Here is a 57,671-nt window from a genome sequence, read left to right as displayed (position 1 = left end):
TGGTAAACCATATTCGGCAAATAAAGATTTTGCCTGATACTCATGCAAATTCATGATGATCTATCCATATACTTCTAATCAAATCCAACTGGCTCAATATGAGCCAGCGACGAGGGTTTATCTAACTACTTATAGATCAAGTAGCAGACGAGTTGGATCTTCTAAGAAGTCTTTAATAGCGACTAAGAAGCCAACTGACTCACGACCATCAACAATACGGTGATCGTAAGAGAGTGCTAGGTACATCATAGGCAGGATTTCAACCTGACCATTGACTGCCATTGGGCGATCTTTAATGGCATGCATGCCTAAGATTGCGCTTTGTGGCAGGTTCAAAATGGGTGTAGACATTAGCGAGCCAAAAACACCACCGTTTGTCACAGTGAAGTTACCGCCAGTCATGTCTGCAACAGACAGTTTTCCATCACGGCCTTTAAGGGCTAATTCACGTACTGCTTTCTCAATCTCAGCTAAGTTCATGGTATCGGTGTCACGTAATACTGGCGTTACCAGGCCACGTGGCGTCGATACTGCAATGCTAATATCAAAATAGTTGTGATACACAATGTCATCACCATCAATAGAGGCGTTAACTTCTGGGAAGCGTTTTAGCGCTTCTGTCACTGCTTTGATATAGAAAGACATAAAGCCTAAACGAATACCATGACGCTTTTCGAAAATGTCTTGGTACTGCTTGCGAATATCCATAATTGGCTTCATGTTAACTTCATTAAACGTAGTTAACATTGCCGTTGAGTTTTTCGCTTCTAATAGACGTTTAGCAATCGTTTTACGAAGACGAGACATTGGAACACGTTTCTCGCTACGACCTTCTAACGGTGCTACTGGTGTAGCTGGCGCGGTTTTAGCCGGTGCAGACTTAAGGAATGCATCGACATCATCCTTAGTTACACGTCCACCCACGCCAGAACCTTTAATTTTGCTTGCATCAAGATTGTGCTCAGCAATAACACGACGAACCGATGGGCTTAATGCATCATTAGATTCATCAGCAGTTGCTTCAGTTGTTGCTGCAGCCGAAGGTGCTGATGCTTCAGCTTTAGTCACTTCTTGGCCAGACACGGCACCAGGGACAAAGTTAGCAATCACTTGCTCACCTAAAACGGTGTCACCTTCTTGGAATAACAATTCAGAGATTGAACCGTCTTCAGGTGCAACCACTTCTAGCACAACTTTGTCAGTCTCGATATCAACTAAGTTTTGATCGCGAGTGACCTGCTCACCAGGTTTAACATGCCAAGTAGCAATAGTTGCATCAGCAACAGATTCTGGTAATACGGGTACCTTAATTTCGATACTCATGGAAAGCTTCCCTTATATAAATTATCTATTACGACAGTTTTAATGCGCTATTTACTAATGATTCTTGCTGCTGTACATGCAAACCAGGATAACCACATGCTGGTGCAGCAGAAGCTTCACGACCGGCATAAGTTAATTGACCGCCTGCAGGAATATTAGCCCAGAAATGATGCTGACTACAGTACCATGCACCTTGGTTTTGCGGCTCTTCTTGACACCAAACAAAATCAGTAACATGTTGATATGTTGCTAATGCCGCACGCAATTCCACATCAGGGAATGGATACAGCTGCTCAACACGAACAATGGCAACGTTAGTGACATTCTCTTTACGACGTTTTTCAAGTAACTCGAAATACACCTTGCCGCTACAAAATACTACGCGGTCAACTTGGCTGGCGTCTAAAGTATCAATCTCACCGATGATATTTTGGAAAGTCCCTTCAGCAAGTTCTTCTAAAGTAGACACCGCCAAAGGATGACGTAGTAAAGATTTAGGCGACATAACCACTAACGGACGACGCATTGGGCGTACCACTTGGCGACGCAACATGTGATAAACCTGCGCCGGAGTTGATGGCACACACACTTGCATGTTGTGGTTAGCACATAATTGCAAGAAGCGCTCTAAACGTGCACTTGAATGCTCAGGACCTTGGCCTTCATAACCATGAGGTAATAGCATCGTTAGACCACATAAACGGCCCCACTTTTGCTCACCAGATGATAAGAATTGATCTATAACAACTTGGGCACAGTTGACGAAATCACCAAACTGCGCTTCCCAAATGGTCAAGCCACCCGGTTCTGCTGTAGCGTAACCGTATTCAAATGCCAACACAGATGCTTCAGATAATACTGAGTCAATAATATCAATTGGCCCTTGCTCATCAGCAACATTACGTAATGGTAAATAGGTGGTGCCGTCTTTTTGGCTATGCAATACCGCATGACGATGGAAGAACGTACCGCGACCAGAGTCTTGGCCGGTAATCCGCACACGCTTTTTGTCTTCAAGGATAGAAGCATAGGCTAACGTTTCAGCGAAACCCCAGTCTAATAACTTTTCGCCTTTAGCCATCGCAGTTCGGTCGCCACAAATTTTGGCAACACGCGATTGAAGCGTATGATTTTCAGGAATATCGACTAACTTATTGGCTAAGTTTTGTAGACGTTCCATCGACATAGCACCCGCATAATCTTCATCCCATTCGCGATTAAGATACGGTGTCCAATCAACAGTATGCAGCGTCATTGGACGCCATTCTTTCACCACACAATCACCAGCATCTAAAGCATCACGATAATGATTAATCAAACCAGTCACTTCATCGGCTGGAATGCTGTTTTCAGCGATTAACTTATCTGCATAGATTTTACGTGGTGTAGGGTGTTTTTTAATTTTAGCGTACATTAGCGGCTGTGTAGCACTAGGCTCATCAGCTTCGTTATGGCCATGGCGGCGATAACACACTAAATCAACAACCACATCACGTTTAAACTCATTACGATAATCAACAGCAAGTTGAGAAATAAACGCAACGGCTTCAGGATCATCTGAGTTGACATGGAAAATTGGCGCCTGAACCATCTTAGCGATGTCAGTGCAGTATTCTGTTGAACGAGTGTCTGCCTGGTTAGATGTGGTAAAACCAACCTGGTTATTGACCACAATACGAATGCTACCACCAACAGTAAAACCACGTGTTTGAGACATGTTAAACGTCTCTTGCACAATGCCTTGACCAGTAATAGCAGAATCACCATGAATAGTGATAGGCATGACTTGTAACCCATCTTTACAACCACGACGGTCTTGACGCGCGCGCACAGAACCAATGACTACTGGGTTAACAATTTCTAAATGAGACGGGTTAAAAGCTAACGCTAAATGAACATTGCCGCCAGGCGTTTCAAAATCAGATGAGAAACCTTGATGATATTTAACATCACCAGAACCGTGAATGTCGGCATGCTTACCCGCAAACTCATCAAACAGTTCTGCAGGACGTTTACCGAGCACGTTAATGAGCAAGTTTAAACGACCGCGGTGAGCCATACCGACTACGATTTCTTTAGTGCCTGCTTCACCGGCGCGATAAATAATTTCACGCATCATTGGAACCAGCGAGTCACCACCTTCTAACGAGAAACGCTTAGCTCCAGGGAATTTAGCACCAAGGTATTTTTCGATACCTTCTGCTGCATTCAACCCTTCAAGAATACGCTTTTTAACGTCGTTACCGTATTGGGCTTTACCTAATGTGGGTTCAAGACGTTGTTGGATCCAACGCTTTTCATCGGTATCAGTAATATGCATGTATTCAGCACCAATAGAACCACAATAAGTGCTCTTTAATGCATGAATAATATCAGCAAGCTTCATGGTCTCTCCGCCTAAGGCGAATGAACCAGTATTGAACTGACGCTGCATGTCTTCAGTAGTTAAGCCGTGATAAGCAGGATCCAACTCCTGAACAACCTCACGTTTCCACAATCCTAATGGATCTAAATTGGCATTTTGATGGCCACGGAAACGATGGGCGTTGATCAGTTGCAGGACTTTAACTTGCTTCGCATCTAGCTCTGGATCGCTTACGCTGGTAGCGTTTTTTAAACGACCTTGGAGGGCTAAGCTACGGAAATAGTCACGAACTTTAGAGTGAGAAGTTTCGGGTACGTCTTCTGAGGTACCGTTAACCGGAGGGAGATTATCAAAAACAAGCTGCCAATCAGCAGTCACTGATTGCGGATCTTCTTGATAGGCTTCATACATCTCTTCTACGTAGGTCGAGTTCGATCCACTTAAATGTGACGACTCGAGCCAGGCTTTCATGATGCCTTGGTGCATTGTTATTCCTTTCAAACTTGATACACGTACTAGCCATAAACATAACAGTGAGTAACTTACGTTACATCACACGTAGACTGTTATTATCTAAAAAAATGATAACAGGAGGTATTACATAAACACACAAAAGAGCCATCCCCAATAATGAAGATGACTCTTAAAGAGCTAATAAGTCAGACTATTTTGCTCTACTTGGTGCATTAAACCGCTCGCTTTAACAACATCGACTTAATATGACCAATCGCTTTAGTTGGGTTTAATCCTTTAGGACAAACATCAACACAGTTCATAATGCCATGGCAACGGAATACACTATAAGCATCATCTAGGTCAGATAAACGCTCCTCAGTGGCCGTGTCGCGGCTGTCAATCAAGAAACGATAAGCATGCAACAAACCAGCTGGACCGATAAACTTATCCGGATTCCACCAGAAAGATGGACACGAGGTTGAACAGCATGCACACAAAATACATTCGTATAAACCATCTAAATGAGCACGCTCTTCAGGTGATTGAATATGTTCACGAGCAGGCGCCTTTTCATCATTGATCAGATAAGGCTTAATTTTTTCGTATTGCTTGTAGAATTGAGTTAGGTCAACGACCAAATCTCGCACTACTGGCATGCCTGGTAAAGGACGGATTTCAATTTTCTTCCCTTTAAAGGTCGATATTGGCGTAATACACGCTAATCCATTTTTACCATTCATGTTCATACCGTCAGAACCACACACACCTTCACGGCATGAACGACGGAACGCAATCGTTGAGTCTTGTTCTTTCAGTTTAATTAACGCATCTAACACCATCATATCAGAACCGTCAGGCACTTCTAGGGTGTAATCCTTCATGTAAGGCTTTGTATCTACATCAGGATTATAACGATACAATGCAAATGTTAATTTCATCTTTTGCAACTCCTGCCTAATAGGTACGTTTTACTGGTGGAAATGCATCACGTAATTTAGGTGTCATGTTGACATCACGTTTGCTCATATTCTTAGTCACTGGGTCAAATAAGCTATGACATAACCAATTGTCATCATCACGTTCTAAATAATCTTCACGAGAATGCGCACCACGACTTTCAGTACGGAAGTTAGCTGAATAGGCAGTTGCCAGCGCTGTTGCCATTAAGTTATCTAATTCTAAGCACTCAATACGTTGCGTATTAAATTCTGTTGAATTGTCAGATAACTTAGCATTATCAAGCCGCTTTTGAATAGCTTGTAGCTGTTCTAAACCTTCTGCCATGGCTTCACCACTGCGGAAAACGGAGAAATTTAACTGCATACACAATTGAAGCGCTTTACGAATAACCGCAGGTTCTTCGCCATCTTTGTTGCTTTCCCAACGATTAAGACGAGCAAGTGATGCATTTATTTCTATATCTGATGCGAGTTTTGGATCAGGTGTAGCGTCTAACGCCTTACCTAAATGTTGACCTGCAGCACGTCCAAAGACCACTAAATCGAGTAATGAGTTACCGCCTAAACGGTTAGCACCGTGTACTGATACACAAGCAATCTCACCAACAGCAAATAAACCTAATACATCCTGCTCACTGCCATCTTTATTCTGACGAATAACTTGACCGCTCACTTTAGTCGGTAAACCGCCCATCATGTAGTGGCACGTAGGCAATACAGGAATAGGGCCATCAGCCGGATCGATGTGAGCGAAAGTACGTGATAATTCACACACTCCAGGAAGACGTGCTTCAAGGGTTTCTTTGCCCAAATGATCAAGCTTTAGTAACAAATGAGGGCCTAAAGGACCGTCTAAACCACGACCTTCACGAATTTCAGTCATCATTGAACGTGCTACCACGTCGCGCGATGCTAAATCCTTAGCGTTCGGCGCATAGCGCTCCATGAAGCGTTCGCCGTCTTTATTTAATAAATAACCACCTTCACCACGACAACCTTCAGTGACTAAGGTACCTGCACCAGCAATACCCGTTGGGTGGAACTGCCACATTTCCATATCTTGTAATTGAATGCCAGCACGTGCTGCCATACCTACACCATCACCGGTGTTAATATGAGCGTTGGTGGTCGAAGCATAAATACGCCCTGCACCACCCGTTGCTAGTATCGTTGCTTTGGCTTTGAAATAAACAATGTCGCCTGTTTCAATTTCAATTGCGGTACAACCCACTACAACGTCATCTTCATTTTTAACCAAATCTAAGGCATACCACTCAGAATAAACGTCAGTTTTATGTTTAACGTTTTGTTGATATAAACAATGAAGTAATGCATGACCTGTACGGTCAGCAGCAGCTGCAGTTCGAGCCGCTTGCTCGCCGCCAAAGTTTCTTGACTGGCCACCAAAAGGACGTTGATAAATTGTACCATCGTCGAAACGAGAGAAAGGTAAACCCATTTGCTCAAGTTCAATAATCGCTTCAGGACCGGTTTGACACATAAACTCAATGGCTTCTTGGTCGCCGATAAAATCAGAACCTTTAACCGTATCGTACATGTGTTGTTCCCAATGATCCTCGTGCGCATTACCTAATGCTACGGTGATACCACCTTGAGCAGAAACGGTATGTGAACGAGTCGGGAATACTTTAGATAACAGCGCACAGCTCTTACCCTCTTTAGAAATCTGTAATGCTGCTCGCATACCTGCACCGCCGGCGCCGATTACGATTACATCAAATTCACGTACTGGAATACTCACTTAAACACCCCACACTATTACAATGCCTGACGCCAAATAACTCATTGCGACCATAACAAAGGTAAACTGTAATACACCGCGTAACGCTGTATGTTTGACGTAATCGGTCAACACTTGCCATACACCAATCCAAGCATGGATAAGTAAAGCAATCAACGTTAATAGGGTAAAGACTTTCATTGGAAGCGAGCTAAATAAGCCACTCCAAATTTCGAAAGTTAACGGGGCACTACACGCGATAAAACCTACTAAAAAAATAGTATAACAAGCGAGAATCACTGCACTTGCGCGTAATAGAATATAGTCATGAACACCACTGCGTCCAAAACTTGCTGCGTTTGTTACCATACCCAAATCCCCGCTATGATTGAAAAGACTACTGCTAATACAAAAGTAGCCTTAGCTGATGCGACACCCGAAGTGAGTTCTTCCCAATGTCCGGCGTCCATAATCAAATGACGAATGCCACCTAATAAATGATAACCCAACGCGGTTAGAATTCCCCAAATGATGAACTTCATCACGAAACCATCGAACAAGGATTGTACGCTAGCGAAACCATCTGCTGATGTTAAAGTCGAATTTAACAACCAAAGAAGGATACCAATAGCAAATAGCATGATGACACCGGAAATACGGTGTAGGATTGACGCGATCGCTGTTGCAGGAAAGCGAATCGTCTGCAGGTCTAGATGGACAGGTCTTTGCTTTTTCACGTTCTGCTCACTCAGCTCCGTCGAGCATTATTTTTGTTATCTATCTGTTCTTTGTTTAACAACTAATACTTACACTAAGCATACGTTCCAAAACAAATAACAGACCACTCTAAAACATCTAATCAGTTGAGAAACCACTATTTAGTGCGTAAATTGATTGTTTCTAAACTGTGATGTTCGTCGCCCTTCTGGGCGCAGGCAAGTATACTCGCGGGGATTGTCAAATACAAACCTCACATTATGCAAAATAAGTTTTTTTAGTGTTTTTTTATTCGAATCCAAGCGCAGAGCGGTTTTCAGCACACCTATACCATGGTCTAACAAATTAAAACGCTTATTTAAATTGATCTGTGATCCCGATCCACTGTAAAGTAATGACCGCTTAACATGCCGCACTCATATAGAAGAATGAAGTAAGGAGAACGGGGTATGGCTGATAATATAGCCAAATTAGAGTTACCAGGAAACGATTCAATCGACCTACCTATCAAGAAAGGTACTGAAGGTTTTGACGTTATCGACATCAGTACACTTGGAAAAAAAGGGTATTTCACCTTCGATCCAGGCTTTTTAGCTACTGCATCTTGTGAGTCAGCAATTACTTATATCGATGGTGAGCAAGGTATCTTGTTACATCGTGGATATGCAATTGATCAACTTGCTACTGAATCTACCTACCTAGATTTATGCTACTTGCTATTATATGGTGAATTACCGTCTAAAACTGATTACGAACAGTTTGTTGCCACAGTGAAAGAACACACTATGGTTCATGAACAAATTGCATTCTTTTTCAGAGGTTTCCGCCGTGACGCACACCCAATGGCAATGCTATGTGGTGTAACAGGTGCATTATCTGCTTTCTATCAAGATTCTCTTGATGTTAACAATCCAAAGCATCGTGAAATTGCAGCTTACCGCTTAGTGTCGAAAATGCCGACTATTGCAGCGATGTGCTACAAATACTCAATGGGGCAACCTTTTGTTTATCCACGTAACGATTTAAGTTATGCGGGTAACTTCTTGTCAATGATGTTTGCTACTCCGTGTGAAGAGTACAAAGTTAATCCTGTTGTAGAAAAAGCAATGGATCGTATTTTTGTACTGCATGCTGATCATGAGCAAAATGCATCTACATCTACAGTCCGCTTAGCGGGTTCTTCAGGTGCTAACCCATTTGCATGTATTGCAGCGGGTATTGCTTCGTTGTGGGGCCCTGCTCATGGTGGTGCTAACGAAGCTTGCTTAGAAATGTTAGAAGAGATCGGCAGCGTTGATCGCATTCCTGAGTTTATTGCGAAAGCGAAAGACAAAAACGATCCATTCCGCCTAATGGGCTTTGGCCATCGTGTTTATAAGAACTTCGACCCACGTGCAAAAGTGATGCGTGAAACCTGTCATGAAGTCCTTAAAGAGCTCAAAGTGGTTGACCCATTATTAGACGTAGCAATGGAACTTGAGCGTATCGCCCTTGAAGATGAATATTTCATCTCTAAGAAGCTATACCCGAATGTCGATTTCTACTCTGGTATCATCATGAAAGCCATTGGTATCCCTAATGATATGTTCACAGTGCTATTCGCATTGTCACGTACTGTTGGTTGGATTTCACATTGGAAAGAAATGTTAGATCAACCAGGCCACAAAATCAGCCGTCCACGTCAGTTATACACTGGTGAGTCTGCGCGTGAATTTGTGAGCGTTGATAAGCGTTAATCTTTTGATTAATGTGACATAAAAAGCGCCGAAAGGCGCTTTTTTGTTTTTAACTTTTAATATTATGTAAAGACCCTCAATGCAACAGTTGAATCAAATGAATCATTAAATACTGGGAGTCCATTCATCTACGTTTTAACCCACGTCGCCAATATATAATCAAATCCACCCGCACTCTTCACTCATCGAATAGTTGATTTGTTATTTAAATTGAATCAGTGTCAACCACATTAGCCGCTGATTAATACACTATTCGTTCATTAGCTAAGCCGAATTTAATAAGTAATTAAACATGATGAGATTCATTCTATTTGTTGTAGAGCTTATTATTACCCACAAAAGAATAACATCGACACCATAGAAGAGCGTGTAATCTTTCGCGAAGGCATTTTTTGTATTTAATCGTTGTTTTCTCAACTGAATTAGCATTAGATGTAAGCAGGTTGTATTTGAAGGAAGAAGTGACAGAATGAAAAATATTATTTGCGATATTGATGGCGTATTACTGCACGACAACAAGCTAATTCCAGGAAGTGACAAGTTTATTCACCGTGTGCTTGAGCAAGGTAACCCGTTAGTTATCCTCACCAATTATCCGGTGCAAACGGGTAAAGACTTACAAAACCGCCTAGGCGCTGCAGGTATTAATGTGCCAGAAACCTGTTTCTACACTTCTGCCATGGCCACCGCCGACTTTCTTAAGCACCAAAATGGCAATAAAGCCTATGTTATCGGTGAAGGCGCACTGACTCATGAGCTGTACAACGCTGGTTTCACTATAACTGATATTAATCCAGACTTTGTTATTGTTGGTGAAACACGATCTTACAATTGGGACATGATCCATAAAGCATCACGCTTTGTTGCTGGCGGTGCACGTTTTATCGCAACTAATCCAGATACCCATGGCCCAGCATTTAGCCCTGCTTGTGGCGCTTTATGTGCTGCCATTGAACGTATCACGGGTAAAATGCCATTTTATGTGGGCAAACCTAGCTCATGGATTATCCGCTCAGCTTTGAATCATATTCAGGGACACTCTGAAAATACCGTAATTATTGGCGATAATATGCGAACCGATATTCTGGCCGGCTTTCAAGCAGGTTTAGAAACCATTTTGGTCACCAGTGGCGTAAGTCAATTGAGTGATATAGATAAAGAACCTTTTAGACCAAATCATGTGTTTGCTTGCGCTGGTGATATTGATATCGTTTAGTGACAGTATTGCCTAAATGCTTTAATCACAGATTTAGTAATATTAGGTTTTTTTGCCTCGCTATTAGATAAAAATATGTGACTAATGCGCGAGGCATTATTGCTCCACGCCAACAAGATCAAATAGTTAATAAGGTGACTCACTGTCATCAAAATTTACATTAGGTAACACATTTCCAAGCCAGTGACCTTGTTTTCTTCCACTGGCTTGGCTCATTATGCTTGTCTGAAATTAAAACAAATAACAATAACAGGACATAGCATGAAACGATTGTTTCCTTTTTGCGCCCTAGCCTTGCTAACGGCATGTAATAGTGACGATGCTAAACACGCTTCAACCGAACAAACGTCAAAAACAGAGGTCACGACAGTAACGTTTAATGAACAGCGCTTTAGAACTGACATCGAAACATTATCATCTGATAAGTTTGAAGGTCGTGCTCCTACTACCCAAGGCGAAAAATTAACCCTAGATTATCTATCCACAGCCTTCACCGAAATGGGCCTAAAAGGCGCCTACAAGGGTAGCTTTCTCCAACCGGTACCAATGGTGAGTTATACCGCCAGCGAACAACAACAGGTTAAACTCGCAGGCATCGATATGCAGTATCGACAAAATATCGTACTCAGTAGTCGTCATGATAATAATCAAGTTACCATTAAAGATGCACCATTAGTGTTCGTCGGTTACGGTATTAATGCGCCTGAATACGGCTGGAATGATTATCAAGACCTCGACATGAAAGGCAAAATTGCTATTGTTTTGGTTAATGACCCAGGTTTTGCACATCCTGAAGGGGCTAAGTTTAATGGTAAGGCAATGACCTATTATGGCCGTTGGACCTATAAGTTTGAAGAGGCCAGTCGCCAAGGTGCCTTAGGTGCAATCATCATCCATGAAACTGAACCCGCCGCTTATCCGTGGTCGGTCGTTGAAAATAGCTGGACCGGCGCTCAACAAGATTTAGTCTTAAGTAAAGTAGAACAGGATCAACGGATTCAAGTTGAAGGATGGTTAACCTTAGACAGTGCAACAGCCCTGTTTAATAAAGCAGGCTTATCCTTACCCTCGCTAATGGATCGTGCCGCTAACAGTTCACTCAATGTCGATTTAGCCCAAACTGCCAACATCGATTTTGCTAACAAAGCTGAGTATGCTGACAGTTATAATGTGGTTGCGACCTTAACGGGTAGCACTCAAGCAGACGAACAGATTTTATTCACTGCACACTGGGATCATATCGGTAAAGATGACACCAAAGACGGTGACCAAATTTATAATGGTGCGTTAGACAATGCCTCTGGTACAGCTGGGATTCTAGAGATTGCCCGCCAGTTTGCGCAGCAAGCTAAACAAGGCCAAGGCTTAGCTCGCTCATTAACCTTTATTGCCACTACCGGTGAAGAACAAGGCTTATTAGGCTCACGTTACTACGCCGCTAACCCTATTTATCCTATTGATAAAACCGTGGCAGTATTTAACCTAGACAGCACCAATGTGTATGGTAAAACTAAAGACTACACCATTGTCGGCAAAGGGCAGTCTGAGTTGGAAAACTATTTAGACCGCGCAGCAGCGAAACAGAATCGCATTAGCCAGGGCGAACTTAACCCTGCATCAGGTGGTTTTTTTCGTTCAGATCACTTCAGCTTTGCTAAGTTAGGTGTACCGGCGGTATTTGCCGGTGGTGGTAACGAGCCGGTTGATGAAGCCACGGCACAATATAAAACAGCCATGTTAGTTAAAATGAAGGGTTGTTACCACAATGTCTGCGACTATTATCGTCCTGAGTGGGATTTATCAGGATCATTACAAGATTTAGGTGTGTATTACCAAGCTGCAGCAGAGTTAGCTGATAGCCAAGATTGGCCAGGATATTTTGTCGGTTCTGAATTTAATCAGTTACGTCCAGCAAAGTAAAATTAGCTCATATTCTTTCCCACCCAAGGATTTGCCCATCATTTGATGGGCTTTTTTTTATGGTTTTTTTGCAATAGGTTTACAATGGATTAACGCAACTTAAATAAGGACTGTACATCGATAACAGCACTCAGGCCATTAGCCAACTCATTTAATGCTTCGATAGCTAAAGCAGCCTTTTCTGTTGGTACAAAAATATGGTCGTGATAATAAGCTGCTATCACATTGGCACTAAATACCTTTTTCACTCAGTTTATTGGCTACCGCGGCGGTTAATCCAACGGCATTAAGACTAGAGTGTACTGTTAAGGTAATACTGTTAAATACTGACTCAAAGGCTAATCTGCCTGCCATCGCAGCAGTTTTTGTTACCACTAATGTTAGCCCTTCTGTTTAGCGAAACGTCGCTAGCAGCGATAAGCTTTCTTACTAACAACACAGCCCCTTTGCAGAGCAAAATACGTACTCGTCTGCTAATAATATAGCTGACATTGACGAGAGTAACTTGGTTAAACTTGTTTCGCCCACCACAGTATTCTGCTCAAAATTGATTTAATCTACGTGAACATGCCTCAACCACCCACCACTCCACCTTATAATTCAACTACCTGTATTTCAGTATAATATAACTTTATACCCTATAAGCTAAGCGACTCTATTTATCGTTATATTAACCAACAATGCTCAATTTGAATCCTTAACATAGTCCATGAGTCATGCTAATACATCCTGCAATAGATTGAGTTAAGTCAAAAAAAGACCTATTTGCTCTGTTGCTGCACAAATAAGCAGCAAGTGCACAGCCTTAGTGCAATTATGCTTTTTAGTGGAATTAGATTATGAAATCTTAAAAAAAACAGCTACAAACCCTATAAAAATAAACATAACCCAACAAAACACCATCTTTACTAACAATTGTTCAAATAAATAGATATTTTAACGAGATAAAATCATCAAAATAACCAAATTAATGACGTTATCTCAAAAAACAAACTTGGCAGTTAACTAAAATGCTGGCAAAGTAGGAACCAGATAAAGATTAGCCAACGCTGCTGGAGCCGTATTATGTGTTCAATATTTTCAATTTTAGACATCAAAACAGATGCAAGCCAACTTCGCCAAGTGGCGTTAGAAATGTCAAAACTACTGCGCCACCGCGGTCCAGATTGGTCAGGCATTTATGCTGATAACAACGCTATTTTAACTCATGAACGTTTATCGATTGTAGACGTTGACCACGGAGCTCAACCGCTTATCAGCTTTGATGGCAACTTAGTATTAGCCGTAAACGGTGAAATTTATAACCACAAGCAGTTAAAGGCTCAACTGGGCGACAAATACCAGTATAAAACCAACTCAGATTGTGAAGTGATTCTGTCACTTTATCAGGAATACGGTTGTGACTTTTTAGACAAACTAAACGGTATCTTTGCATTCGTACTGTATGACAAAGCCAAAGGCACTTATTTAATCGGTCGCGACCACATGGGTATAATCCCACTTTACACCGGTCTTGATGCGTCGGGTAACTTCTACGTTGCCTCTGAAATGAAAGCATTAATGCCAGTATGTAAAACCGTTGCTGAGTTCTATCCTGGTCAGTATTTATATTCTGCCGACGGTAAACCAACTCAGTATTATCATCGTGACTGGCGCGATTTTGACGCCGTTAAAGATAACCCAGCTAGCATTGAAGAATTACGTGAAGCATTAGAAGCAGCGGTGAAACGCCAGTTAATGTCAGATGTACCTTACGGGGTATTATTGTCTGGAGGCTTAGATTCATCAGTAATATCGGCTATTACTCAGACTTATGCTAAACATCGTATTGAGAATGATGGTGAAACGGGCGCGTGGTGGCCACAACTGCATTCATTTGCAGTAGGGTTAGCAGAATCTCCTGATTTGGTTGCGGCGCAAAAAGTGGCCGATGCTATTGGCACTATTCATCACCCTATTGTGTATACCTTCCAAGAAGGTTTAGATGCCATTAAAGAAGTGATTTATCACCTCGAAACATACGATGTCACCACCATTCGTGCCGCTACGCCAATGTATTTAATGGCGCGTAAAATTAAAGCCATGGGCATTAAAATGGTGTTGTCAGGCGAAGGTGCAGATGAGTTATTCGGTGGCTATTTGTATTTCCATAAAGCGCCGAACGCCCAAGCGTTCCATGAAGAATTAGTGCGTAAGCTAGATAAACTGCATTTATTTGATTGCTTACGCGCCAACAAAGCCATGGCAGCATGGGGACTTGAAGCGCGGGTACCATTCTTAGATAAAGAGTTTATTGACGTAGCCATGCGCATTAACCCTGAAGCGAAGATGTCTAAAGATGGTCGCATCGAGAAGCACATTTTACGTCAAGCGTTTGAGCACAAATTACCAAAAGAAGTGGTATGGCGCCAAAAAGAACAGTTCAGTGACGGCGTGGGTTACTCTTGGATTGACGGCTTAAAAGCCCATGCAGCAGAAAACGTAGATGACGTGCAATTTGCTAACGCAAAATTCCGTTTCCCATACAACACGCCAGAGTCGAAAGAAGCCTATTTCTACCGTAGTTTCTTTGAAGAGTTTTTCCCATTAGCCAGTGCAGCTGAAACGGTGCCAGGTGGAAAAACAGTGGCATGTTCAACGCCAGAAGCTCTTCTGTGGGATGCCAGTTTACAAGGCATAAACGACCCATCTGGCCGTGCGGTTAAAAACGTGCACGCCAGCGCCTATTAGCCAGTAGCCAGTAGCAAAAAAACACCACCCAATTGGGTGGTGTTTTTTTTGGCACTATCAAGTAACATTCAAGGCCACTGTATGAATAACAATAATAAGGCTTCGCATGACAGACATCTGTATTTTTAATCTTGAAATGACCGACCGCAGCCAATTAAAGCCCAAGCATGATGCCAGCGGATTAATCGTGGTTGAGGTAAAAATAAAACAATATCAATTTAACCGCTTTCTGTATCAGTTTGTGGGTGCCCGATGGGAATGGACCGACAGACTACCGTGGACTAATAGCCAATGGCAGAAGTACAGTGAAGCGGATAATTTACATTTATTTGTAGCATATAAAGATGGCGCACCCGCGGGATATTTTGAGTTGCAGCAACAAGACGAGGCTAATGTAGAAATTGTATATTTTGGCTTAGGAGAGCACTTTATTGGTAAAGGGTTTGGCGGCTATCTACTGACTCAAGCAATTGAAAAGGCATGGACATTACCAAACACACAACGAGTGTGGGTGCATACTTGCTCATTGGATCATCCTAGTGCCTTGCTAAACTATCAAGCTCGCGGATTTAGCTTATTTAGAACAGACACCGAACCCAGAACTAATCAAACAGCAAACTAAGTCAATAAACAGAGTAAAACACTCACTCACAAACTCACTCAGCTAACGCTTTTTACAGGCAATAGCGCGTTGTTGTAATGTTTCCAATAAGGCGATTTTTTGTTGATCGTCCATGGTATGCCAAGCTAGAATTTCGTCGAGGCTACGATGACAGCCTAAACAGACATCCTGCGCGTCTAAACAACATTGCCTCACGCACGGTGAGGCAATGTTGCTATTGTTGTTGTGATTACGGTTATTCGGACCAAACGGCATATTCATTACCATTCACGTCGATAAAATGAAATCGTCTGCCACCAGGGAAACTGAATATCGCTTTGGTTATTAGTCCACCAGCCTGAATAATTTTTGCTTCTGTAGCTGCTAAGTCTTGGCTATAAAGCACAATTAACGGACTGCCCTTAGCTAGGGAAAATTGGCTGTCTGCTTGATAAAAGCCGCCTTCAATTCCTACCCGTAAAAAACAACTATATTCAGGACCGTAGTCTTGAAAGTGCCAGCCGAAAACCTGAGTAAAAAAGGCTTTAGTTGCAATAATGTCTTTCACCGGTATTTCTAAATAATTAATACTATGATGCTGACTCATGCTCACCTCTGTTACTCAGTTTGATTACTCAGAACCATCACTTAAACCGATCTTCAGGTTATGGCTATTTATAAGAACTCTCTTATGGCGTACTACATATGACGACAATGGCACAATTGGTCATACAGATTGTGCCCGCTAAAGCTAATAAATCAATGTCTAAATTGTGCTCTATATTGTTATTGTTGTAGCACTGCCGCAACCGCGCCAATAATACCGCCAAACACACCGCCCCATACAACTAACCAACCTAAGTGGGTTTTAATCATATCTTGAATAATCTGTTTAACTAATTCAGGCGTGAGTTCATTTAAACGCTGATCAACAATATTAGCCACTTTTGCTTGCATGTCGGCGATAACATTGGGCTTTTCGAGCTCATTAACTAAAATCGCATTAAACTCTTCACTTTGAGCCAACTCAACTAAAGACAGTTTCATTTTTTCAATAAAGGGTTCTTTTAAAGGAATTAACGCCTCGGTACCGCCAAACATGGCTAACATGCCCCCAAACGACGACTTCTCTATAGTCGAGACGAGTGCATCAAATGAAGGCGCTAAATCAATTTTTTCAATCACCGGGGTTAAATCAATACTACTGGCACTGCTCGTTGTTAAAAAACGGTCAATATTCTCTTGAGTAAAAAACTGCTTCATCATGAGATGTTTAATACCAGCTTTAAACTCTTCAAATCTTGATGGAACCACGCCAGAGCCATACAAACCAGGGACTTTTTCAAACAACATATGGATTGCCAACCAATTTGTTAATGCACCAGACAATGCAAATAATCCTATGGTCATCACAATGTGTTGCTGTAACACATACCCGACCACCATAAGAATGGCCGCGATAAGGTTGGTTAATATGCTCTTATTCAATCTCTTTTCCTTAACATCTATGATGAAATATTAATAAAAAACCTCAGCTATTTTACCAGAAAATAACTGAGGTCTACATAACTCATCGTTTATCTCATTAAAGACTTAACGGATATTAATTTAACTGTTGCGTTTTATACTAAACAACTGAGTGATTCAGACCCTACTGGCACTTCTGAATGCTGCTGATTAATCAATAATACCCCAGCGCTATGCGCTAGCAACTGGGCTTTTTTATGCATTTGGCTAACCACATCCTGTTGCTGATAGTCAGGCAGAACAAACACATCTTCCAAATACCATACTGGGGCTAGGCGTAATGAAGAAAACGACGGATACAATTGAATAAAACCTACCATTTCATCTTCCCTGATGGAGACGAAAATCATTGAATCATTTTCGGCCAAGCGATTTTTCAAAAATGAACGACACGCAGGATAATCAGAGGGTTGCTGCAGTTGCTGCCGATACAAATCAAATAGCAGGCTCAACGGTTCTAAATCAATGCTCGAAGCAAGACGGATTTGCATTTATCATCCTTGAAAGTTGGGTTCAATACCGCATATGGATATGGCAAATATCATGTGAATTAGATGATAAAATCACCTCATCAAGATTAACAATAATATGCCACTATTACGTGTTTAACGCAGAACTTATACTTAACGTACATAAACAACATAATATAATATCTATTAATTACATAAGCTTAAATTTAAAGCTAACATCAATAGACATAAATGTAAATTAATCTATTCTGCTAACAAAATAATCATCCGCAAAGATAGTTTTTTTGGTAAAATACACGACTGTTGCCACTGTTTTTATCAAGATTACTTTATATGACCTTGTCTTTTGCTCAAACGCGACCTCGTATTCAAAAATTAGCCCTTTATGGATTAACCGTTTATCTATTGGGTTGTGCTGTACTTGGTGGCTTAGTCCCTTATATTGCCAAACAACAAGCTCCTACACTATTAACAGAGCAATTAGGCCGAGACGTCAGCTTGCAAGACGTTAGTATCAATCCTTTTACCTTAGAATTTAGCGTATCGGGTTTGGTCATTAATGAACTCAATAGCCAGCAAACCTTTGCGTCATTAGCCACCGCGTATGGCAACATTCAATTATGGCAATCGTTAACGTCTTGGTCATTGGTGATTAAAGATATCCGCTTAGAGCAACCTAGCATTAGAATTTCACGAACTCAAACAGCTAATCAACAAGTAACATTTAACTTCAGCGACATTATTCAGCGTCTAGATCAAAATACTCAGCCGACACTTGCTGATACCGAACCCACCAGCATGCCAGCGATAAATATTACCAGCATTGAGCTGCAACAAGGTGTGTTCACTTTAGACGACAACATCACCGATACTCATATCAACTACCCCAATATCAATGTGTCACTAAGCCAATTTAGTAGTTTGAGTACCGCATTAGATGGCCAACAAGATCACTTTAATCATTATAAATTAAGCATAGAAGATCAATTTAAAGGCTCGGTAGCAGTGCAAGGGCAATTCCAATTAGCGCCACTGGCAATACAAGGTGATCTCGACGTTACTGGCATTGATTTATCGCGCTATTGGTCTTTTGTCGATCAGCTATTTGCGATTAATTTAGCACAAGGCGTGCTAAGCCTAAACGGCCACTATAAGGTAATATTACAAGATAAAAACTTAGCGCCTATAAGTAATATTAACGTCACCAAGGCGCAAATATCGATTAACCATTTTAAGGCGTTACATCAGCAAGATGAAAAAATTTCTATTGATGTATTAGCGTTGAAAAACATCAATATTGATAGTCAAACAAAACGTATTAGCATCGATGAGTTTCATACCGAAAATGGTAAAATAAAACTTAATATTACTCCAACAGGCGCTGATCTGGTTGCCTTACTGTTGCCTAAAGATACTGAGCTAACAACGGCTGTCGATACTGTTAGTCACACGAAAACTGATGGCTCAGAGTCAGAAACATCAAGCTCACTGAGCAAAACAAATACCACAAAAGCGAGTAGTACAGAGCCAGAGAATACCATTACAGACAAAACAATTGCAGTAGTGAATAAGGTCACTGCAGAGCTAGCAACTGTGCCAGATATCGACATCGAAAACAAAGCGGCAGAAGACGTTACAAGCGCTGTTACTCGCGATAAAATGAGCCTTGACACCAACCAACAAATGCAAGTTTCTACCTCGACACCAGTATCAGAGTCTGAACCGACCTCTGTAACTGAGCCGAACTTACCTTCTGCTCAACCTAAAATGGTAACGGCATCTAAAGCAGTCGATGTTGACGCATCTTGGTTAGTTACACTGGATAAAATTAGTATGGCAAAATACCAAGTAGATCTTGGTGAAGGTATTGCGAGTAATAATATTATTCTTTGGCAAATTGGCCCTATAGATGTTACCACCGGCATTATAAAATCTGATTTATCAACCCCGATTGATTATCAATTTTCGACCGGCATCAATGCTCAGAGCGTATTAACCTCTGTTGGACAAATTGATGCAATAGCGCAAACCGTTGATGCTGAAATCGATTTCAGCAATATGTTATTGTCACGCTTGCAGCCCTATATCGCCCCATACATTAATATCACTATTGAAGACGGCATGTTTTCGACTAAGGGCCACTTATATGCTGATGCAAAAGATACGCTCACTTACTCTGGCAGCGCAAACATCAGCCAATTGCACATTAACGACAATGTGTTAAAACAACCGCTACTGACATGGGAAACCATGGGCATCAATCAGTTAGCATTTGATCGCCAGCAAGCTAAAATTGATATTGATGAAATAAACTTCGACAATCTGTTTAGTCGCCTAATTATTTCAGCTGATCGCACCACCAATATCAGTGCATTAATCAACAAAAATGACACAGCAATTGCTGCTAAACAAACTCGCGATGAACTTAAAAACGTTAACGCAGCAGACACTAATGCAACAGCAGTAACCTTATTGGTAAACAATGAGTCAATAACCACTCAAGACTCTCCCCAACTGCAGCTCAATATTAATAAAATTGCAGTTAAAGACAGCTCAGCCTTCTTTGCTGATAACTCGTTAACCCCCAATTTTGCTTCGGGTATTGAAATGCTTAACGGCCAAATCACCAACTTGTCATCGAACCCTGAAACCACTGCATCAGTGGATTTAACTGGCAAAATAGACAAGTATGCCCCGGTAACCTTAAAGGGCGATGTGAATCCGTTACTCGCACAGCCTTATCTTGACCTTAACTTGAACTTTGACAAAGTCGAACTGACTTCAGTTAATCCTTATTCAGGCACCTATGCTGGCTATTATATTGATAAAGGCCAACTGTCATTAGATCTCACCTACCAACTAAAAAATAACAAATTAGTGGGTAGTAATCATGTGGTTATTGATCAGCTAAAACTGGGTAAACGCAGTAACAGCAGCCTGGCAACGAGCTTGCCAGTGACCTTAGCAGTGGCATTATTACAAGATCGCCACGGCGTGATTGACTTGGGCGTTGATGTTTCCGGAGACATTGACTCACCCAGCTTCAGCTTTGGTAGTGTCATTATTAAGGCGTTAGGCAATATTATTACTAAAGCCGTCACCTCACCTTTTTCGTTTTTAGCAAGCCTTATGGGTGACGATGAGGAACTGGATAAAATCAGTTTTGATTATGGCCTCAGCACGATTTCACTTAAGCAAAAAGCCACTTTAGACAAACTGGCTAAAGCGTTAATAGACCGACCGCTATTGAATCTTAATATCAAAGGCAGTGTCGACTTAATTAACGACCAACAAGCCTTAGCAGAAACTAAACTGCATAAAAAGTTGGCAAAAGCGGCGGGGATTAAATTTAAAGATTTCCCTAAAAGTATCTCTGCCAGCCAGTTCCCCGTAACAGGGCCGCTAGCTGATGCACTGTATCAATTGTTTGAGCAAGAATTGTCGCAACAGCCATTAGACATCAAACAAACGCTTCAACAACAAACACCAGAACTAACGGAAGCAGAACTAATGACTCGCTGGCATATTGGCTTATACAATATGCTTAAAAACCAACAGCCGTTCACTAACGATGAATTTGGCCAATTAGCACAACAGCGCGCCAGAGCCGTTAAAGCCTATCTAATCGATCAAGCTGGTATAGATGCTGGTAAAGTATTTGTACTTGAAAGCCGTATCAACACCGCAGAAGATGCTGCTCAAGCCTTGCTTGAACTACAAGTAAAATAAGCGGTTTGTGGCTGTTAACGGCTATCGACATCGGGTAGACTGCGCATACATTGCAAACGAGAAATAACCAGCGTTTGCCATCATGACGTATCATTAATATTGTTAAAATTGGGGTTATCTATGTTTATCGTTCGCTGGATTTTAGGTCGAATTATTTTGTTGTTAAATTTTGTGTTTGCACCTAAAAAGCGCCAACGTCTGCAAGAGCAACAAGCTATTGTCGATCAACAAACTCAATCACTGGCATTGTACCAATACGCAGCCTGCCCTTTTTGTGTCAAGGTGCGTCGGGACATGCGTCGTCAAAACTTAACTATTAACTTGGTTGATGCTAAACAAGAAGAACACAAAAACGTGTTAACCAGCCAAGGCGGCAAGCTACAAGTGCCTTGTTTACGTATTGAGCAAGACGGCAACACCCAATGGTTATATGAGTCAAAAGCCATTACTAGCTACCTTAACGAGCGTTTCGCGTAAAGTATATTGGTGTTGTTTAATCACAAAAGCCAGCACGCTTTATCACAATACCGTGACGAGCAAGCTGCTGTAGATATATGTTCACTTATGCCATTTTGTATCAAAAAAGGGTATTGATGATATTCAGCAGCTTTATTCAAATATTATTTAACAGAAAACTGATGAGGTTATGAGTGTCAAAAATCAGCTTAATCATCTGCAGTATCATACTTCTTAGCGCTTGTAGCGCAAGCGAACCTGACCCAATGGAATTTGTTGGCCAATTTCGCGATGCATTTAGCACGCAAATTAAAGGTAATGGGATTAAGCTATTTGTCTATAAAGCCAAATTAGCTACCGCACTTGACCGCAGTATTCCTGGTGATGCCCCGCAAGACAGAATAATGCGTCGCAGTAAACAAGATATCCAAAGCTATCAAATTGAACAACGTAACGCTGAAAACCGCCTAGAACTATGGCATCAACAAATCGATCTAGGTCTTAAAAAGACCATCGAAATGAACGGTTATTGTAAAGCGGGCTTTATCGAATTAAGTCGTTATGTTGAAACTGAGCGCGGTGAGATTCGCGGTGAATGTAACGATGGTGCCACTGCTGAAGATATCAAAAAATTCGGCGTTTAATGGTTAAGCTTGTGATGTTTTATCTGACTGAAAGCACTAATACAGCCACAAGCAGATAAAATACTATATCCAGCTAAGCAATTAAGCTAAAATTAGCATCCAAATTTTCTCGTGATGGTGCCGTAGGCTCTAAGACCAGTATCATCACGCTTTGATAAGCCATTTATTATCTAAAATGATATGAATAGTTTATCGTTTACAAAGTAAGAAATCAGATGAATAGAAAGCAAGAGATGATCAAAAAACTGGCCAAACGAGCCAAAGCTCGCCAGAATAAAGTAGTGCCGTCTAACCCTAGTAATAAGCCTGTTGAGCGTTATATCTCTAAAGCTGAACGCGAAAAAATTGCATTACAAGAAGCAGCGCAAACGACTGAATCAGAAAGCAGTACTGAAACAAGTTCTGAAACAAATAAAGACTAACGCTACGTTAAGGTGTTAGTGACAAAAAGCCTCTATTCTTTGGTTAAGGCCAAATAATAGAGGCTTTTTATTACCTGCGTGATGCAGCGTTAGCCTTTAACACCCATCACATCAGCGGGTTTTATCAGGGCTGGTTTTGTCGATGCCATCATGTTGAGCAACTTGCTTACACAAGGGGTCTTCATCCAACTGAGCCATCTGAGTACGTCCAGGCATTGGTGAAGGTGCTGCAACCATATCAATGTTAATCGCATCGTCTTCTAACAACTGTTGATTGGCCCCTGCAGATAATAAATCTTGGCGACTGATTTTATCCACTAATCGATACGCACAGAAAATGCCAATCACACCAAAAATAATCGCCCCAATCACCTGGCCAATAAGCACCCCAAACACACCGCCCCACTGCGCACCAAAGTATACAAATGGTATCGTGCCGATAGTGGCTTTACCGACGTTAAAAAAGGTTGAATATTTAGCTTTGCCTAGATTATTAAACGAGGCATTAGCAATAAATAAAATCCCCGAAAAAATAAAGAACACCGCAATATACTGGCAGAAAAACAAAATGAGTTCTGCCGCATCGCCTTTCATGTCAAAGCTACTCACTATCACATTGCGTAATAAATATAATCCGAGTGACATCACTAATACATAAGCAACACAAAATTGAATCGCGTTGGTCAAACTCAATCTAACTCGCTCGATTTCATTGGCACCAAAATTTTGTCCCACAATCGGCCCAACAGCACCAGAGAGTGCAAAAATCATCCCAAAAGTTACTGGGATCAAACGGCCTAACACCGCCCAACCTGCCACATAGCTATCGCCAAAATCTGCAATGGCGCGAGTTACGACCGCATTACCAATCGGTGTTGCCACATTGGTGAGCATTGCAGGGGCGGCAATAGCAAATATGACCCCGAGATCCTGCTTAAACTCCTCAAACGAGAACCGGCCTAGCATTTTATGTTTTACCACTACTCCGCGAGCAGAGATAATAAACACGGCGATACGGGCAAGTACTGACGCGGCAGCGGCACCTTCTATACCCATTGATAAGAAGAAAATGAAGATAGGATCGAGTACGGCATTAACACCGCCACCGGCTAAGGTCGACATCATGGACAGTTTAGCATCGCCCACAGCACGTAAGGCACCGCCCAGTGCCATGGCTAAACAGATAAACGGTAATGACGGTACCAAAATATACAAATAGCTTTCGGCTAATTCAGCTGTACGGCCCGTTGCACCAACTAAAGCTAATAGTTGTGGAATAAACGCGATGACGACAGCGGCCACCAGCACACTGGTGATTAGCGTGACAATGGCACTGTTTAAAAATAAGCGTTTAGCTAACTTAATATTCTTAGCACCCACCGCTTTTGACACTAATGCACCAAGTGCAATAGACAGGCCGATACCAATGGAGGTTGTGAAAAATGAAATAGTGCTGGCATAACCTGCCGCTGCGGCAAGTTCAACTTCGCCAAGCAAGCTTAAAAAGAAAATATCCAATAAATCGACAACAAATAACGCCGAAATACCGACCGCAGCGGTCGAGCTCATCACTAAGATGTGGCGTAAAATGGGTCCTTCGACAAATTTAGCGGTGGTCATTGGTATCCTTGAAATAAAATCACCAAGCGCAACACAGTCACTTGGCGATGAATAAAGGCAATACTAGAGTTTTTCTAACTCACTGCCACAATGATTGCAATAATCGGCATCGTTATCGTGGCCTTTTTTGCCACAGTTACTGCATTTACGTAAATCACGAGTTCTGACCATTTCATGTGAAATTTCAGCAGTTAAAATACCGGTTGGAATCGCAATAATTGAATAACCTATTAACATGGTTAGCGCGGCAATACCTTGGCCTAATGCGGTTTGCGGTGTAATGTCACCATAACCCACGGTAGTAATCGTCACGACGGTCCAATACATGGACTTAGGGATAGACGTAAAACCATTATTAGGCCCTTCAACCACATACATAATTACACTGAGTACCATAATGATCAGGCTAACTGAAAAGAAAAACATAAACACTTTTCGGCTCGACTGCATCATGGCTTTTAGTAAAATATTACCATCACTTAAATAGCGCAGTAACTTTAACACTCTGAATACACGAAATAATCGTAATACTCTTAGCGCCAAAGCCAAGTTAGCACCCGGAAATATTAGGCCCAAATAACTGGGTAATATAGACACTAAGTCAACTAAACCGAAAAAGCTGCGGGCATAGTGTAACCGATTCAACGAACAATATAATCTTAATATGTACTCAACGGTAAAGATTACCGTAAAGCTCCATTCAGCGATACGAATATAGTCACCATACAGCATATTAATTCGTTCTATGGTATCGATAAAAATCAATATCACACTCAGTAAAATACAGATCATAAGCGCTATATCGAAGCGTTTGCCTGCTGGCGTTTCGGTACCAAATATCACGCTTCTTAGTTTTTGTTTAAGCGGGCTGTCGGCTTTTTCATCGGTATTCATTTCAGGATTCGCTGTATTAGGTAATATCTAACAAAACTTGCAAAAAACTTGCAAATAAACTCGGTTAACTAATATCAATTAACCCTTGATGTCGTTAAAATCTAACATTGACCGTCAAGATTTAACATTCAGAATTGGTCATTTTACAATAAAAAATCAAAAGGTCATTGGTTTACGGAGATTTCATGCGCACGCTGTCTATATTATTCATGGTTATATTTTGTTGCCCACTGTTGGCAAATGCATCATCAGCTCAATCATTGAAAGACAAAGTAGATTTAGTTGTCGTTAATAAATCTGAATCGCGTTTATCGGTTATGCGTGATGGAAAAGTGATTAAAAGTTACCTTATCGCTATGGGCGATGTGCCCAATGGCCATAAACTGAGAGAAGGCGATCAACGAACTCCACAAGGTCGTTACACCTTAGACTATAAAAAATCAGATAGTGCATTCTATAAATCGATTCATATTTCATACCCTAATGAAGAAGACAAATTACGTGCTGACGCATTAGGGATAAGGGCCGGAGGGATGATCATGATCCACGGTGAAAACCCTCGTTCGCCACTGCCGCCAAAAGAAGCACAAAAATATAATTGGACTAATGGTTGCATTGCCGTCACCAACCAAGAGATGGATGAGCTTTGGCAAATGATTGATGCTGGCACGCCAATTGAAATATGGCCATAGTCTAGATCAACCTTAACCATACCATTTTTGCTTTGTTTCTTGGGTTATTAAATGAATTATCAACACTTACAAACGACGTGGCCAAACTTTAGCCAACGCATTACTGCGTTTATTTATCAGCTTGGTTTGGATAGTTTATCTCTGCATTGTGATCACGCGGCTTTGCGAGTTAACAGCAACAATACAGCGCAGTTATTAGCAGATGAATTTAGCCAGCACGGTGAGATTATCTCTAAGAACATGATTAATGGTAGGCCGATTTTAATCATTAAATTAGCCGAACCATTAGTTATTGGTACAATGCACATTCAATGTGTCGAACTGCCCTTCCCATCTGACAAAAACTATCCCGTTGAAGGTTGGGAGCATATCGAACTGGTGTTTCCATCGAAGGCAAAAACCTGTGATGCATTCGTGGTTGAGCTTATAGACAAAGCGCCACATTTGGCTAATGTGTTAGCAGGTAATAGTGACATTAAGGTAAAGCAGAGTTCACCTAAAGGTGATAACGAACGCTTAGCGAATCCAACCATCGCGTTTAAAGCTAATGGCATTTGTATTAAAGTGCATCCGCACGATATACAAACTATTATTGCCAGTGAACAAGTAAACTAATCACTGCACTTGCACTCGTCACTCCTTATCTAAAAACATCAATACTAATTGAGTAAAAACCAAACCTAGGGATGGCAATGCCATGACTGAGTTTGGTTTTTTAGATCGAAGAAATAGAAAGATGCCCGTCTTTTAAAACCTATTTGAGTGTCTGTTTTTATGCTTGATTAATGATGCTAGCGCTAAGTAATGCAACACAGGTAAAGCCGTGTATGCCAGTAACAATGAATCAAATACAAAAATCCACTTTACCAGAGTCTCCTTCTCTTTTCCTGTGCACAAACTATGACTAAAAAACGCGACACATTCACCTTCTGGAGTCATCAATATTATGATGGCGATAGCAAAAATCATAGACAAAAGTAATACTCGTTTGAGCATTTCATACATGATCGCTTTACTAGGCTTTACCTTGATCACAAATTAATTGACTCAATTAATCTTGTCATAAACAAACTATTAGGATCAGGCTGATAGTCTGAGAACGGCCCACAATAATTAAACCCATGTCGTAAGTACAAACGCCTAGCAGGGTCAAAAAAGACCATTGAACCGGTTTCTAAACTCAACTGGCGATAACCACGAGACTGAGCCATATCAAACAAGTGTGATAACAATGCACAGGCAACACCTTGATTTCTGGCCGCTGAAGCCGTTCGCATTGACTTAATTTCACCATGTGTTGCAGTTAACTCTTTTAACGCGACACAGCCCAACACAACTCCAGCTTGTTTAGCACACAAAAAGGTAATGGTAGGATGTTTTAACGCCTCAATATCCAACGTATGAACACTTTCTGGCGGCGAAGTCGCATACATGTCAACCAAATGCGCTTGCAGTAACTCAATCACGCCATATCCCTGTAAATTATCAACCATAATGTCCATGTGCAAACGCTCCGTAAATCGGCAATAGTTGCAGTTGTAAATTTGAACACCAGCAAGGTGTAAATAGATTGGCGAAGCGCTATCAAATCAGCTGCTTTTGCATTTATCATATTAAGTCATAAAGCAATAGGTGTTTAGCGATACTTTCTTGTGATAAGTGCTTAATAAAAACATATTAGTAATACACATTATAGAAATACACATTGTAACAATGAGGCCTATTTTACCGCTTATCAAATGCACTTTTATCCAGTAGTTTGACGATTAAATCGATACGTTTATGGGCTAGATCATCATTACGATTAACAATTGTTACGACAAATAACAGTAACAAGAGCCAGACAAAATTTTGTTCTACCAATAAATCAAATTCTGCAATATATGAAATAGTAGCAATAGTCACCAAACACATCACCCACTGTATAAGCCAACGGTATGGTTTAGGTCTACATTGAGCTAAATCAGCACGTAACAGATTAATTTTTTCTATTTCATATGATTCAATAATATTATCGGTTTGAGATATATTCAATTTTTACACTTCCATTGCAAAAAATCGCTGTATTAATATACGAACTTGGTTAATTAAAGGGGTATGAGTTGAAGCACTGTAGCTGGTTTCTGATACAGGGTCGTTTCTATCAAAAAAACCATTATACAGTACTGCCATTTAACGCTCATGTCATCGTTTGGGTAAGTAAAATACTCCCATGTCGAAGAGCTTTCAATTGACTATCTGATCGAAAACTAATGGATTGATGCATATTAACAGCTGCCTGATTAGTTAGAGCGATCGTCACTCATTATTCTAGCCCTTAAAGTAAACAATTTTATCTACATATTGAAGCCTAGATAACGAAAGTAGCTTTGCCATCAATGCCCAAGCCTGACAAATAATAAACACGCTCCCAGTCGTTAAGTCTTGATAAAAATGTTGAGATACTTGGTAATTCAATGCTTCCACCGTTGTTAGACAAAAGGTGTACTAGCGGCTAATCTAATATGAAATGATCTTTTCGAGTATTTGCTATTCGTTTTTTATTGTTGTTCTTATTATTTTATAGCCTTTGCGCTACTAGCAAACCTATTGAATTATCAACAGTTCCTGATGAGTTCTTCATTAATGAACACGTAAACATTCTACAAGACCGTAGTGCGGACTTGTCGTTCCAGAATGCTTTTAAACAATATAAACAAGGTAAATTTACCAAAAATGTTGATGAAAAAGTAAGCTTTGGATTTACTAATGATGTTCTTTGGGTATCTGTGTTGATAAATAACTCGTTTGATACGGAGATAAAAAAAGTTTTTTATCTGGATTCTGCATGGTTAGACCATGCTGACTTTTATTTTATACGCCAAGACAAGGTAGCAGATAAAGCCTTTGTCGGAGATACTCTACCATTCAATACCAGAGAAAATAAGACACGTATGTTGTCGCAACAATATACGTTTAAACCCGGCATCACTCAGGTGTTTATACGCTTTGAATCGCAAGACCCTCTGCTTATTCCATTGTATTTATCTACCGAGAAAGCAATACAAAGTAACCTGAATCTCTCAAGTTATTTTTATGGCTTTATATATGGCGCATTTTTTATTTTATTAGTTTATAACATCGCGCTTTCTATCAGCTTAAAAGACAGTAGTTATATATTTTACTCTTTGTATTTATTGTTATTTTTGAGTTTAAACATTGCTTACACGGGCCATGGTTTTAAATATATTTGGCCAAACAGTTTATTTTTACAACAATGGTTAATGATACTTTTTTTGTATTGCTACATCATTTTTGGCATTGCCTTTTGCTTTGAGTTCCTTAAATTAAAAGTGTTTTTACCCAACATATATCGGCTAAGGATATGGATATATGCAGGATTAGTGTTGTTAATGGTCAGCCTTTTTATTAATGCTGACCAATTACTCACCGTTAACGTAGGTGTCGTACTGACGTCGTTATTAGTGGTTATTTTTATCTCTTTAGGGTTGTTAGCATTAAAAAAGGGCCACAATACCGTTAAATTTTTTATTCCTGCAGTGTTTCTCGGAGCCGGCGGAGCAGCGACCTCTGCGGCAACAACTTGGGGCATTATTCCTTATAACACTCTGCTATTTCACAGTATTGAGATAGGTATGCTAATTGAAATGTCTATTTTAGCCTTAGCATTGGCATTTAATTTAAAAGAAGTGGATAAAGCACGTATTAATGCAGAAGTGACCGCCCAGTTAGATCACTTAACTGAGTTATATAATCGCCGCGCCTTTACCATTGCCGTTAATCCCCTATGGGATTTAGGCATTAGAAATCAGCAAACCTTTTCAATGATCCTGTTAGATATCGATTGGTTTAAAAAAATAAACGATGATTATGGTCATGCTGCGGGAGATACGGTCCTTAAGAGTATTGCTTACACGTTAAAACAACACATTAGAAAAAGTGATATTTTAGCGCGCTGGGGAGGTGAAGAATTTATCATTTTCTTACCTAACACTAATAAACTTGTTGCCATTAATCTCGCTAATATCATCCGCAATAATATACAAAAAATGACGATTTTAGACAATGGCGGTTCGCTGTCAATAACCGCAAGTTTTGGCGTGGCAGATTATAATGACCAGATAAACGAATTGGAGGACCTAATCAAACTTGCCGATATTGCTTTGTATAAAGCCAAAAATAGCGGCCGTAATATTGTTTGTGACATTCAACAAGATCGCACATTAAAGGAACAACAAGACCTCGATAATGTCACCGTAATATAGAAGGTTAAATGTAATGCTATATGGCACTGTAAGATTTTAAGCAAACTGTCTACTCATCAGCGACTAGTCAGGAAACGTTCAAACAAAGCCAAAATCCATTCTGAAATTATCAATAATTGATTAATAACTATATCAAACTCATACAGACCGTTTGTAGGCCTACATTATTAGGCACTCACCCGCACCATAATAATTGGTCACGTAAGCTATTAATGCTAATTTAAACTTGATTCACTCGCAACAAGCAAATGAAGATCACCAGCGACTTGGCTAACGATAAATAGTCATCAGTAATCTTAGCATAAAGTCTAACCAGTCACGGTCATTATGACACCATGATGTATATATGACACCGCCAGGAGTTGTCCTAATGACACCACTTATATTCGGTAATGGATATTATCATTATCAATCAAAGACTTAAATAGTTGGCATGCCACCTGCAATAACGAAGTTAACTTTTGAAATATCCTTATCAACTTTAACGTTAAATTTATTACAGGTGTATATATGACAATTCACATTAAAAACAATATCGACTGGGTTGGCCAACGTGATTGGGAAATATTAGACTTTCATGGCACTGAATATAAAACCACTAAAGGCACGAGTTACAATAGTTACCTTATCCGTGAACAAAAAAATGTCTTAATCGATACTGTTGACCATCGTTTCAGCTTACAGTTTATTCAAAACCTTGAGATGGAGATTGATCTGGATAAGATTGATTATATTGTGATTAATCATGCTGAAGAAGATCACTCTGGTGCTCTGGCAGCTTTGATGGCTAAAATTCCTAACACGCCGATTTACTGTACCGAAAATGCTATCGACTCAATTACTGGCTTACACCATCATCCAGAATGGAATTTCAATATTGTCAAAACGGGCGATACTTTAGATATCGGTAACGGCAAGCAATTAGTGTTTATAGAAACCCCTATGCTCCATTGGCCTGACAGTATGATGACCTATTTAACCGAAGATGCAGTCTTATTCAGTAACGATGCATTCGGACAGCATTACTGCGATGAGCACCTGTTTAATGATGAAGTTGATCAAATTGAATTAATGGATCAATGCTTACGTTATTACTCCAATATTTTAACTCCGTTTAGCTCACTAGTTACCGCTAAAATTAACGAGGTGCTGAGTTTTAACCTGCGGGTAGATATTATTGCGACTTCTCATGGTGTGGTGTGGCGCGATAATCCGGCTCAAATTATTCATCAATACTTAGCATGGGCAGACAATTATCAGGAAGACAGAATCACTATTTTCTATGATTCTATGTCTAATAATACTCGCATGATGGCCGATGCGATTGCTCAAGGCATCCATGATGTTGATCCTGTCGTATCGGTAAAGGTATTTAACGTGGCCCGCCATGATAAAAATGACATTTTAGCCAATGTGTTTCGCTCTAAAGGTATTTTGGTGGGATCGTCCACCATGAATAATGTGATGATGCCGAAAGTTGCCGGAATGCTAGAAGAAATTACCGGCTTGCGTTTTAAAGATAAAAAAGCCGGTGCCTTTGGTAGCTACGGTTGGAACGGTGGCGCGGTTGACCGTATTCACACCCGTCTTACCGATGCCGGATTTGACACTATTGTGGGTTTAAAAGCCAAATGGCGACCTGATGGTAAAGCTATGCGAGAATGCCGCGAGCACGGTCGTCAGATTGCTAAAAACTGGGCATGGCATGACCTGAGTAATGTTAAATCCATATCTCCGGCCTCTCTAGCCAAGAGTCGTCAAGCCGATATCACGGCTAAACCAATGGCAAAACCTCAGCAAGTAAAACCAGCATGCAGTTCAGCTTCGACAATGGACGATGCACAAAACATGTTATGCACTGTATGTAATTGGGTTTATGAGCCCGTATTGGGCGAACCCAACCAGGATGTTGAACCTGGCACTCCCTGGAGCGAAGTACCCGACTTTTTCCTTTGCCCAGATTGCGGACTAGGTAAAGACGTGTTTATTCCTATTGCGGCAAGGAAAGTATCATGAGTGCACCTATCATCATTATTGGCAGTGGCTTTGGCTCATACCAGTTAATAAAAACCATTAGACGTACGGATAAACATATTCCAATAACTGTTTTTACCCTTGATGAGGGCCACGATTATAATAAGCCTGATTTGAGCCATGTATTTAGTAATCAACAAAGCAGTGCTGATTTAATCCGTGTCAGTGCACAAGAGTTTGCCAGCGAAAATAATATTACCCTACATGCTTTTACCCAAGTTGATTGTATTGATAGCGAACAACAAGCAGTGTTTGTGAAAGGTGTCGCCTACCCTTATGCAAAACTGGTAATGGCAACGGGCGCAAAAACCTTTGTTCCACCTATGCTTGGTAATGCAACAGACAAGGTGATCACTTTAAACAGTTTACGCGAGTTTGATAACGCACAGCTACAACTACAAAATGCGCAGCGGGTATTAGTGATTGGCGCCGGTATTATTGGTACTGAAATAGCAATGGATCTTAACCGTAGTGGCAAAAGCGTGGTGGTAGTTGACCCAAGCAACGGCTTAATGGCCAATATGCTGCCCGATTTAGTCGCCAGTGTGCTACAAAAGAAGATGGTTGAAACGGGGGTTGAGTTTGAATTTGGCCGCACGATTAGCTCTTTACACCAAACAGACTCAGGTATTTGTGCCACGCTCAGTTCGGGCACAACACATACGATTGATTGCGTTATTTCAGCTGCGGGCTTAAAGGCTAATGTTGGCTTAGCACGCAAGTCAGGTTTTAAAATTAATAACGGCTTGGTGGTTAATCTACAGCTGCAAACCTCAGTTAACCATGTTTATGCTTTAGGAGATTGCGCCGAGATAAATGGCAAGGTAATGTCGTATTTACAGCCGATTATGTTAAGTGCCAACGCATTAGCCAAAACCTTATTAGGCCAACCGACAGAGTTGAAATTACCTGCGATGTTAGTCAAGGTTAAAACGCCTCAAATGCCTATCCAATTAGGCGGCAATACCGTCACCGATGTTGCCTCTTGGCAGGTAGATATTGATGCGCTTGGCTGCTCAGTAAAGGCGTATAACGAACATAAAGAGATTATTGGCTTTGTGGTAACCGAAGGACACATGAAAAACACCTTCCCACTGTTAAGAGCCTTACCCGCTAGCCTGTAGTATTTAGTATTTAGTATTTAGTATTTAGTATTTAGTATTTAGTATTTAGTATTTAGTATTTAGTATTATCCGAGCAGGTTATCGCAAGCAAACCAACTCATTTATCCATTTAGGAGAACATTATGTCTCATCAACGTATTCCAGCAAACTGGACCATTCAACGTTCTACACCATTTTTCACGACTAAAAATGTGCCTGACGCCTTACTTACACACCATAATACTGCTGAAGGAGTATTCGGTCAGCTATGTGTGATGGAAGGTGTGGTGACTTATTATGGTTTTGCCAACAGTGAGGCCACTGAACCAGAAGTGACCGTGGTGATTAACGCCGGCCAGTTTGCCACTAGCCCGCCAGAATACTGGCACCGTATTGAGTTAAGCCCAGATGCACAGTTCAATCTTAATTTTTGGTCTGAAAAAGACAAAACCGGCCAAGCGATGTTTAATAAAAAATAGTCAGTTTACCTTTTGATAAAAGCGTTTATCATTCAAAAACGAATTACAGATGTAGATCTAGCAAAATGAATGTGATAGCGGTAAGTACATAGTAAAAGATATAGAGTAAAATCTATTGGAATATTATGTTCTTACCTAGCTAATTTGAGTAAAAATACCCACACCCAAAACTTAAAAATAACGCCATACTTGTTAATAATGTCTCATCATGATTAACCGATCAAGATCTTGGCTTTTGTATTAATGTTTTTGTTTTCCATCGATTTCCTTTCAATATTTAATAAACCATACAAAAACAGCGTGCCAATCATCACTACCGCAGTAGAGACATACAGCCCAACATCATAACTCCCCAACGCTTGGGTAAGATATCCGGTAGATACCGGTGCCATAATTTGTGCCGCACCATAAGCTAAGGTCATGGTGCCCATAAATTTACCCGGATTACTGGGATAAAACTTACCCGCCATAGTCAGTACCATGCTGACACAAGCAATAAAAGTACCACCAAACAACAACGCGCTGAATATAACAACAGGCAAGCTAGCATTTATTACCGGAAGTATAATCCCTATGCCCTGCAGGATATAGGCGACGATTAATGCTTTGAGATAACCTGTATTTCGCGCGATACGATCCCATATTAGCGCCGCTGGGGTAGCCGCGACACCAACCAATAAAAAAGCCAATCCTCCTCGACCCTGTAAGCTTTTAACTCTCTCTACAATATCAACAATAAAAGTAGAACTAACAGCATAGCCATAACCATAACCAGCACAAAAGTAGGCCAACATCATTAGCAATGTAAAGGTTTTGGTTGGTGGATTGTCTTTAGCGGTATTAATGCTTTTACCATCGACAAAGGGATGTGGCATCCACAACCAAGCAGGAATAGCAAATACCGCCGCCATAGCGGCTAATGCTAGCCATTGTTGTTGCCAGTCGGCTGATATCGTCAGCATCGCTTCAACTAATAACGACGTCACAATAATACTCAAGCCTGCACCAGAAAAATGAATGCCTAATTCCGCCCGATGATGATTATTTACCAGCCATTTTAATATCAAGCCTGAAGCAATAATAAAGCCACCAGATGCACAGATCCCAGCCAAAAAGCGCAATACCGCCCAAGTAACCATATCATTGGTCATCACCATTGCCGCTGAAGTAACCACACTTAATATAAGATAAAGCCGGTGCAAGTTGTATTTATAGTTCATGTTGTGCAAGCTTGCAGCAAGTAAAACCCCACACATGTAGCCCATAAAATTAGTGCTCGCAAGCCAACCGCCACCTAACTTCGTTAGGCCTGCACCATCCTGCATTATCGGTAACAGCAAACTATAGGAAAATCGAGCCACCCCAACAGTCACGATTAAACTGCAGACGCCAGCAACATAAACACGGACTCTGGTCAATTCCATTAGCATATTTATTACTCAGCATCTAAAAATTATTAACAAACAATACGCCAAGCTGCTAGTCTTAAAAATTGAATTATGCAGAATAAAAGCTTTCGATTAAGAGAACTATATGGAAATATTGATACTTAAGACCTTTAAAGCCGTAGTAGATGAAAATGGCATTAAAGGTGCTGCAGATAAATTGCATACGGTTCAGTCCAACATCACTAACCGCATTAAAAAACTCGAAACAGAGTTAGACACCAAACTATTCATTCTCATTGGCCGGAAACTTCAGTTAACACCCAGCGGCCAACAGTTATGCGAATATGCCGATAACATTTTGCAGTTAGAATATCAGGCGACATCAGCCATTTTACGTAATAAAGGCAGTTATGACTTAAGGTTGGTATGCCAGAAACATTTGCTGCCGTTCATATGCCACTGGCACTCAAACAACTTAAGTTAAATCACGCTGAAATTCGCACCAAAATTTATACTAACACTAGGGCCTGTTGATCTTTGCTGGTTGAATTTTGTTCGAGTTAAAAACGTTTTAATCGAGGCGAATGGATTGATGCCTAGTCATCTAAGCAAAATGCATTCAACAAAGAGTAAAACGTTTTTAGCCGAACCCTTCGGGCAGCGTTTGTTGGCCATTTTTACTGTGTTATCGACTTTTTATGTAGAATAACTACACCTCAAAGTCTCTGCCGCGCAGTTGTAGATGTGAGTAATGGCCAACAATTCGCTGCAAAAATAACCTTGAAAGATCAACAGGCCCTAGCGAAAGGTTAGTATTTTCAGTGCTCAACAATAGGGTTGACTGCGCAGCAATTGGTAATGCGCCTAAACATGAAAATTTAGTGGTTATCCCCATTGTGAAAGAAGAATTAATCATGGTGACTCCACTAGACAGTGAGCATGAACCAGTATTGTTTGTCCGTGATGAAGGTTGCGGCTATCGTAAACATGCCTTGCTTTGGCAACAACAGGCTGGCCGAGGTTGTGATGAACTCATGGTAATGAGTAGTGCTGATGGTGTGTTAGGTTGTATTGCGGCAGGACTAGGGTACACCATTATTGGTAAAAATATGGTCGCAGGTAGCCGCTATGAAAAGTCCCTGGTGATGACGCCAGTCAGCCATGGGCCAAAACATGTTCAACTATCAATAGTCTATCGCAAAGGTAGCCCATTAGAGCCCGGTATATTAACGCTTGCAAAACTGTTAACCAAATAGCGATAGCGCAGTGCTAAACCAATCATCTAAGGCATACTCTCATCACCATATTAAATTATATTTGTTAACGACTTAAACATTAACTGTCGCCTACTTTAAATTGTGCTAATAAAGGATGATGATCTGATGTTTCGGTGGTAATAACCCGAGCCGATTGTAAAGTCAGCCCGCGGTAATAAATATGATCAATGGGGTAACCCATCACAGTAGAGCGGGTGTCATCGTCTGGTGTAACCGCTTTGAGTCCTAGTACCATCGTTATTTGGCTTAACATAGACAATCTGGCTTGGCGCCAGGTATTTAAATCACCACCAAAAATAATCGGTCCTTTATGCGCTCTCAATGCTGGGAGCAGTTGCTGTAACTGCTCAGCGTAGCTGTCTAGAGCATACTCAAAGTTAATACTGTGCAAATTGGCCACCAGCAGGGTCTCACCATTAGACAACGGAAAATAACTTAATAGACTCGACTTGGGAAACTGTATAATGGGTTCAGACGTTAAATAGCCACAACTTTGACTGGCTGAAACCTCTGATAGATTCATCACCCCCAGCGGAGTATCGCCTTGACGAAAAGCTTGTACCATTGCTAATTTATGTTGGCTTTGTTGACGCCATTGCTGAAACTCATCTGATAACTTCACTTCTTGGAGTAACAGTAATTGATTCTGATCCGCTAGTTGGCTTAACAGTGTTTGCCAACCACTATTTTGTTGCTTATAAATATTCCAACTCGCAACGGCTAGTTGACCATCAATATCTAAGGTCGTTTTAGGTATGGCAGTAACGCATTGTGCAGTAAACAACGCTTGCTCGTTATTAATCACTTGAGGCTCAGTAGCAAAGTGCACAAACATTGGCACAACTACAACTGTCGCCATAACTGATATCACGATAACAAGACTGCACCATCGAACCAGACATTTATGCTTTGGTTGTAATATGGTGTTTTGTGCTGGCTTTGAGCGAAAAATAGCGATTAGAAAATACCTCGACAAATTTGAGCATAATATTTCAACGTTATGCTGGAGCTTAGTGTGAATTAGTAGGTGAATGCTAGTCATCCTTAAGTATTTATCATAAATTAAACTGTTTAATATGCCCTACAACACAGATGAATGACGATAAATCAAATATTTTGAAAAGCTGATATGATAACTAGATGTTTTTCCTACATGATTGGTCCATTAGCTAGCTATGGTTGAGTTTTATAAAATATTAACGTTAATCAGCGTGTTAGCCTATTGGCTTATCATTGCCGGGATCACTGCTCGCATTGTCTATAAACGACGATCCGTTGGGGTATCGTTAGCTTGGATGATGCTTATCTATGTTGTCCCTGTTTTAGGCGTTGTGCTTTACTTGCTGGTGGGTGAGATGAACCTAGGCAAGAAGCGTGCAGCCAGAGCCAAAGAAATGTATGCCCCATATCAAAAATGGTTTAGTCGACTTTTTACGACCCAGCAATATCGTCCACAAAATTTAAATGATTACACCAGTAGCATAAGCCAGTTGTGCGAAAACCGTCTCGGTATTCCCACGCTATCAAACAATCAACTCATTCTAAAATCATCACCAGAAACCATTTTAACCACCTTACTCCAGGATATTCAACAAGCACAAATCTCAATTAATTTAGAGTTTTATATTTGGCATCCAGGTGGATTAGCAGATCAAGTTGCCCAAGCACTGATTGAAGCCGCTCAGCGTGATGTGGCAGTAAAAATACTATTAGATGCCGCAGGAAGCCGGACATTCTTTAATAGTCAATGGCCAAAACGAATGCGAGATGGCGGAGTCATTATTGTCTCCGCACTCTCAGTGTCTCCTATACGGATGTTCTTTCGCCGCCTCGATCTTCGCCTTCACCGCAAAATAGTGATCATAGACAACCAAATCGGTTATACAGGTTCGATGAACCTAGTAGACCCTAAGTATTTTAACCAAAATGCAGGCATAGGTGAGTGGGTAGATGTCATGGTTAGGATCACGGGCTCTAATGTGCCAGTGCTTAATTGTATTTTCGCGTGGGATTGGGAAACCGAAACGGACCAAAGAATATTACCCGAGCCGCCAAATTGTCAACCCGATGGACATAAAGCATCCGACATGGTGCAAGTCATTCCCTCTGGACCTGGTATGCCAGAAGACATGATCCAGCAGGTTTTATTGCTGAGTATTTATCAAGCCAAACAGAGCATTACTATCACAAGCCCTTATTTTGTACCCAGTGAAAACTTGCTCTTTGCCTTGACTGCTGCGTCTTTGCGCGGTGTGGAGGTTAATTTAATCATACCCGATAAAAACGACTCATTGATGGTGGAATGGGCAAGCCGATCATTCTTTGGCGAGTTACTTAATGCGGGGGTAAATATCCATCGTTTTTGTGGCGGTTTTTTACATACAAAATCAGTGGTCATTGATTTGCACCATTGTTTAATCGGTACTGTTAACCTTGATATGCGCAGTTTGTGGCTTAACTTTGAAGTCACTCTTTCTGTGGAAAATTTAGCATTTACTCAATCTCTCAGTCAAGTTCAGCATCAATATATGGCCAACTCGATAAAAATGGATGCTCGAGAGTGGCGTAAAAGACCCTTGTTCAAACGCGTAGTTGAACAGTTTTTTTACTTTTTCAGCCCGCTGCTTTAATGACAAAAAAGGCTAGGTATCTTACGAAAAGGGATTATTTTTCACTAAAGATTATGTCACCATAATAAGATTCAGCTTGTTTTCCACTATTATCGGTGTCGGTCATGATCGCTATAATATCTATGTATTGATAGGCTTTACGGTTGGCTTTATCACTGCCTTGATCACCAAAAGTGTCAATCAAGTCTTGGTAAACATTGCGTTTTTCTTCATACCACAGACCCGTTTGAGATTCTTTTCCTCTAACAGACATCATTTTGACACTTGAACCCGCAAAAGCATTATTCCACACCAAACCTTTATCTTGATTACTGGACCAAACATAATTTAATGATTTTGTATTCCACACCATAAAACCACCATCAATAACCACATAAATTCGAGCTGCAAAGTCATCGCCAGTTTTGCTTCGTTCGTTTAACTGCAGCAGCGGCTTTTCAACGAGCCAACTCCAGTTAATATAGGGCGTTGCAGAGAGATCAATTTGCTGCTCTAACATCAAACCAGATGCGGTTTTATGGCTGAGAGCTTTGAGTGCTAAGCGCCCTTTATAGTCGCCAGTAGTATAAATCGATTCACCAGAGAATTGCTTAGATTGCCATTTATCAATACCTTGGTGACTCATTGAAGTCAGATTGGTCGCTGCATTTACGTTTAAAAATACGTTTACGCTAAAAAGTAAAATAATCCATCGAACCATGTTGTCCTCCTATCTCGACACTAGATTAAACGGTGTCAAATACTGCAAAAATAGAGAATACCGATATCTTGGGTTAGGTGATAAATGCTTAATAGTGCCATTTTGTAGGGTTACCAAACATATCCGTTTGGGGTTAACGTTGACTGCCAGGGTTACGTTAACCTGTATGGCTTTAACGCTTAGTTTCATTTAGTCGATGTACGGCTAAAATTGCGGCTTAGTGAAGAATAAGACAGAGATCGCAACCGTCGCTTTTATAAGTAATTGTATAGTGATACTCACAACACGCAATTTTACTGTTAATCTAAATAATACATAATTAGTTTTTGTGGATTGATCTAAATTTGACTGCCCAAGCAGCCAAATAAATTAAGTTCACCAATGGAGTGTTGAAAGCTCATAGATATTAGCTTGTTATGCCTTTTTAATAAGGCCAACAACGAATAACAAGATGACAGCGCCAGCCGTTGCGGTAACAATTGACCCTAGTAACCCTCCCATAAAAATGCCCAGTAAACTAAATACGAAGCCCCCAATCACTGCACCAACAATACCGACGACGATATTACCGAGCAAACCAAAACCCACCCCTTTCATTAGCGTTCCGGCCAACCAGCCAGCTAAGGCGCCAATTGCTAACGTAATCAATAAACCTGTTATATCCATAATTCACCTCTGTTATTAAAGCATGTTGATTAGAAATGGTTTGCTTAATGTTCATACAACTAAAAAACCGACTGTTTTTAATATTTTTTAACATCACTTGTGATCACTATATAACGCTATGACTAAGTAACACCATTACTTTAATAAAGACTAATCTGTTCATCGTTAAATAATCTGTTTTACCTATCACTTTGCTATGTGTGACCACCACTTAATCATAGCAAACTCCCTTGGTGCACAAGAATGTCAAAATTGAGTCACTTTGTGCTCAGTCTTAATTCAAGCGAAGGTTAACGTATAGTAAGACAGGTATTATTAAGGTATTAGGTCAAGGCAAGCATATGAATGTGCATTTTTTGCTCACCATGAATAATTTAAATACTGAATCACTTTCAATCATTAATGAAATGATGGCGTACTGAACAAATTAAGTTTTAAAAACGCACAAAACCTATACAAAAAACGTTCGCGATCTCGCGCTGGGTATTAGCTTTATTTAAGTTATTTAAGTTATTTAAGTTATTTAAGTTATTTAAGTCAAGAGTCGTTCGTTAAAGTGGGAAATACACCTACGATGATTAAAATATAACACTCAAAAAAGGGTTCCGGCTCATAACATGACCGGAACCCTAAAAATCTATTTAGCCGCTTTTTGTGCTGCCAACACTCTGGCCATTGGCGGTACAATAGACACAGGGTCTAAGCGCATTTGGAACCAGTTTACACGCCAATCTAAATGCGGCCCAGTAACCCGTCCAGTGGCACCAATTTCTGCCACTTTATCGCCCTGCACTACTTTATCACCCACGGTTAAGTACAGTTTACTCAAGTGTAAAAATGTTGAGCTAACCCCATAGCCGTGATCAATAATGACAGTGCCACCGGAATAAAACATATCGGGTTCGGCTAGGGTAATAACACCATCAGCAGGTGCAACCACTACCGTACCCGTTGGACGAGCAACATCTACACCAAAGTGTGGATTACCAGGTACATCATTGTAAATACGCTGACTACCATAAACACCTGAAATTCTGCCGGTTACTGGCCAGATAAAATTTTGCATAAATGCTTGTTGCTCGCTAAATAAGTCTCTGGCTACGCGAGTTTGGATGGCGTCCTTTGCTGCCCTTGCTTGAGCGACAGGATCGGGTTTCATAATTTTTTGACTAATTCCGGTAACACGATCAATATTATATGTTTTTGCAGCTATTTTTAGCGGTTTAATTTCAGTTAATCCGTCTGGATAAGTGACTTTAAAAATTTGTTCCAGTTTTGCATCTCTATCAAACCCAATCGCAAACTGACCATTTGGGGTCACTTTCACCGCTTGGCCATTTAATAAAATTTTACTGCCCGCAGGTACTGAGCCGCGCACTAATGCACCTTGTTCAAACAGACCTTGAAATGTCACTGCAGCTGCTGCGTAAGTACTTAATCCGCATAAACTGCTCACCAGTATTGCTGCGGTTGAAATCGATTTTAAAAACATATTTTTTAATAACATAATCGAAACACATTCCTTATTAATAGCGACAAAAAAACCTAAAAAAAGGGCCACCTTCAGGCAGCCCATTAATAATACTTGATTAACCTCTTACTGCAATGGCCCCTTTACCAATACCTTCATAGGCGATAACTTTAAAGTGGCTTTTAGGCTCTTTACTGGCCAATGTTTTGGCCATGTATTCCGCTAATAGCTCTACGGTCGTGTCATGGGGAATTAAGTCGCAACAATGTTTAGGCATCGCTAATTGAAAATCACCTTGGGGGGCAACATAATGAAAACCAAAATGAGTTTCATCAGTGATTATAGTTTGCTTAGATAGCTCAAGTGTTTTAACTGACACCAAGTCTTCTTCGGTGCCAAGATAAATATCATGCCAACGTTCTGCCCAATAGTGATCCCATTTGGGTTCTGCAATACCATTTTCAAATATTGTTACTGGGCTACGGTGCCCATGGGCAATACGTTGACAATTACCATCATGTTTACGCAATCCGTGACTGTAATGATAAAACGGGGTATCGAGCACTTCGCTGCGTAATGTTAAACTGATGCCTTGAACATTTTCAGGTAACACTTCACGTAAAGCTTTTTTCAAAAAGTCATTAACACTTTCATAGTCAATCACTTCTGTTGGTATAAGTGCGAATGCTTGTGACGGACAAGCTAAATGTATGTCACCTTTTTGGCTGCTAAAGTCCATCCATACTCGGTCGCCCTTTTGCTGCCAGCGCACTTCGCTACACGCTGTTGGGATTAACAAGCGATGATCGGCAACAGCGTCGATGGTGTTTTTGATAGTGCGTTTTACTTTGGCAAAGTCGAGCACCATATTTTGCTCATCTAAGCCGCCATCTAATAGCACATCAACAATCCAGCTTTCACCAACCATACCGCGAAGTGGGCATAGATAAGAAAAATCAATAACAGTTAAATCTTTTACAAACAGTTGCATTAATGCTCCTAGGCAGAAAAACAGTCCACCTCAGTATAAATGTATTCCAAAAGGCGCATGCCAGTGGAAGGTATATCTTACGTGTTCGGTATTTGGTCGGCTATGAACTCTTGGTCTAATAGCCGTCTAATACTCATTGATGAATCCCTATAAGCTCATAACGACAATGTCATCAGATCCAGTACAAGACTTACACCACATTAATACCTTAAATGATATTAATGACATTCTAAACAAAAGCCACGCTATGAGCGAGAAAACATGGTCGATTAAAGTAATAAATCAATAAAGTCATTGCAACAGAATAAAATCAAGAAGCTATATTTGGCTTGAAAGCAGTCATCTTGAGAATTGATGCATTTATACAACTCATTTAGGCGTAGGCAGGCAACTATCATACGATAAGTTATCTTGAGGACTTAGGGGGTAATATAATGAGTTTAAGCTATTGTGGATCTTGATCACCGCCAATAAATACCGCGACCATGGTAATGGTTAAAAACACCTGACAACACAATAGTAAAAACAATATCAATGATGGCATACACTATTCCTTGTTAATCCATAGCGCTTTATTTTGTATCATGATAATAACAATCAAATACGCAAATACGGTGCAGATTTAAAGGAGTTTTGCTTCGCTTAATTAGAGGGTGTGATTAAGCAGAATCTGATGCAGTGTCCAACTATGTATTACAACAAGCTGTGCTAAAAGCTTTTGTAATCAACATGACCAGCTCACCGACAAAGGATACTCCTTTACCTCGGTACTTGTTTAACACTGTTAGCGATAACAATACATTTATCTAGTGAATGCAGCACTATTCTACTTTATAGCCAACACCATAAATGGAATGTAACAGCTCTTTTTGTTGACTAGCTTGAGTTAACTTATGACGCAGGTTTTTCACATGACTATCAATTGTTCGAGAGCTAACAATACGATCGTCAACATAACATACTTGCATTAGACTATCCCGAGAGTGCACAACCCCTGGCCTTTTTAGCAAAGTGTGCAGTAATCTAAATTCAACTGGCGTGAGTTCAACATCTTGTTGATCAACTTGGCACTTAAAGCGTTCAATATTAATCTGCAGATGCTTATAACGAATAATTTGTTCACTTTGGCTACCATGAGTATTTTCAACCCGTCGTAAAATCGTTTTAACTCGGGCGACAACTTCCCTTGCAGAAAAGGGTTTACACACATAATCATCGGCGCCAAGTTCTAAGCCCATTAAGCGGTCAATTTCATCCACCCGTGCAGTAAGCATTAATATTGGCATCATAGAAAACTGACGAATTTCGCGGCAAATCGTTAAGCCGTCTTTATAAGGCAACATTAAATCTAAAATGACAAAGTCGATTGACTGAGTTTTAATCGTTTCAATCACATCCCTACCGTCATATTGCACTTGTGTGTTAAAGCCTTCTAGCGATAAAAAATCAACCAATATCTGTGCAATCTTTGGCTCGTCTTCTACCACTAATACGGTCATTGGCTGTTGATGAGCAAATCCACTCATATTGACTTCCTTAACAAAGGTAATTGGACTCTAATGCATAATCCACCCATTAATGATGGGGTTGCGGTAATACTACCGTTATGCGCTTCGACGATATTTTTACAGATAGTAAGCCCTAAACCTGCACCACTGCCTCTGCGAGTCCTTGCTGTATCCTGGCGATACAGAGGTTCAAACAAATGTTCACATTCCGCTTCTGTCGCACTGGGTTTGGTATCGTTAATGGTTAAAATAACCGTACTTGCTTGCGATGTTAACTGTACGTCTATATTGCCAGGGCTGTCGGTATACGCCATCGCGTTCATCAATAAATTAATAAACAACTGTTCTAAACGCCTAACATCAGCAGAAACAAATAGCATTGGCGCAATCTGTTTACTCAGCGTTAAGCCTTTTTCATGCATAGATGAAGCAATACTAACCAAGGTGCTGTCTAACGACTCGCTAATATTTACCGTCGTTAAGTGATAACGAAGTCCACCCACATCTGACAATGACAATTCATACAAATCGTCGACCAAATGCTTCATTCTTAATACTTCTTGTTCAATCGATACGAGCTGTGTTGAGTCAAATGCTCTGATCCCTGCTTTAATTGAATCTATCTCGCCACATAAAATACTCAACGGTGTGCGTAACTCATGGGAAATATCCGCCAACCAACGATTTTTAGCACTCCGATTTTTAGATAAGGTCATCGCGAGATGATCAATATTAGCCATTAATAGACCTAATTCATCCGCACGTTTAGGAGCCAAGCGTTCATCATAATTACCCTGAGATAAATAAGATACGCCTAGCATAACTTGCTTAACCGGGATCAGTAGAAAACGCGACAACCACCAGGCAATAGTGCTGGCAAGCAACAAGCATAATAAACCAATACCTAAACTAGTCCAACGTTGCTGCTGAGAAAAGGCAGTAGCAGAAGATGATTCTACTTCACGAATAGGGCTACTATATAAGTAACCGACTATACGATCATCCATCGCTAAAGCTAAGCTAATGCGGTCATCCATATGACCAATATCAACGCCAGCAATAAACTGTTGTTCTGCTGAATACAAGCCCGTCGGAGGACCAAAATGTTGTGAAGCAAAAGGCGGTCGTTGTCCTGGAGGGCCTAAATGTGACTGAGCCCCCATAGGTGGGCGATGATTGCCTGCGGGTCTTGGAGGCCTATTTGCCCCGTCTGGCCCATTTCTTTTTGGTCGTGGTGCCTTATGCGAAATAGCTTGTGCCAATACTTTCTGGCCAATCGCTTGCCAAACTAATGTGGATTGTAGCTCTGTTAGTATTGTCGGATCAGGTTGTGCCATCTTAGTTGCTGAATAGAGCGTCAGTAAATCATCAGACAAATGTTGTAAACGCTCTTGCTCTAATCCATTGATATAGTCTAAAAAACCTTGGTCAAAGCTCCATCTCGCTAACGATAACGTGGCGATAAGTACAATAGTGGTGAGGCCAAAAAAGGCCAAAAAAAGCTTTTGAGATATTTTCATAAAACACAGTATAACCAGCTATATACGCACAAACTAGTCACGATAAATAACTGATAAAAATCTCCTTTAATTCTGCACAATTACTCCACATTGTTAGGTTATATTGCAATGAGTTATTTCACCAAGGAGTGTCACCATGGCTCTTAAGTCAATCTGTATTAGTTTACTTACCTTTATGCTATTCGCCTCAGCCGGTGTTTATGCTAACTCACATGATAGAAAGCCCCCTAAAGAAGCCGTTGAAGCTTGTGCCAATGGTACTGAAAATGATCAGGTTAGTTTTGAAACCCCACATGGCGATATCGTTGAAGCAAGTTGTCAAATAATCGATGGTGAGCTTGTAGCATTGCCCGCTAATGGAGCTGATGACATGAAACAAGGGCCTAAAAAACGTCATTAACAGCGTTGGTACCAATTAGTTCTATGTCTACAACCGCTTACTATTAATGTTTAAGGAGAAAATATGCAAGTAACTAGTGGGAGCACCTCGATGCAAATGACATCGACCGAGAACACACAAAGACCACCACACCCAAGTGGTCCACCGCCACCAAAAGGCAGCGTACCACCTGGATTAGATACTGCAGTGTCAACATTAACTGATAATCAACAACAGTCAACCACCGACATGTTGTCGTCATTAACTGATGATCAGCAAGAGTCGTTAAAGTCTATGTTAGATGAATTAAAGCCCTTAACCGGAGGCTTATCTGACGAGGATATCGGCAGTATCTTTTTTGAAGCATTGAGCAGTATTTATAATAGTGACAAAACTGAAACAGCTAGCGGTAATTCAGCTTCTGTAAACGTAGATATATACGCTTAATACACCCGAATATGCGGTTATTGATGTTACGCAAGCAGCCTACAAACTTTGTAAGCTGCTACTTAGGTTACTGTAGCTTATGCCATATTGTATTACTGTGACGGATTTTGGCTAAAAAATAAGTTCAGTTCTTCTGGCAATTGCGGTTTGCTGTACAAGTAACCTTGCGCCAAGTCACAACCATTAAGTCGCAGAAAATCAGCTTGTTCCTCTGTTTCGACTCCCTCAGCAATAATCTGTAAATTCAGTGCATGCCCCAAGGCAATCACGGCCTTAGCGATGGCGGTGTTATTAGTATCATGAGGAATGTCACGAACAAACGATTGATCGATTTTCAGCTTATCAATCGGTAACTTTTTGAGGTAGTTTAGTGAAGAGTAGCCCGTACCAAAATCATCGATACTCAAAGCAATTCCCATAGCACCTAATAATTTCAAATCACGTATAATCGCGTCGGGATCATGCATCATACAAGATTCGGTGACTTCTAATTCTAAATGTTTAGCTGGCAATCCCGTTTCTAATAAAATGGAGCGAACTTTATCTACAAAATCATTTCGTTGCAGCTGTAAACTAGCAACGTTCACTGAAATACGTTCAAATGTTTTACCTTGGATAAGCCACTTGACTCCTTGCAAACAAGCGGTTTTTAATACCCATAAACCAATGTCCCAAATCAAACCAATCTTCTCGGCTAACGGAATAAACTCCGCCGGAGAAATTTGACCTAATATCGGATCGCACCAGCGGATCAAAGCTTCAAAGCCACTCGGTTTTAAATCAGTCAGTTGAATCTTAGGCTGATACACTAAATAAAAATCTTCATTCACTAAGGCTTGATGCAATGCAGTTTGCAGTTTTAATTGTTCTACTGCTTGCTTGGTCATCGACTCAGTATAGAAAGCATAATTATTGCGTCCATTTAACTTAGCACGATGCATAGCAGCGTCAGCATTTCGTAATAAACTGTCTTGATCATCACCATCACTAGGAAATATTGCCACGCCCATACTAGCAGTAAGACGCACCGATTGAGCGTTATCCAGTATAAACGGACGTTCAAACACGCTACGAATACGGTCAACGGATGAGGTCACAGAATCTGTGCCCATAATGCTAGGTAGCATAACAACAAATTCATCACCACTGAGACGTGCTAATACATCAAAATCAGCGAGGGCATAAGATAAACGTTTGGCTAGCTCAACTAAAATTTCGTCACCAATAACATGACCTAAACTGTCATTAATTTGCTTAAAAAAATCAATATCTAAAAATACAATAGCCAGCTGTTTTTTAGCCCGCTGAGAGTGATTCACTTCTTGCTCTAGCAGTGACATAAATTGCATCCGATTAGGCAATTGTGTCAGAGGATCAAAATAAGCTAAGTTTTTAAGTTTTTCTTCATTTTGCTTTTGCGCAGAAATATCAGCAAATACAGCGACGTAATACTGAATAATGTTTTGTTTATCAAATACTGCACTGATCGTAATGGTTTGTGGGAATATCGCACCGTGTTTGCGGCGATTCCAAATTTCCCCATGCCATTTACCTTGTACTAATAAGGTATTCCATAAACGTTCAAAGAAACTTTTTGGATGTCGTCCTGAACTAAGCATGCTTGGATTTTGACCTAATACCTCTTCACGGCTGTAACCGGTAATATCTGTAAACGCTTGGTTAATTTCAGTAATATTGCCATCACTGTCAGTGATAACCACACCTTCTACTGCATTTTGAAATACATTAGCGGCTAAAATAAGTTGTTCTTGTGCCTCTTTGTGTTTGGCAATATTGCGGGTCATACCGATGACCCCGGTCAATTGACCTTGGGCATTGCATATAGGAGCTTTAATGGTTTCAAGCCAGACTTTATTAAAATTTACATCAACTTCTTCGCATTCAGACACCACCACGGTAGATCCAGTGCTGATGGCTAATTTATCACTCTCAATAAATTCATTAGCGGTGCGTTGATCAAACAGGTCAAAGTCAGTTTTACCAACAATTTGATCTTTTGATTTTCGCCAAGCTCTTTCAACACTTTTATTACACGCAACATATTGCCCGTTAGCAGCCTTCACCCACATATGCTCTTCAAAAGCATCGATAAAAGATTGTAAATCAACATCAAGGGACACTGACTCGGTGGGGTAAGCATTAAGGGTTAACGAATTTATATAATAACGAATGGCATTGCTTAACATATCGGCAATACGGGTTTGCATCGCTGATAAAGCTTGAGCAGGTGAAGTCTGAGCCGGTTTACTTATATTAACACTAAAGGTTATCCCACCAATAATATGGCCTTGGGATGAACGAATAAGCTGAAGATAAACAGCAGGTTGTTCTAGACTTTTAAGGCTATGAGTATGCGTAACGCTAAGGTGTTGTAATAAACTAGACTCGTGCTGTTGTTGAGTATGTTTATTAATATTTTGACTTGTGCAAATAACCTCAATGCTGAGTTCAGCATTGACCTGATAGAACATGATAGCAAGACGAAACTCGGCAGAAATATCATTTATTTCGAGCTGCCATTCTCTTAATTGTGCTGGAGAAATAGCTTTTTTAAGCATGTCAATTTCCTGAGTGATGTTTTTATGATCCATGTATTATGCTTACTATTATGAGCATTCTCATAGAGCTATTATACGTGCTGTTATAAATACAGTTATACGTGCTGTTATGATTACAGTTATACGTGCTGTTATGATTATCAGTGCCGAGTTAAATTGTATCTGAACCTATCCTATTCGCTGTAATTAAACAACCAAATGCAATCTATTGGAACGATTAATATAACTAATCTACTATAATTACCCGATTAAGGCTCTAGATTCAATCATAATGTGTCGTACAAAATAAAAAAGGAGCCATTAGGCTCCTTTTATAGTGTTACCGTTATAATGACGGTAAACATATGAATATTAGCTATTTTTTAGTGCAGCAATACGTTTTTCTAAAGGCGGATGGCTCATCATAAACTCAGCCATTGAACGTTTACCGTTAATACCAAAGGCTGACATTTGAGCAGGCATAGCACCAGATTCAGGACCTTGACGTAAACGCTCTAACGCGGCAATCATTTTACCTTTACCCGCTAATCGCGCAGCGCCTTCATCAGCCTTAAACTCACGAATACGCGAGAAGTAAGCCACTATTATTGAGGCCAATATGCCAAACAACATGTCAAGCACAAACACCACAGCCATATAGGCAAACATGCCAAGGCCTTCGCCCTCTTCATCATTACTAGACACAAAATTATTAATAATACCTGCAACAACACGCGCAGCAAAAATAACGAAGGTATTCACCACACCTTGAATTAAGGTTAACGTGACCATATCGCCATTTGCAACATGGCTCACTTCATGAGCCAATACACCTTCGATTTCATCTTGAGTCATACCGTAAAGCAGACCAGAACTCACTGCAACTAAGGCATTATTTTTACTTGGACCGGTAGCAAATGCGTTCATCTCTGGAGACTGATAAATTGCCACTTCAGGCATTTTAATACCAGATTTTTCAGCTTGGCGAGCAACCGTTTCAAGTAACCAACGCTCCATATTGTCACGTGGATTAGTAATCACTTCACAACCCATGGTTTTCTTAGCCATCCATTTTGATATGGCTAAGCTGATAAACGAGCCACCAAAACCAAAAATGGCAGCAAATACTAACAGTCCACCCATCGATGAGGTATTAACCCCAAGGATAGACATTACAATTGAAGCAACCAATAATATGGCAAGGTTGGTTGCGATCAACAAAAATATACGCTTCATTTAAGCTCCTGTATGGCAAAAGTGCCGATTTCTCATTGTGACTACAGACATAATATGTCCATAATTTAAAAATTCAAGTTTAGTCATATTAAAAAATATTTATGACTGTTTTATCGGTTAATAAAATAAGCTCTTGAAAATCTAGCGAGCAGAGTTTAGGCAGTTATGATTAACTCAAACTGAAAAATAACTGTCAAAAGCAAACTCTATGTCACCAATGGTTAATCTTTGATAAACTATCAAAAACAATAAATAAAAAGGACTATTTATGAGCATTAATGCATTAATGTTGAGTGCTTCACGTGTCGGTAATTCAGCCTATCTGACCCATACTATCGAACTTATTCGCCCATTAACTCAGCCAGGGCAGCAATGGCTATTTATTCCCTATGCTGGTGTTAGCGTTAGTTATGACGAGTATTTAACAAAAGTAAAAAATGCACTTGAACCGCTCGCTATAACTATTAGTAGCATTCATCAATTTGCCGATCCCAAACAAGCAATTCAAAATGCTGCTGGTATCTTGGTAGGTGGTGGTAATACGTTCCAATTACTTAACGAATTATATCGCTACGACTTAGTTCACTTAATATGTGAAAAAGTTGAAAATGGAATGCCATACGTTGGGTGGAGCGCAGGCTCAAATATTACCGGAGCTAGCATTCGTACGACCAATGATATGCCAATTGTTGAGCCACCATCTTTTACCGCCCTAGGTTTACTCCCTTTTCAATTAAATCCTCATTACACCAATTACCAAATGCTAGGCCACAATGGTGAAACGCGTGCGCAGCGGTTATTAGAGTTTACTGTAGTAGACCCATTAACTCCGGTGATTGCGATTCAAGAAGGCAGTGCTCTATGGCGTAGAGGGGAAACATTACAATTGATTGGCAATGAAGTCGCTTACTTATTTCATGGTAAACAACAAGAAGTTGAGATAGCAGTTAATAGTGATTTGTCTGGCTACTTATAATTATATTTGTGCAAAACCTTATAATCAGGGCAACCGCATGAGTGTGCTTTTTTTACTCAGAATGAATAATTACAATAGTGATTTACTTCCAACCGATCATGAAGTGATAACTTACTAAACAAATTCAGTTGTAAAATTATACTAAAAATGTCAGAAAAACGTTCGCGATCTCGCCCTAACCTCATAATGAAGTGAATAGTCATTCACAAAATAAACCCGTTAGACTGAACGAATAAGCCCAACGGGTTCAAACATATTAGCTATTCACTATCGTATCGATTTCGCTCATTGGGTATATCCGTTAAATACTCGATAAACTCCACTTCAAATCCATTAGGGTCAATAAAATAACGACTTTTATAAGCAAAATCTTCAGCGCCCATAATAGCAACGTCAAACCCCACCAACGCTAACCGTGTCACTAACGTATCGATATTATCCACCACATAGGCAAAGTGAGCTAAACCCAAAGCATTACTTTTAACATCACGCATATTTCCCGTACCAGAATCATTCAATGATAAATAATGGTAATCATCACCAAAATGTAGCCATTTCCTTGGGGTGCCATGCCAAATAGACTCACCGCCACCTCGCACTCTCCAGTGTGGAAAGGCCGCTTTATAAAATACTAATGATTCATCTAAGTCATTAACTACTAAATTTAAATGTTCTAATCGCATCACTTATCTCCTTATGATTAATGCAACACAGCTTAATACCTCAAGCTAACTTGAGGTAAAGTATTATTTTTGCCAAAATGATAAAAAAAATCGGAGTGTATAGGTCAGAATAAGCAGTATTGAGTGTTGGCCAAGTGGCAAAGCGTTGTGGAATGAAGGTTTCGGCGATTCACTTTTACGAACAAAAAGGTCTGATAAAGAGCTGGCGAAATCCAGGTAATCAGCGGCGCTACCCACGAGACGTTATCAGGCGAATATCGCTCATCAAAGCCGCACAGCAATTAGGGATCTCACTCGATGAAATACGCCTAGCCTTTGCCAACCTGCCAAATGGAACAACTGCCACTAAACAAGATTGGATAAATCTATCTAACCAATGGAAACAGACACTGACGCTGTGGATTGCCAAGATGCAAAAATTGAAAGACTCACTCGAAGGCTGCTTAGGTTGTGGTTGTTTATCCATGCAAAATTGTCCACTGTACAACCCCGATGATATTCTTGGTGAACAAGGCCCCGGTCCGGTACTGTTAATTAAAATATAAAAAAACCTAGCTTCAAAAGAAACTAGGCATCAGCAAAAAGCAAAATAAGCGGGAGATAATATACCGGGTTAAAATACGGCTTAAATGATAATTAACGCTTAAGCCGCCAAGTTTACAAGCCTAACAATAACCGCCTAACTAAGGGTATTCGTTGCGGTAATATCAATTTTCCGAGGTTTCATAGCTTCAGGAATTTCACGCACTAAATCGATATTCAATAGCCCATGTTCTAATTCAGCTCCAATGACTCGTACATGATCAGCTAATTGAAAAGTGCGTTCAAATCCACGCTCAGCGATGCCTTGATGAAGGTATTTGCGTTCATCATTTTTAGGTAATTTATTACCTTTAACTAACAGGTTATCGCCTTCACTCATAATGTCTAATTCTGACATTGCAAAACCCGCAACCGCCATAGTGATCCTATAACGGTTCTCACCTAAAAGTTCAATATTATAAGGAGGATAACCACTGTTTGCATTACTTGCTGCTGCATGTTCTGCAAGTTGTGCTAAACGATCAAAGCCGATTGCACTGCGGTAAAGAGGTGTTAAATCTGGAGATAAATTAAAGTTTCGCATATTCATATCCTTGTCTAAAGCAATATGTAAAAAATGACTACTATTTATTTTAGTAGCGTAATGTTTTCACAGCCCTTCCGGCACTGTTGTAGACAGTTAACTGAAACCTCAATCGAGCATTTCATGATTTATTCCTGCTACAGAATTAGATATATGGACCACCGGCGCTATATCAAGTGCAGTGGATAAAAAATTTAGCTACTAATAATAAAAAAATAGACTTTATAATCAATACTTAAAATAACAATTAATTTATACCATAATGAATAAGTTGCTATTACTTTACAGTAATGACTATTGTCACTGGTAATTTTGCTGTAAGTCGTCACAATAATAAGGAACTAATAACGACAAATAAGGATATTTTATGAATCCAACAACAATGGTATTACTGATCCCCATCTTGGCTATTCTAGGCAGTTTTATCGTTAGTATAATGAAACTCAGAGAACGACAAGTACGTACGACAACCGAACAAGTAACTAACAATAAAGCACTACATGAAGAAATAAGCGCCCTACGCCAGCGAATTGAAGTACTCGAACGTGTTATCACTGAAGATGCGTACGACTTAAAACAAAAAATTAATAATGCATAAGTTAGTTTAATGTATTGATATGCAACTAATTTTTAGGGCAGCAAGCCACAGCACTTATGGATATCAGTCACAAACGATCAAATATGATAACAAGTGAATAGGCGAAAAAGCTAAAGTGAAATGCCTAAGCTAGGACGCTACTAGGAAATGTTAAATCTTAGGACCCTGTACTAAAACGGTTAAATTACAGATATAAAAAAGCTCGTTATGTAATAACAGGATGTTTTACGACTCTTCCAAGTCAATTAGGTGCCTGAAAATGAGCGACTCTTTTATCCTCGTAGGGGGACGCATGTGCATAAAGGTCACACTGCAGTCATATTTCAATCTAGTTTGCGCTTGTTAGCATCGTATGCGTCCGGCGAACTACGCCTTGTCTAGCTTAACCTGCCAGGGTAAGAGACTGTTGATGTCACAATCAGGGTAGGATAATTGTTCTAAGCAGTGTTCGATGTAATCAAACGGGATAAGTCCATTCGCTTTAGCCGTTTCTATGATGCTGTACAAAATTGCACTCGCCTCAGCGCCGCGATGGTTGTGATTGAATAGCCAGTTTTTACGCCCTATCACAAACGGTTTTACTGCCCGCTCTGCGCGGTTGTTGTCGATATTGAGGCGACTGTCTTCTATGTAACAACTCAGCTTTGACCATTGATTGAGGCTGTAATGGATGGCTTTGCCTAGCGGACTTTCCTTTGATACTTGCTGCACTGATTTATCCAACCATTGCTTAAATAACGCCAATTGGGCACATGAATGGGTGCGCCTAAAATACAATCGCTCTTCCAGGCTCAGTGCTTGTATTTGGGTTTCAATACGGTACAGCTTGGCTATCATGCTCAGCGCCATATCCGCTTTACTGATTTTGCCTACTTTGGGCTTGCCTTGTGCTATTAGCGCTTCTTTGAATTTACGCCGCGCATGAGCCCAACAACCGACCAGTTTATTGTTTGCCTGCTGATAAGCCGCGTAACCATCGACTTGTAAATAACCATTAAATACCGTTTGCTCGGTAGCCAGAAAACGGCTCACGCAGGTGCCCGCGCGGCTACCGTCTTGATAGTCGTACAGTACTATATTGCGCAAACCTTGATATCGAGGCTCAGTGCTTGGTTTATCCGCGCCAGCGCAATACACCCACATATAGGATTTTACTCGCTCATCGTTAATCACTTTGAGCGTGGTCTCATCGGCGTGGATGACATCTTGTGTTAATAGATGTTGGTGCAGTAAATCATGTAAGGGCTTGAACAGCGCTGCAGATTTCATCATCCAATCCGCCATGGTTTGCCGGCTTAATGCGATACCATGTTGCTTGAACAGGGTTTCTTGCCGGTAAAGGGGTAATGCGTACTGATATTTACTGGTAATGAGTTGGCTTAACAAGCTTGGCGTCGCCACGCTTTTAGGGATAGGACTGACTGGCACGGGCGCTTGTTTGATATTGGCCTGGGTTCCTTTTGTTTCACAATGCTTGCAGCTATATTTTAATCTAACGTGCTCAATCACACTGATTTGCGCCGGAATAAACTTCAGCTTCTCACTACTGTCTTGGCCCATTAACGCCAGCTCATGACCACAGCACTCACACTGCTTATCTTCATCACTGATGTCATGGATAATCACTTCACGTGGCAGGTCTTTAGGCAGTAATTTACGCTTGGCGCGCTGTTTAGGTGACACAGGCGCGTCAGCATCTGCTGTTAATTCAACAGGCTCATCAACCGTCACTTCTGCTTCGTTAAACAACTCACCTTGATAGTCATGGCTTTCACTGCTGGCGCCGAAACGTTGTTGCTGGGCTAAGCGAAATTGTTCAAGCAAACGCTGCACAGAGTGTTTAAGTTCGGCGATTTCAGCGTCTTTAGCCGCCAACGTCTCAAGCAATAATTGCTTAAGTAAATCAACGTCATTGGGTAAGTTATCAGGGCTTAATTTCATGGTGTTATTATATCAAATATCCCATTAAATAAGGCTAAAGCAGTGATCTAATTATCGAAAACAGCCTTCGCAATGGCGATCAATTAACTGTAATTCAAGCCGTTCACATGCTGATGCCCCAGGACATCAAAGCCAGATAACAGCCAATGAAACTGTTGCTCAGATAAACTCAGGCACTCATCAATACTTTTCGTCGGCCACTTAAACTTATCCTGCTCGAGGCGTTTGTACCACAGTGCAAAGCCGGTGTTATCCCAGTAGAGGATTTTTAATTTATCACGGCCTTTATTACAAAAGACAAACACACTGCCGTCGCTGGCTTGTAAGGATAATTGCTGCTCAACGATAACAGCTAAGCCATTTATCGATTTACGAAAATCCACCGGTGCACGGTGCAGATAAATACAGGGAAGCTCACGAAACATCAACATGCTTGTAGGCCTTTTATAATCTCCAGCAGGTAGCGTGGGGGCAAGGTGCTGGGGAAAGTCCATAACCCTGTATGATGCTGAAAATGGATAGCCTGGGCTGAAGCGGAAGGTTGAGCTTGGGTTGTCATCGCTGTCGGCGATGTCACGGTAGCCTTAACAAACGGCGCTATCTGTTGGGTGCCCGTTTTAGCCATGTCCGCTTTGCGGGCGTAAAACCCACTAAGACTAAGCTTGTGCACACGACAAAAATTTGAAATCGTTAAGCCGCTAGCGGATTGCTGTTGTATCAAAGCAGCCCAATCTTGATGTGAACGTGTAGCCATGTTAACTCCTGATGTCATTATCAGTCGTTAAGATAAAGGCTCGATGAGTGCAGTTGAAGAGTAAGCGTCTAGCGAACCACACCTATTTTTTAAAATTCCAGGGTAACAAGCTATCGATATCGGGCTCTGGTTTGCACAGTTCATCAAGGCAAACCATGATGTAATCAAATGGGATGAGTCCATTAACCTTAGCGGTTTCCACAATACTGTAAAGGGTTGCACTAGCATGGGCACCGTTAGCCGTTTGACTAAATAACCAATTCTTTCGGCCTATCACAAACGGTTTTACCGCGCGTTCTGCTCTATTATTATCGATGCTGAGTCGGCCATCATCCACATAGCGTATAAGCTTGTGCCATTGATTAGCCATATAATTAGCTGCCTCTATCAGTTTGCTGTTGCCCACTAAATTTGGCTGGTTCTGCTCAAGCCATGCTTTTAGCTTGTCCAGTATAGGCACACTGGCTTGTTGTCTTGTCGTGTATTTATCATCAACACTTTTATCTTTGATGCGTGACTCAACGCCATACAATTTTTGGATAAGGCTCAATACCACATCTGCCTTGCCGGTTTTGTTTTTACCTTGTAGCTTTTTCGCGTCGATAAATTTACGACGAGCATGAGCCCAACAGCCGATTAACGTTGCCTCTGTTTTGGCATAGGCCTGATAACCATCCACGTGTAAATACCCTTGATATCCATCAAGATAATTGACCACGCACG

Annotated in this window: 57 protein-coding genes (2 of these 57 only partly in view); 23 read left to right on the top strand and 34 right to left on the bottom strand. The window is 40.6% G+C overall.

Translation table 11 applies throughout. The annotated features are described in order from the left end of the window. From sucC to sdhC, 7 genes are all read right to left on the bottom strand, one after another. On the bottom strand, positions 1-54 hold the 5' end (the start) of the coding sequence (sucC, locus tag EGC82_RS09445; RefSeq protein ID WP_124730531.1) for an ADP-forming succinate--CoA ligase subunit beta. It extends 1,113 nt beyond the left edge of the window; only the first 54 of its 1,167 coding nucleotides appear in the window; the start codon lies at positions 52-54; its stop codon lies off the left edge, out of view. Between the two features lie 75 nt (positions 55-129). Beyond that, positions 130-1,323: a 2-oxoglutarate dehydrogenase complex dihydrolipoyllysine-residue succinyltransferase gene (odhB, locus tag EGC82_RS09440; RefSeq protein ID WP_124730530.1), complete on the bottom strand. Its 1,194-nt coding sequence runs from the start codon at positions 1,321-1,323 to the stop codon at positions 130-132. 28 nt (positions 1,324-1,351) lie between these two features. After that, positions 1,352-4,174 carry a 2-oxoglutarate dehydrogenase E1 component gene (gene sucA / locus EGC82_RS09435; RefSeq protein ID WP_124730529.1) on the bottom strand — a complete coding sequence of 941 codons (2,823 nt, stop codon included), beginning with the start codon at positions 4,172-4,174 and terminating at the stop codon, positions 1,352-1,354. A 200-nt stretch (positions 4,175-4,374) separates the two neighbouring features. Then, complete coding sequence (locus tag EGC82_RS09430) at positions 4,375-5,082, bottom strand: succinate dehydrogenase iron-sulfur subunit (RefSeq protein ID WP_124730528.1); 708 nt, start codon at positions 5,080-5,082, stop codon at positions 4,375-4,377. 16 nt (positions 5,083-5,098) lie between these two features. Beyond that, positions 5,099-6,865 (bottom strand): succinate dehydrogenase flavoprotein subunit, encoded by a 1,767-nt coding sequence (gene sdhA, locus EGC82_RS09425; RefSeq protein ID WP_124730527.1) that lies wholly within the window; start codon positions 6,863-6,865, stop codon positions 5,099-5,101. Then, complete coding sequence (sdhD, locus tag EGC82_RS09420) at positions 6,866-7,213, bottom strand: succinate dehydrogenase, hydrophobic membrane anchor protein (protein ID WP_124730526.1); 348 nt, start codon at positions 7,211-7,213, stop codon at positions 6,866-6,868. Next, positions 7,207-7,581, bottom strand: coding sequence for a succinate dehydrogenase, cytochrome b556 subunit (sdhC, locus tag EGC82_RS09415; RefSeq protein WP_164839118.1), 375 nt, complete (start codon positions 7,579-7,581; stop codon positions 7,207-7,209). The genes sdhD and sdhC overlap by 7 nt, the downstream gene beginning before the upstream one ends. A gap of 429 nt (positions 7,582-8,010) precedes the next feature. On the opposite strand from sdhC, the gene EGC82_RS09410 reads away from it, so the two are divergent. The 3 genes from EGC82_RS09410 to EGC82_RS09400 all read left to right on the top strand — a co-directional run bounded on the left by EGC82_RS09410 (position 8,011) and on the right by EGC82_RS09400 (position 12,433). After that, positions 8,011-9,297 (top strand): citrate synthase, encoded by a 1,287-nt coding sequence (locus EGC82_RS09410; protein WP_124730524.1) that lies wholly within the window; start codon positions 8,011-8,013, stop codon positions 9,295-9,297. Positions 9,298-9,766: 469 nt separating this feature from the next. Then, positions 9,767-10,513 carry an HAD-IIA family hydrolase gene (locus tag EGC82_RS09405; RefSeq protein WP_124730523.1) on the top strand — a complete coding sequence of 249 codons (747 nt, stop codon included), beginning with the start codon at positions 9,767-9,769 and terminating at the stop codon, positions 10,511-10,513. A 261-nt stretch (positions 10,514-10,774) separates the two neighbouring features. Then, positions 10,775-12,433 carry a M28 family metallopeptidase gene (locus EGC82_RS09400; RefSeq protein WP_124730522.1) on the top strand — a complete coding sequence of 553 codons (1,659 nt, stop codon included), beginning with the start codon at positions 10,775-10,777 and terminating at the stop codon, positions 12,431-12,433. A 231-nt stretch (positions 12,434-12,664) separates the two neighbouring features. On the opposite strand, the gene EGC82_RS21805 is transcribed toward EGC82_RS09400, so the two are convergent. Both EGC82_RS21805 and EGC82_RS21800 read right to left on the bottom strand, forming a co-directional pair. Further along, positions 12,665-12,808 carry a hypothetical protein gene (locus EGC82_RS21805; RefSeq protein WP_341867781.1) on the bottom strand — a complete coding sequence of 48 codons (144 nt, stop codon included), beginning with the start codon at positions 12,806-12,808 and terminating at the stop codon, positions 12,665-12,667. Between the two features lie 54 nt (positions 12,809-12,862). Further along, entirely contained in the window at positions 12,863-12,925 is a 63-nt protein-coding gene (locus EGC82_RS21800; RefSeq protein WP_341867785.1) for a hypothetical protein, read from the bottom strand. A 573-nt stretch (positions 12,926-13,498) separates the two neighbouring features. Between EGC82_RS21800 and asnB the strand changes: the two genes are divergently transcribed. Further along, a complete protein-coding gene (asnB, locus tag EGC82_RS09390) occupies positions 13,499-15,163 on the top strand; it encodes an asparagine synthase B (RefSeq protein ID WP_124730521.1) in 1,665 nt (554 codons plus the stop codon). Between the two features lie 106 nt (positions 15,164-15,269). Continuing rightward, entirely contained in the window at positions 15,270-15,785 is a 516-nt protein-coding gene (locus tag EGC82_RS09385) for a GNAT family N-acetyltransferase (RefSeq protein WP_124730520.1), read from the top strand. Between the two features lie 42 nt (positions 15,786-15,827). Here the strand turns inward: EGC82_RS09385 and EGC82_RS09380 are convergent, their stop codons facing one another. The 4 genes from EGC82_RS09380 to EGC82_RS09365 form a co-directional block, all read right to left on the bottom strand. Then, positions 15,828-16,040: a DUF1289 domain-containing protein gene (locus EGC82_RS09380; protein ID WP_415837699.1), complete on the bottom strand. Its 213-nt coding sequence runs from the start codon at positions 16,038-16,040 to the stop codon at positions 15,828-15,830. Beyond that, positions 16,021-16,371, bottom strand: coding sequence for a VOC family protein (locus EGC82_RS09375; RefSeq protein ID WP_124730518.1), 351 nt, complete (start codon positions 16,369-16,371; stop codon positions 16,021-16,023). The genes EGC82_RS09380 and EGC82_RS09375 overlap by 20 nt, the downstream gene beginning before the upstream one ends. Before the next feature lie 179 nt (positions 16,372-16,550). Then, the gene (locus EGC82_RS09370) at positions 16,551-17,252 is read right to left on the bottom strand and encodes a DUF445 domain-containing protein (protein WP_124730517.1); all 702 of its coding nucleotides are present in this window, start codon (positions 17,250-17,252) and stop codon (positions 16,551-16,553) included. A 134-nt stretch (positions 17,253-17,386) separates the two neighbouring features. Beyond that, on the bottom strand, positions 17,387-17,782 hold the full coding sequence (locus EGC82_RS09365) for a GNAT family N-acetyltransferase (RefSeq protein WP_124730516.1): 396 nt from the start codon (positions 17,780-17,782) through the stop codon (positions 17,387-17,389). 312 nt (positions 17,783-18,094) lie between these two features. On the opposite strand from EGC82_RS09365, the gene EGC82_RS09360 reads away from it, so the two are divergent. From EGC82_RS09360 to EGC82_RS09345, 4 genes are all read left to right on the top strand, one after another. Next, entirely contained in the window at positions 18,095-21,490 is a 3,396-nt protein-coding gene (locus EGC82_RS09360) for a DUF748 domain-containing protein (RefSeq protein WP_124730515.1), read from the top strand. 120 nt (positions 21,491-21,610) lie between these two features. After that, positions 21,611-21,967 carry a glutaredoxin family protein gene (locus EGC82_RS09355; RefSeq protein WP_124730514.1) on the top strand — a complete coding sequence of 119 codons (357 nt, stop codon included), beginning with the start codon at positions 21,611-21,613 and terminating at the stop codon, positions 21,965-21,967. A gap of 173 nt (positions 21,968-22,140) precedes the next feature. Continuing rightward, positions 22,141-22,590: a hypothetical protein gene (locus EGC82_RS09350; protein WP_124730513.1), complete on the top strand. Its 450-nt coding sequence runs from the start codon at positions 22,141-22,143 to the stop codon at positions 22,588-22,590. 215 nt (positions 22,591-22,805) lie between these two features. Beyond that, positions 22,806-23,012: a DUF2986 domain-containing protein gene (locus EGC82_RS09345; protein ID WP_124730512.1), complete on the top strand. Its 207-nt coding sequence runs from the start codon at positions 22,806-22,808 to the stop codon at positions 23,010-23,012. A gap of 111 nt (positions 23,013-23,123) precedes the next feature. On the opposite strand, the gene EGC82_RS09340 is transcribed toward EGC82_RS09345, so the two are convergent. Together EGC82_RS09340 and EGC82_RS09335 are read right to left on the bottom strand one after the other, a co-directional pair. Continuing rightward, entirely contained in the window at positions 23,124-24,632 is a 1,509-nt protein-coding gene (locus EGC82_RS09340) for an MATE family efflux transporter (protein ID WP_124730511.1), read from the bottom strand. A 63-nt stretch (positions 24,633-24,695) separates the two neighbouring features. Further along, the gene (locus EGC82_RS09335) at positions 24,696-25,526 is read right to left on the bottom strand and encodes an ion transporter (protein ID WP_124730510.1); all 831 of its coding nucleotides are present in this window, start codon (positions 25,524-25,526) and stop codon (positions 24,696-24,698) included. A 209-nt stretch (positions 25,527-25,735) separates the two neighbouring features. Between EGC82_RS09335 and EGC82_RS09330 the strand changes: the two genes are divergently transcribed. Next, entirely contained in the window at positions 25,736-26,218 is a 483-nt protein-coding gene (locus EGC82_RS09330; RefSeq protein ID WP_244212584.1) for a L,D-transpeptidase family protein, read from the top strand. Between the two features lie 51 nt (positions 26,219-26,269). Beyond that, a complete protein-coding gene (locus EGC82_RS09325; RefSeq protein WP_124730508.1) occupies positions 26,270-26,833 on the top strand; it encodes a VOC family protein in 564 nt (187 codons plus the stop codon). A gap of 416 nt (positions 26,834-27,249) precedes the next feature. Here the strand turns inward: EGC82_RS09325 and EGC82_RS09320 are convergent, their stop codons facing one another. From EGC82_RS09320 to EGC82_RS21720, 3 genes are all read right to left on the bottom strand, one after another. Then, positions 27,250-27,720, bottom strand: a complete 471-nt coding sequence (locus tag EGC82_RS09320; protein ID WP_124730507.1) for a GNAT family N-acetyltransferase — start codon at positions 27,718-27,720, stop codon at positions 27,250-27,252. A 223-nt stretch (positions 27,721-27,943) separates the two neighbouring features. Beyond that, positions 27,944-28,252, bottom strand: a complete 309-nt coding sequence (locus tag EGC82_RS09315) for a hypothetical protein (protein ID WP_124730506.1) — start codon at positions 28,250-28,252, stop codon at positions 27,944-27,946. A gap of 3 nt (positions 28,253-28,255) precedes the next feature. After that, positions 28,256-28,390: a hypothetical protein gene (locus EGC82_RS21720; protein WP_279630029.1), complete on the bottom strand. Its 135-nt coding sequence runs from the start codon at positions 28,388-28,390 to the stop codon at positions 28,256-28,258. A 371-nt stretch (positions 28,391-28,761) separates the two neighbouring features. Here EGC82_RS21720 and EGC82_RS09310 point away from each other — a divergent pair, with 371 nt between their 5' ends. From EGC82_RS09310 to EGC82_RS09295, 4 genes are all read left to right on the top strand, one after another. Next, on the top strand, positions 28,762-30,483 hold the full coding sequence (locus EGC82_RS09310; protein ID WP_124730505.1) for a sensor domain-containing diguanylate cyclase: 1,722 nt from the start codon (positions 28,762-28,764) through the stop codon (positions 30,481-30,483). A 510-nt stretch (positions 30,484-30,993) separates the two neighbouring features. Then, positions 30,994-32,499 carry an anaerobic nitric oxide reductase flavorubredoxin gene (norV, locus tag EGC82_RS09305; RefSeq protein WP_124730504.1) on the top strand — a complete coding sequence of 502 codons (1,506 nt, stop codon included), beginning with the start codon at positions 30,994-30,996 and terminating at the stop codon, positions 32,497-32,499. Beyond that, positions 32,496-33,641: an NADH:flavorubredoxin reductase NorW gene (gene norW / locus EGC82_RS09300; protein ID WP_124730503.1), complete on the top strand. Its 1,146-nt coding sequence runs from the start codon at positions 32,496-32,498 to the stop codon at positions 33,639-33,641. Before norV ends, norW begins: the two co-directional genes overlap by 4 nt. A 122-nt stretch (positions 33,642-33,763) precedes the next feature. Further along, positions 33,764-34,099, top strand: a complete 336-nt coding sequence (locus tag EGC82_RS09295; RefSeq protein WP_124730502.1) for a TehB family protein — start codon at positions 33,764-33,766, stop codon at positions 34,097-34,099. 212 nt (positions 34,100-34,311) lie between these two features. Here EGC82_RS09295 and EGC82_RS09290 read toward each other — a convergent pair whose 3' ends face one another. Next, entirely contained in the window at positions 34,312-35,523 is a 1,212-nt protein-coding gene (locus EGC82_RS09290) for a YbfB/YjiJ family MFS transporter (RefSeq protein WP_244212564.1), read from the bottom strand. Positions 35,524-35,632: 109 nt separating this feature from the next. Between EGC82_RS09290 and EGC82_RS09285 the strand changes: the two genes are divergently transcribed. Further along, on the top strand, positions 35,633-35,971 hold the full coding sequence (locus EGC82_RS09285; protein ID WP_208646941.1) for a LysR family transcriptional regulator: 339 nt from the start codon (positions 35,633-35,635) through the stop codon (positions 35,969-35,971). Between the two features lie 337 nt (positions 35,972-36,308). Beyond that, positions 36,309-36,743: a LysR substrate-binding domain-containing protein gene (locus EGC82_RS09280; RefSeq protein WP_244212563.1), complete on the top strand. Its 435-nt coding sequence runs from the start codon at positions 36,309-36,311 to the stop codon at positions 36,741-36,743. 79 nt (positions 36,744-36,822) lie between these two features. Here EGC82_RS09280 and EGC82_RS09275 read toward each other — a convergent pair whose 3' ends face one another. Next, a complete protein-coding gene (locus EGC82_RS09275; protein WP_164839117.1) occupies positions 36,823-37,623 on the bottom strand; it encodes an endonuclease/exonuclease/phosphatase family protein in 801 nt (266 codons plus the stop codon). 316 nt (positions 37,624-37,939) lie between these two features. On the opposite strand from EGC82_RS09275, the gene cls reads away from it, so the two are divergent. Beyond that, complete coding sequence (gene cls / locus EGC82_RS09270; protein ID WP_124730499.1) at positions 37,940-39,394, top strand: cardiolipin synthase; 1,455 nt, start codon at positions 37,940-37,942, stop codon at positions 39,392-39,394. A 34-nt stretch (positions 39,395-39,428) separates the two neighbouring features. On the opposite strand, the gene EGC82_RS09265 is transcribed toward cls, so the two are convergent. From EGC82_RS09265 to EGC82_RS09240, 6 genes are all read right to left on the bottom strand, one after another. Continuing rightward, positions 39,429-40,094, bottom strand: a complete 666-nt coding sequence (locus EGC82_RS09265) for a DUF3047 domain-containing protein (RefSeq protein ID WP_124730498.1) — start codon at positions 40,092-40,094, stop codon at positions 39,429-39,431. Between the two features lie 414 nt (positions 40,095-40,508). Next, positions 40,509-40,760 carry a GlsB/YeaQ/YmgE family stress response membrane protein gene (locus EGC82_RS09260; RefSeq protein WP_124730497.1) on the bottom strand — a complete coding sequence of 84 codons (252 nt, stop codon included), beginning with the start codon at positions 40,758-40,760 and terminating at the stop codon, positions 40,509-40,511. A 637-nt stretch (positions 40,761-41,397) separates the two neighbouring features. Continuing rightward, a complete protein-coding gene (locus EGC82_RS09255) occupies positions 41,398-42,267 on the bottom strand; it encodes a M23 family metallopeptidase (RefSeq protein ID WP_124730496.1) in 870 nt (289 codons plus the stop codon). Between the two features lie 82 nt (positions 42,268-42,349). Then, positions 42,350-43,222 (bottom strand): 6-carboxytetrahydropterin synthase, encoded by an 873-nt coding sequence (locus EGC82_RS09250; protein WP_124730495.1) that lies wholly within the window; start codon positions 43,220-43,222, stop codon positions 42,350-42,352. Positions 43,223-44,043: 821 nt separating this feature from the next. After that, positions 44,044-44,748: a response regulator gene (locus EGC82_RS09245; RefSeq protein WP_124730494.1), complete on the bottom strand. Its 705-nt coding sequence runs from the start codon at positions 44,746-44,748 to the stop codon at positions 44,044-44,046. Continuing rightward, positions 44,745-46,250 carry an ATP-binding protein gene (locus EGC82_RS09240; protein WP_124730493.1) on the bottom strand — a complete coding sequence of 502 codons (1,506 nt, stop codon included), beginning with the start codon at positions 46,248-46,250 and terminating at the stop codon, positions 44,745-44,747. Before EGC82_RS09240 ends, EGC82_RS09245 begins: the two co-directional genes overlap by 4 nt. A 136-nt stretch (positions 46,251-46,386) precedes the next feature. On the opposite strand from EGC82_RS09240, the gene EGC82_RS09235 reads away from it, so the two are divergent. Together EGC82_RS09235 and EGC82_RS09230 are read left to right on the top strand one after the other, a co-directional pair. Next, entirely contained in the window at positions 46,387-46,650 is a 264-nt protein-coding gene (locus tag EGC82_RS09235; RefSeq protein ID WP_124730492.1) for a hypothetical protein, read from the top strand. A gap of 63 nt (positions 46,651-46,713) precedes the next feature. Then, positions 46,714-47,076: a hypothetical protein gene (locus tag EGC82_RS09230; protein WP_124730491.1), complete on the top strand. Its 363-nt coding sequence runs from the start codon at positions 46,714-46,716 to the stop codon at positions 47,074-47,076. Between the two features lie 92 nt (positions 47,077-47,168). Here the strand turns inward: EGC82_RS09230 and EGC82_RS09225 are convergent, their stop codons facing one another. Further along, positions 47,169-49,688 (bottom strand): putative bifunctional diguanylate cyclase/phosphodiesterase, encoded by a 2,520-nt coding sequence (locus EGC82_RS09225; protein ID WP_124730490.1) that lies wholly within the window; start codon positions 49,686-49,688, stop codon positions 47,169-47,171. Positions 49,689-50,006: 318 nt separating this feature from the next. Next, the gene (gene htpX / locus EGC82_RS09220; protein WP_124730489.1) at positions 50,007-50,870 is read right to left on the bottom strand and encodes a protease HtpX; all 864 of its coding nucleotides are present in this window, start codon (positions 50,868-50,870) and stop codon (positions 50,007-50,009) included. 268 nt (positions 50,871-51,138) lie between these two features. Here htpX and pepE point away from each other — a divergent pair, with 268 nt between their 5' ends. Further along, the gene (pepE, locus tag EGC82_RS09215) at positions 51,139-51,846 is read left to right on the top strand and encodes a dipeptidase PepE (RefSeq protein WP_124730488.1); all 708 of its coding nucleotides are present in this window, start codon (positions 51,139-51,141) and stop codon (positions 51,844-51,846) included. A gap of 260 nt (positions 51,847-52,106) precedes the next feature. On the opposite strand, the gene EGC82_RS09210 is transcribed toward pepE, so the two are convergent. Then, positions 52,107-52,532: a VOC family protein gene (locus EGC82_RS09210; RefSeq protein WP_164839116.1), complete on the bottom strand. Its 426-nt coding sequence runs from the start codon at positions 52,530-52,532 to the stop codon at positions 52,107-52,109. A gap of 149 nt (positions 52,533-52,681) precedes the next feature. On the opposite strand from EGC82_RS09210, the gene soxR reads away from it, so the two are divergent. Continuing rightward, the gene (gene soxR / locus EGC82_RS09205) at positions 52,682-53,074 is read left to right on the top strand and encodes a redox-sensitive transcriptional activator SoxR (RefSeq protein WP_124730486.1); all 393 of its coding nucleotides are present in this window, start codon (positions 52,682-52,684) and stop codon (positions 53,072-53,074) included. A 134-nt stretch (positions 53,075-53,208) separates the two neighbouring features. Here soxR and EGC82_RS09200 read toward each other — a convergent pair whose 3' ends face one another. Beyond that, positions 53,209-53,655, bottom strand: coding sequence for an Hsp20 family protein (locus EGC82_RS09200; RefSeq protein WP_124730485.1), 447 nt, complete (start codon positions 53,653-53,655; stop codon positions 53,209-53,211). A gap of 367 nt (positions 53,656-54,022) precedes the next feature. On the opposite strand from EGC82_RS09200, the gene EGC82_RS09195 reads away from it, so the two are divergent. Further along, positions 54,023-54,253 (top strand): hypothetical protein, encoded by a 231-nt coding sequence (locus EGC82_RS09195; protein WP_124730484.1) that lies wholly within the window; start codon positions 54,023-54,025, stop codon positions 54,251-54,253. Positions 54,254-54,619: 366 nt separating this feature from the next. On the opposite strand, the gene tnpC (EGC82_RS09190) is transcribed toward EGC82_RS09195, so the two are convergent. From tnpC (EGC82_RS09190) to tnpC (EGC82_RS09175), 4 genes are all read right to left on the bottom strand, one after another. Next, the gene (tnpC, locus tag EGC82_RS09190) at positions 54,620-56,194 is read right to left on the bottom strand and encodes an IS66 family transposase (protein ID WP_124730483.1); all 1,575 of its coding nucleotides are present in this window, start codon (positions 56,192-56,194) and stop codon (positions 54,620-54,622) included. 83 nt (positions 56,195-56,277) lie between these two features. Next, a complete protein-coding gene (gene tnpB / locus EGC82_RS09185; RefSeq protein WP_124730482.1) occupies positions 56,278-56,625 on the bottom strand; it encodes an IS66 family insertion sequence element accessory protein TnpB in 348 nt (115 codons plus the stop codon). Beyond that, the gene (tnpA, locus tag EGC82_RS09180; RefSeq protein WP_124012032.1) at positions 56,619-56,948 is read right to left on the bottom strand and encodes an IS66 family insertion sequence element accessory protein TnpA; all 330 of its coding nucleotides are present in this window, start codon (positions 56,946-56,948) and stop codon (positions 56,619-56,621) included. The genes tnpB and tnpA overlap by 7 nt, the downstream gene beginning before the upstream one ends. Positions 56,949-57,030: 82 nt before the next feature. After that, positions 57,031-57,671: the end of an IS66 family transposase gene (gene tnpC / locus EGC82_RS09175; RefSeq protein ID WP_124730481.1), read on the bottom strand. 841 nt of this gene lie beyond the right edge of the window; 641 of the gene's 1,482 nt are visible here — the last part of the coding sequence; the start codon falls outside the window, past its right edge; it ends in the stop codon at positions 57,031-57,033.

The sequence above is a fragment of the Shewanella livingstonensis genome, assembly GCF_003855395.1.
Taxonomy (GTDB): Bacteria; Pseudomonadota; Gammaproteobacteria; order Enterobacterales; family Shewanellaceae; genus Shewanella; species Shewanella livingstonensis.
Note: the sequence above shows the minus strand (reverse complement) of the source record. Positions and strands in the feature narration are given on the sequence as shown.

Excerpts from the sequence above, each read along its gene's own strand:
- EGC82_RS09380 (WP_415837699.1), bottom strand. The coding sequence starts at position 16,040 with ATGCCGTTTGGTCCGAATAACCGTAATCACAACAACAATAGCAACATT.
- tnpA (WP_124012032.1), bottom strand. The coding sequence starts at position 56,948 with ATGGCTACACGTTCACATCAAGATTGGGCTGCTTTGATACAACAGCAA.
- EGC82_RS09320 (WP_124730507.1), bottom strand. The coding sequence starts at position 27,720 with ATGGACATTATGGTTGATAATTTACAGGGATATGGCGTGATTGAGTTA.
- EGC82_RS09410 (WP_124730524.1), top strand. The coding sequence starts at position 8,011 with ATGGCTGATAATATAGCCAAATTAGAGTTACCAGGAAACGATTCAATC.
- EGC82_RS09230 (WP_124730491.1), top strand. The coding sequence starts at position 46,714 with ATGCAAGTAACTAGTGGGAGCACCTCGATGCAAATGACATCGACCGAG.
- sdhD (WP_124730526.1), bottom strand. The coding sequence starts at position 7,213 with ATGGTAACAAACGCAGCAAGTTTTGGACGCAGTGGTGTTCATGACTAT.
- EGC82_RS09225 (WP_124730490.1), bottom strand. The coding sequence starts at position 49,688 with ATGGATCATAAAAACATCACTCAGGAAATTGACATGCTTAAAAAAGCT.
- EGC82_RS09245 (WP_124730494.1), bottom strand. The coding sequence starts at position 44,748 with ATGAGTGGATTTGCTCATCAACAGCCAATGACCGTATTAGTGGTAGAA.
- sucA (WP_124730529.1), bottom strand. The coding sequence starts at position 4,174 with ATGCACCAAGGCATCATGAAAGCCTGGCTCGAGTCGTCACATTTAAGT.
- asnB (WP_124730521.1), top strand. The coding sequence starts at position 13,499 with ATGTGTTCAATATTTTCAATTTTAGACATCAAAACAGATGCAAGCCAA.
- EGC82_RS09330 (WP_244212584.1), top strand. The coding sequence starts at position 25,736 with ATGGTTATATTTTGTTGCCCACTGTTGGCAAATGCATCATCAGCTCAA.
- EGC82_RS09195 (WP_124730484.1), top strand. The coding sequence starts at position 54,023 with ATGAATCCAACAACAATGGTATTACTGATCCCCATCTTGGCTATTCTA.
- EGC82_RS09335 (WP_124730510.1), bottom strand. The coding sequence starts at position 25,526 with ATGAATACCGATGAAAAAGCCGACAGCCCGCTTAAACAAAAACTAAGA.
- EGC82_RS09430 (WP_124730528.1), bottom strand. The coding sequence starts at position 5,082 with ATGAAATTAACATTTGCATTGTATCGTTATAATCCTGATGTAGATACA.
- pepE (WP_124730488.1), top strand. The coding sequence starts at position 51,139 with ATGAGCATTAATGCATTAATGTTGAGTGCTTCACGTGTCGGTAATTCA.
- EGC82_RS09355 (WP_124730514.1), top strand. The coding sequence starts at position 21,611 with ATGTTTATCGTTCGCTGGATTTTAGGTCGAATTATTTTGTTGTTAAAT.
- EGC82_RS09400 (WP_124730522.1), top strand. The coding sequence starts at position 10,775 with ATGAAACGATTGTTTCCTTTTTGCGCCCTAGCCTTGCTAACGGCATGT.
- EGC82_RS09345 (WP_124730512.1), top strand. The coding sequence starts at position 22,806 with ATGAATAGAAAGCAAGAGATGATCAAAAAACTGGCCAAACGAGCCAAA.
- EGC82_RS09275 (WP_164839117.1), bottom strand. The coding sequence starts at position 37,623 with ATGGCGACAGTTGTAGTTGTGCCAATGTTTGTGCACTTTGCTACTGAG.
- EGC82_RS09235 (WP_124730492.1), top strand. The coding sequence starts at position 46,387 with ATGGCTCTTAAGTCAATCTGTATTAGTTTACTTACCTTTATGCTATTC.
- EGC82_RS09255 (WP_124730496.1), bottom strand. The coding sequence starts at position 42,267 with ATGTTATTAAAAAATATGTTTTTAAAATCGATTTCAACCGCAGCAATA.
- norV (WP_124730504.1), top strand. The coding sequence starts at position 30,994 with ATGACAATTCACATTAAAAACAATATCGACTGGGTTGGCCAACGTGAT.
- htpX (WP_124730489.1), bottom strand. The coding sequence starts at position 50,870 with ATGAAGCGTATATTTTTGTTGATCGCAACCAACCTTGCCATATTATTG.
- odhB (WP_124730530.1), bottom strand. The coding sequence starts at position 1,323 with ATGAGTATCGAAATTAAGGTACCCGTATTACCAGAATCTGTTGCTGAT.
- EGC82_RS09365 (WP_124730516.1), bottom strand. The coding sequence starts at position 17,782 with ATGCAAATCCGTCTTGCTTCGAGCATTGATTTAGAACCGTTGAGCCTG.
- EGC82_RS09295 (WP_124730502.1), top strand. The coding sequence starts at position 33,764 with ATGTCTCATCAACGTATTCCAGCAAACTGGACCATTCAACGTTCTACA.
- norW (WP_124730503.1), top strand. The coding sequence starts at position 32,496 with ATGAGTGCACCTATCATCATTATTGGCAGTGGCTTTGGCTCATACCAG.
- EGC82_RS09360 (WP_124730515.1), top strand. The coding sequence starts at position 18,095 with ATGACCTTGTCTTTTGCTCAAACGCGACCTCGTATTCAAAAATTAGCC.
- EGC82_RS09385 (WP_124730520.1), top strand. The coding sequence starts at position 15,270 with ATGACAGACATCTGTATTTTTAATCTTGAAATGACCGACCGCAGCCAA.
- EGC82_RS21720 (WP_279630029.1), bottom strand. The coding sequence starts at position 28,390 with ATGGCAGTACTGTATAATGGTTTTTTTGATAGAAACGACCCTGTATCA.
- EGC82_RS09325 (WP_124730508.1), top strand. The coding sequence starts at position 26,270 with ATGAATTATCAACACTTACAAACGACGTGGCCAAACTTTAGCCAACGC.
- EGC82_RS09290 (WP_244212564.1), bottom strand. The coding sequence starts at position 35,523 with ATGGAATTGACCAGAGTCCGTGTTTATGTTGCTGGCGTCTGCAGTTTA.
- tnpB (WP_124730482.1), bottom strand. The coding sequence starts at position 56,625 with ATGTTGATGTTTCGTGAGCTTCCCTGTATTTATCTGCACCGTGCACCG.
- cls (WP_124730499.1), top strand. The coding sequence starts at position 37,940 with ATGGTTGAGTTTTATAAAATATTAACGTTAATCAGCGTGTTAGCCTAT.
- EGC82_RS09340 (WP_124730511.1), bottom strand. The coding sequence starts at position 24,632 with ATGACCACCGCTAAATTTGTCGAAGGACCCATTTTACGCCACATCTTA.
- EGC82_RS09260 (WP_124730497.1), bottom strand. The coding sequence starts at position 40,760 with ATGGATATAACAGGTTTATTGATTACGTTAGCAATTGGCGCCTTAGCT.
- EGC82_RS09375 (WP_124730518.1), bottom strand. The coding sequence starts at position 16,371 with ATGAGTCAGCATCATAGTATTAATTATTTAGAAATACCGGTGAAAGAC.
- EGC82_RS09405 (WP_124730523.1), top strand. The coding sequence starts at position 9,767 with ATGAAAAATATTATTTGCGATATTGATGGCGTATTACTGCACGACAAC.
- EGC82_RS09200 (WP_124730485.1), bottom strand. The coding sequence starts at position 53,655 with ATGCGAAACTTTAATTTATCTCCAGATTTAACACCTCTTTACCGCAGT.
- EGC82_RS09250 (WP_124730495.1), bottom strand. The coding sequence starts at position 43,222 with ATGCAACTGTTTGTAAAAGATTTAACTGTTATTGATTTTTCTTATCTA.
- tnpC (WP_124730483.1), bottom strand. The coding sequence starts at position 56,194 with ATGAAATTAAGCCCTGATAACTTACCCAATGACGTTGATTTACTTAAG.
- EGC82_RS09240 (WP_124730493.1), bottom strand. The coding sequence starts at position 46,250 with ATGAAAATATCTCAAAAGCTTTTTTTGGCCTTTTTTGGCCTCACCACT.
- EGC82_RS09265 (WP_124730498.1), bottom strand. The coding sequence starts at position 40,094 with ATGGTTCGATGGATTATTTTACTTTTTAGCGTAAACGTATTTTTAAAC.
- EGC82_RS09285 (WP_208646941.1), top strand. The coding sequence starts at position 35,633 with ATGGAAATATTGATACTTAAGACCTTTAAAGCCGTAGTAGATGAAAAT.
- soxR (WP_124730486.1), top strand. The coding sequence starts at position 52,682 with ATGAAGGTTTCGGCGATTCACTTTTACGAACAAAAAGGTCTGATAAAG.